Origin of the sequence: Pseudonocardia sp. C8 (genome assembly GCF_014267175.1) — a bacterium.
In the GTDB taxonomy this organism is placed as follows: Bacteria; Actinomycetota; Actinomycetes; order Mycobacteriales; family Pseudonocardiaceae; genus Pseudonocardia.
In genome coordinates this window covers 55806-113476 of record NZ_JACMTR010000001.1, presented here as the reverse complement: position 1 = coordinate 113476, position 57671 = coordinate 55806, and the positions used below count along the sequence as shown (strand labels likewise).

44 protein-coding genes and 1 pseudogene (1 of these 45 only partly in view) are annotated in these 57671 nt (G+C 68.8%); 25 read left to right on the top strand and 20 right to left on the bottom strand.

Annotation, left to right across the window (positions count from 1 at the left end; all coding sequences use genetic code 11):
• Both H7X46_RS00535 and H7X46_RS00530 read right to left on the bottom strand, forming a co-directional pair.
• Positions 1–193, bottom strand: the start of a protein-coding gene (locus H7X46_RS00535) for a gamma carbonic anhydrase family protein (protein ID WP_186357534.1). The gene continues 329 nt to the left of window position 1, outside the view; 193 of the gene's 522 nt are visible here — the first part of the coding sequence; the start codon lies at positions 191–193; its stop codon lies off the left edge, out of view.
• A 289-nt stretch (positions 194–482) separates the two neighbouring features.
• Positions 483–1682: a CaiB/BaiF CoA-transferase family protein gene (locus tag H7X46_RS00530; protein WP_186357519.1), complete on the bottom strand. Its 1200-nt coding sequence runs from the start codon at positions 1680–1682 to the stop codon at positions 483–485.
• A gap of 43 nt (positions 1683–1725) precedes the next feature.
• Between H7X46_RS00530 and H7X46_RS00525 the strand changes: the two genes are divergently transcribed.
• From H7X46_RS00525 to H7X46_RS00445, 17 genes and pseudogenes are all read left to right on the top strand, one after another.
• Positions 1726–2490, top strand: a complete 765-nt coding sequence (locus H7X46_RS00525; protein ID WP_222131143.1) for a FadR/GntR family transcriptional regulator — start codon at positions 1726–1728, stop codon at positions 2488–2490.
• Between the two features lie 226 nt (positions 2491–2716).
• Positions 2717–4069 carry an Nramp family divalent metal transporter gene (locus H7X46_RS00520; RefSeq protein ID WP_186357518.1) on the top strand — a complete coding sequence of 451 codons (1353 nt, stop codon included), beginning with the start codon at positions 2717–2719 and terminating at the stop codon, positions 4067–4069.
• Between the two features lie 47 nt (positions 4070–4116).
• The gene (locus H7X46_RS00515) at positions 4117–5742 is read left to right on the top strand and encodes an FAD-binding oxidoreductase (protein WP_186357517.1); all 1626 of its coding nucleotides are present in this window, start codon (positions 4117–4119) and stop codon (positions 5740–5742) included.
• Positions 5743–5830: 88 nt separating this feature from the next.
• Positions 5831–7282: an FAD-linked oxidase C-terminal domain-containing protein gene (locus H7X46_RS00510; protein WP_186357516.1), complete on the top strand. Its 1452-nt coding sequence runs from the start codon at positions 5831–5833 to the stop codon at positions 7280–7282.
• A gap of 5 nt (positions 7283–7287) precedes the next feature.
• A complete protein-coding gene (locus H7X46_RS00505) occupies positions 7288–8550 on the top strand; it encodes an FAD-binding oxidoreductase (protein WP_186357515.1) in 1263 nt (420 codons plus the stop codon).
• The gene (locus H7X46_RS00500; RefSeq protein WP_186357514.1) at positions 8547–9878 is read left to right on the top strand and encodes a (Fe-S)-binding protein; all 1332 of its coding nucleotides are present in this window, start codon (positions 8547–8549) and stop codon (positions 9876–9878) included. The genes H7X46_RS00505 and H7X46_RS00500 overlap by 4 nt, the downstream gene beginning before the upstream one ends.
• On the top strand, positions 9875–10699 hold the full coding sequence (locus H7X46_RS00495) for a hydroxypyruvate isomerase family protein (protein WP_186357513.1): 825 nt from the start codon (positions 9875–9877) through the stop codon (positions 10697–10699). The genes H7X46_RS00500 and H7X46_RS00495 overlap by 4 nt, the downstream gene beginning before the upstream one ends.
• Positions 10696–11631: a 2-hydroxy-3-oxopropionate reductase gene (locus H7X46_RS00490; protein ID WP_255426057.1), complete on the top strand. Its 936-nt coding sequence runs from the start codon at positions 10696–10698 to the stop codon at positions 11629–11631. Before H7X46_RS00495 ends, H7X46_RS00490 begins: the two co-directional genes overlap by 4 nt.
• Positions 11632–11662: 31 nt before the next feature.
• Positions 11663–13447, top strand: coding sequence for a glyoxylate carboligase (gcl, locus tag H7X46_RS00485; protein ID WP_186357511.1), 1785 nt, complete (start codon positions 11663–11665; stop codon positions 13445–13447).
• A 12-nt stretch (positions 13448–13459) separates the two neighbouring features.
• Complete coding sequence (locus tag H7X46_RS30460; RefSeq protein ID WP_186357510.1) at positions 13460–14095, top strand: glycerate kinase; 636 nt, start codon at positions 13460–13462, stop codon at positions 14093–14095.
• 276 nt (positions 14096–14371) lie between these two features.
• Positions 14372–15997 (top strand): FAD-binding oxidoreductase, encoded by a 1626-nt coding sequence (locus tag H7X46_RS00475; RefSeq protein ID WP_186357509.1) that lies wholly within the window; start codon positions 14372–14374, stop codon positions 15995–15997.
• 156 nt (positions 15998–16153) lie between these two features.
• On the top strand, positions 16154–17482 hold the full coding sequence (locus tag H7X46_RS00470; RefSeq protein ID WP_186357508.1) for an MFS transporter: 1329 nt from the start codon (positions 16154–16156) through the stop codon (positions 17480–17482).
• 134 nt (positions 17483–17616) lie between these two features.
• Complete coding sequence (locus H7X46_RS00465) at positions 17617–18642, top strand: alcohol dehydrogenase (protein ID WP_255426056.1); 1026 nt, start codon at positions 17617–17619, stop codon at positions 18640–18642.
• A 46-nt stretch (positions 18643–18688) separates the two neighbouring features.
• The gene (locus H7X46_RS00460) at positions 18689–20062 is read left to right on the top strand and encodes an NAD-dependent succinate-semialdehyde dehydrogenase (RefSeq protein ID WP_186357506.1); all 1374 of its coding nucleotides are present in this window, start codon (positions 18689–18691) and stop codon (positions 20060–20062) included.
• A 221-nt stretch (positions 20063–20283) separates the two neighbouring features.
• Positions 20284–21831 (top strand): AMP-binding protein, encoded by a 1548-nt coding sequence (locus H7X46_RS00455; RefSeq protein WP_186357505.1) that lies wholly within the window; start codon positions 20284–20286, stop codon positions 21829–21831.
• Positions 21832–21884: 53 nt separating this feature from the next.
• A complete protein-coding gene (locus tag H7X46_RS00450) occupies positions 21885–23183 on the top strand; it encodes a hydroxyacid-oxoacid transhydrogenase (protein ID WP_186357504.1) in 1299 nt (432 codons plus the stop codon).
• 360 nt (positions 23184–23543) lie between these two features.
• Positions 23544–24443, top strand: a pseudogene (locus H7X46_RS00445) (IS5 family transposase).
• A gap of 333 nt (positions 24444–24776) precedes the next feature.
• On the opposite strand, the gene H7X46_RS00440 reads toward H7X46_RS00445, so the two are convergent.
• Entirely contained in the window at positions 24777–27575 is a 2799-nt protein-coding gene (locus H7X46_RS00440) for an FAD-binding and (Fe-S)-binding domain-containing protein (protein ID WP_222131142.1), read from the bottom strand.
• Positions 27576–27639: 64 nt separating this feature from the next.
• On the opposite strand from H7X46_RS00440, the gene H7X46_RS00435 reads away from it, so the two are divergent.
• Positions 27640–28248, top strand: a complete 609-nt coding sequence (locus H7X46_RS00435; RefSeq protein WP_370588543.1) for a GntR family transcriptional regulator — start codon at positions 27640–27642, stop codon at positions 28246–28248.
• A 538-nt stretch (positions 28249–28786) separates the two neighbouring features.
• On the opposite strand, the gene H7X46_RS00430 is transcribed toward H7X46_RS00435, so the two are convergent.
• The 12 genes from H7X46_RS00430 to H7X46_RS30330 all read right to left on the bottom strand — a co-directional run bounded on the left by H7X46_RS00430 (position 28787) and on the right by H7X46_RS30330 (position 42869).
• The gene (locus tag H7X46_RS00430) at positions 28787–30676 is read right to left on the bottom strand and encodes a type IV secretory system conjugative DNA transfer family protein (RefSeq protein ID WP_186357501.1); all 1890 of its coding nucleotides are present in this window, start codon (positions 30674–30676) and stop codon (positions 28787–28789) included.
• A 115-nt stretch (positions 30677–30791) separates the two neighbouring features.
• Positions 30792–31553, bottom strand: coding sequence for a hypothetical protein (locus H7X46_RS00425; protein ID WP_186357500.1), 762 nt, complete (start codon positions 31551–31553; stop codon positions 30792–30794).
• Entirely contained in the window at positions 31553–32293 is a 741-nt protein-coding gene (locus H7X46_RS28965) for a J domain-containing protein (RefSeq protein ID WP_255426054.1), read from the bottom strand. The genes H7X46_RS00425 and H7X46_RS28965 overlap by 1 nt, the downstream gene beginning before the upstream one ends.
• A gap of 49 nt (positions 32294–32342) precedes the next feature.
• Entirely contained in the window at positions 32343–33485 is a 1143-nt protein-coding gene (locus H7X46_RS00415) for a C40 family peptidase (RefSeq protein ID WP_186357499.1), read from the bottom strand.
• A gap of 5 nt (positions 33486–33490) precedes the next feature.
• A complete protein-coding gene (locus H7X46_RS00410; protein ID WP_370588542.1) occupies positions 33491–35134 on the bottom strand; it encodes an ATP-binding protein in 1644 nt (547 codons plus the stop codon).
• A 44-nt stretch (positions 35135–35178) separates the two neighbouring features.
• Positions 35179–36711 (bottom strand): SCO6880 family protein, encoded by a 1533-nt coding sequence (locus tag H7X46_RS00405; RefSeq protein WP_186357498.1) that lies wholly within the window; start codon positions 36709–36711, stop codon positions 35179–35181.
• Entirely contained in the window at positions 36711–38387 is a 1677-nt protein-coding gene (locus tag H7X46_RS00400; RefSeq protein WP_186357497.1) for a hypothetical protein, read from the bottom strand. Before H7X46_RS00400 ends, H7X46_RS00405 begins: the two co-directional genes overlap by 1 nt.
• A 71-nt stretch (positions 38388–38458) precedes the next feature.
• Positions 38459–39205: a hypothetical protein gene (locus H7X46_RS00395; RefSeq protein WP_186357496.1), complete on the bottom strand. Its 747-nt coding sequence runs from the start codon at positions 39203–39205 to the stop codon at positions 38459–38461.
• A gap of 101 nt (positions 39206–39306) precedes the next feature.
• On the bottom strand, positions 39307–39612 hold the full coding sequence (locus H7X46_RS00390) for a hypothetical protein (RefSeq protein ID WP_186357495.1): 306 nt from the start codon (positions 39610–39612) through the stop codon (positions 39307–39309).
• Between the two features lie 46 nt (positions 39613–39658).
• Positions 39659–40687, bottom strand: coding sequence for a hypothetical protein (locus H7X46_RS00385; protein ID WP_186357494.1), 1029 nt, complete (start codon positions 40685–40687; stop codon positions 39659–39661).
• A gap of 54 nt (positions 40688–40741) precedes the next feature.
• On the bottom strand, positions 40742–41641 hold the full coding sequence (locus H7X46_RS00380; protein ID WP_186357493.1) for a serine protease: 900 nt from the start codon (positions 41639–41641) through the stop codon (positions 40742–40744).
• 16 nt (positions 41642–41657) lie between these two features.
• The gene (locus tag H7X46_RS30330; protein WP_304633341.1) at positions 41658–42869 is read right to left on the bottom strand and encodes a transglycosylase family protein; all 1212 of its coding nucleotides are present in this window, start codon (positions 42867–42869) and stop codon (positions 41658–41660) included.
• Here H7X46_RS30330 and H7X46_RS00370 point away from each other — a divergent pair.
• A complete protein-coding gene (locus H7X46_RS00370; RefSeq protein ID WP_186357492.1) occupies positions 42826–43824 on the top strand; it encodes a hypothetical protein in 999 nt (332 codons plus the stop codon). The genes H7X46_RS30330 and H7X46_RS00370 overlap by 44 nt on opposite strands.
• 560 nt (positions 43825–44384) lie before the next feature.
• Here H7X46_RS00370 and H7X46_RS30325 read toward each other — a convergent pair.
• The 3 genes from H7X46_RS30325 to H7X46_RS00355 form a co-directional block, all read right to left on the bottom strand.
• Positions 44385–45575, bottom strand: coding sequence for a glycoside hydrolase family 16 protein (locus tag H7X46_RS30325; RefSeq protein WP_186357491.1), 1191 nt, complete (start codon positions 45573–45575; stop codon positions 44385–44387).
• Positions 45575–46435, bottom strand: coding sequence for a MinD/ParA family protein (locus H7X46_RS00360; RefSeq protein WP_255426039.1), 861 nt, complete (start codon positions 46433–46435; stop codon positions 45575–45577). Before H7X46_RS00360 ends, H7X46_RS30325 begins: the two co-directional genes overlap by 1 nt.
• 480 nt (positions 46436–46915) lie before the next feature.
• A complete protein-coding gene (locus H7X46_RS00355) occupies positions 46916–47401 on the bottom strand; it encodes a hypothetical protein (protein WP_186357490.1) in 486 nt (161 codons plus the stop codon).
• 628 nt (positions 47402–48029) lie between these two features.
• Between H7X46_RS00355 and H7X46_RS00350 the strand changes: the two genes are divergently transcribed.
• Together H7X46_RS00350 and H7X46_RS00345 are read left to right on the top strand one after the other, a co-directional pair.
• Entirely contained in the window at positions 48030–48434 is a 405-nt protein-coding gene (locus H7X46_RS00350) for a transcriptional regulator (protein ID WP_186357489.1), read from the top strand.
• Positions 48435–49156: 722 nt separating this feature from the next.
• Positions 49157–49639 carry a hypothetical protein gene (locus H7X46_RS00345; protein WP_186357488.1) on the top strand — a complete coding sequence of 161 codons (483 nt, stop codon included), beginning with the start codon at positions 49157–49159 and terminating at the stop codon, positions 49637–49639.
• A gap of 52 nt (positions 49640–49691) precedes the next feature.
• Here H7X46_RS00345 and H7X46_RS00340 read toward each other — a convergent pair whose 3' ends face one another.
• Positions 49692–50960 carry an amidohydrolase family protein gene (locus H7X46_RS00340; RefSeq protein ID WP_222131139.1) on the bottom strand — a complete coding sequence of 423 codons (1269 nt, stop codon included), beginning with the start codon at positions 50958–50960 and terminating at the stop codon, positions 49692–49694.
• 155 nt (positions 50961–51115) lie between these two features.
• Here H7X46_RS00340 and H7X46_RS00335 point away from each other — a divergent pair, with 155 nt between their 5' ends.
• The 4 genes from H7X46_RS00335 to istB all read left to right on the top strand — a co-directional run bounded on the left by H7X46_RS00335 (position 51116) and on the right by istB (position 56897).
• Positions 51116–51610, top strand: a complete 495-nt coding sequence (locus H7X46_RS00335; protein ID WP_186357487.1) for an ImmA/IrrE family metallo-endopeptidase — start codon at positions 51116–51118, stop codon at positions 51608–51610.
• Between the two features lie 192 nt (positions 51611–51802).
• Positions 51803–52858 carry an MAB_1171c family putative transporter gene (locus tag H7X46_RS00330; RefSeq protein WP_222131138.1) on the top strand — a complete coding sequence of 352 codons (1056 nt, stop codon included), beginning with the start codon at positions 51803–51805 and terminating at the stop codon, positions 52856–52858.
• Positions 52859–54528: 1670 nt separating this feature from the next.
• Positions 54529–56103 carry an IS21 family transposase gene (gene istA, locus H7X46_RS00325; RefSeq protein WP_186357485.1) on the top strand — a complete coding sequence of 525 codons (1575 nt, stop codon included), beginning with the start codon at positions 54529–54531 and terminating at the stop codon, positions 56101–56103.
• On the top strand, positions 56100–56897 hold the full coding sequence (gene istB / locus H7X46_RS00320) for an IS21-like element helper ATPase IstB (protein WP_186357484.1): 798 nt from the start codon (positions 56100–56102) through the stop codon (positions 56895–56897). Before istA ends, istB begins: the two co-directional genes overlap by 4 nt.
• Positions 56898–57027: 130 nt before the next feature.
• On the opposite strand, the gene H7X46_RS00315 is transcribed toward istB, so the two are convergent.
• Entirely contained in the window at positions 57028–57432 is a 405-nt protein-coding gene (locus H7X46_RS00315; protein WP_186357483.1) for an Lsr2 family protein, read from the bottom strand.
• Positions 57433–57671 lie beyond the last annotated feature (239 nt).

Below are 57671 nucleotides of genomic sequence, written 5' to 3'. Positions count from 1 at the left end.
TCACGGACCCGTCTTGTACGTTGCTGCCAATACCGATGGTGATCGCGTCCTCGTCGGCGCGAAGCACGGCAGCGTACCAAATGCTCGAATTGTCGCCGATTACAACCTCTCCGATGAGCGTCGCTGTGGGCGCGACCCACGCCGTGTCGGCGAGTACGGGCACGTGGCCATCGTAGCTGAATAGGTTTGACATGCAGATCATGAATTCCTTCCCGTGCTCCGCGTTCGCGCTATCTGTAAGGACGAGCATGCCGGGTGTCGAGCTTCGTGGGCTCCGGCGGCCTGAGGGGCGTGTGGGAAACGAGCGCTCGATACCCAGGCGCGAAGGTGCGCACGGTTGACAGTTATCAACGGGAACACCTGACGAATCGTTCTTTGGCCAGACCGCACTGGTCAGGCCCGACCGAATCTGCAGGAGTTGCTCTCCGTACTGTGTGGAGTCTCGCCAGACCGCCGTCACCAGTGGCCTAGTCAGAACCACCTCAGGCCCCGGCGGCTGGCTCCCGCAACTGGTCCCGAACCGATTCCCGCACGGGCAGGACTGGTGGCGGGAGCTGATAACGAACCGGAGTAGCCGAGAGGCGAATCGGATTGCTGACCTGAGGGATGCTTCGGTCCCCGGCGCTCACTGTCCGTGTGGGATTAAGGCCCAGCTGATCAGCCATCATGAAAGCATCTCCGATCGAATTGACTGGGCCAGCCGGGACGCCAGCATTTCGCAGCAACGCGAGAAGTTCGGTCGTGGGGATCTCGGTGCACCGCGACTCTAGGAGGTCGATGAGCTCGTCGCAGTGTGCGACACGGTCCGCGTTCGTGCGAAATCGCGAATCGTCGGCCAAGTCCGACAGCTGAAGACTCCCGACAAGCGAGCGGAACTGCTTGTCGTTCCCGCAGGCCAAGGCGATCGAGCCATCCTGGCAGCGCAATGTCTGATAGGGCGCGATCGACGGATGGCGGTTTCCGATCCGCCCCGGGGAGATGCCCGTGCCGAGGTAGGCTGACGATTGGTTGACCATGCTGGCCAGCAACGACTGCAGCATCGTCACGTCGACACGTTGTCCCTGCCCGGTCGCCTCCCGGTGCCGCAGCGCTGCGAGAACCCCGACTGCTCCGTGCAACGCCGCGAGGACGTCGACGAGGGCGACCCCCACTTTCGCGGGCCCGCTCTCCTCGGTCCCGGTGATGCTCATCAGGCCGCCCACGGCCTGGACGAGGAGATCGTATCCGGCAAGATCGCTGGCCTGCGGTTCATCACCGAATGCCGAGATCGAGCAGTAGACGACGCCCGGATTGTGTTCCTGGACCTGCGAGTACCCCAATCCGAGCCGCTCGGCGACACCCGGGCGGAAATTCTCCACGATGATGTCCGCCGTGGCGGCGAGCTCGAGCGCCGCCGCTAGCTCAGACTCATCACGCAGATCTAGAATGATCGATCGCTTGTTCCGGTTCGCGCTCCAGAAGTAGGTCGCCTCGCCGTTGACGAATGGCGGACCCCAGGAGCGTGTGTCATCCCCGTCAGGCCTCTCGAGTTTGATTACGTCCGCGCCGAGATCGCCGAGAAGCATGGTCAGATATGGCCCGGCAAGGATTCGCGAAAGATCGAGGACGCGAACGCCTGCTAGACTCCCCTTCTTCAGAAGATCCTGCCCTGGCTGTTCCCACGAAACGTTATTCAGTGTCATCCTCAACCCTATGGTCAGGCCATCAGCGATGGTTGCGTAGCGTATGTTCCTGCGGGTGACTGCGCAAGATGTGCCAGACTTCGACCCGCGCGGGAAGCGCCGCAGCAGTGCGCACGCCCATCAACTCGTGATCGACCACGTCGAGGCGCTGATCCGGCGTGGGAGCCTACGGCGCGGCGACCGCCTACCTGGAGAACGTCAGCTCGCCGAGATGTTCGGCGTCAGCCGTGCATCCGTACGCGAAGCGGTCCGATCACTGCGAGCCATCGGCGTTCTCGCCGAGCGCACGACGGCCGGTCCGGGATCCGGGGCAGCCCTGGCGAGCGGGCCCTCCGACGCCCTGACAAGCATGCTCCGCCTCCACATCGCGTTGAGCAACTTCACCGAGACCGAGGTTGTCAGGACTCGGTTGATGGTGGAGCAGTGGGCGGTCCGCGAGGCCGCGGCCCTCGCGTCGCCAGAGGACATTCAGCGGCTCGAGGCCGTGCTGGACGAAATGGACCGCCCCGGCATCGACTACGCTCAGTTCAACGCCCTCGACTCGACCTTCCACACCGGCATCGCCCTGACCTGCGAGAACCGCCTACTTGGATGTCTGGCCGGCGCCCTGCGGGACGCCGTGGAGCGGCACCGCCTCGAAGCGATGCAAGCCCGTGGTCCGTGGGACCAGGTGGCAGCAAACCTACGGGCCCAGCACCGCGAGATCCTGACCTTCATCGCCGCGGGCCGACCGGAGGCCGCCGCGGAGGCGCTGCATCACCACCTGCGGTACATGCATCCGACCATCGTGAGCACCCTCAACCGCTAAATTTCGCATCGCGGAAGTTTGAGATCGTTGTCCGGAATTTGTCTTGCGTGTTCGTGGCTCAGGTCATACCCTGCTCGTCGGCACGTTGATGGCCTGACCAACCTGGGTCCGGCCACGCGGCCGTGACGGCGTTCGAGCACACGTCGTCGACACCCGGAGCGCAGTTCGCCTCCCCTTGGCGGGCGGCCTTCCCGCACCGACGAAGATCCACGGAGGAGGCGTTCCCATGGCAGTGAGCGACTCGAACGCGGCCCAAGACGGGGCAAGGAGGGTCGAGGCCGCCGCCGTTACACCGCCACGACGGTGGCGGGACTATGTCAAGGGCGTCGGTCCGGGGCTCCTGGTCAGCATGGCCTGGATGGGCGCCGGTGACCTCGTCGACTCAGCGGTGTCCGGTGCGAACTACGGCTACTCGTTGATGTGGGCCCTCGCGTTGGCGCTCATCAGCCGGTACTTCTTCACCAGCGCGATCGCGAAGTACGGGCTCTGCAACGCTGTCGGCGACGAGACGGTCCTCGCCGGCTTCGGCGCCCTGTGGAACAAGCTCCCGGTGGTCGTCGGGGCCCTGGCGCTGCTGAGTGGCTTCATCCTGCAGACCTACATGGTCGTCGCCGTGGGCAGCGCACTGCACCGCATCTTCCTGGGTTTCGGTGGTGACACTTGGGGCCCGTTCCTGTGGACGCTACTGGTGGCCGCGGTGGCCTGGCTGGTGCTGACCCGACCGAAGGCCTACTCGATACTCGAGATCATCGCCCGGATCAAGGTCGCCATCCTGGTGATCACTTTCCTCTACGCCGCCATCGCCTCGCAGCCGGACCCAGGCGAGATCGTCCACGGTCTCGCCTTCTCATCCCCACCCAACAGCGGCGCGTTCGCCACACTCCTGGTCGCGGCCGCGATCATCGGCGCCATCGGGGGCTCTGCTGGCAATCTGATGTATCCGGAGTTCATTCGTGACAAGGGCTGGCGCGGGCCGGGCTTCCTGCGACTGCAGCGGATTGACCTCCTAGCCGGTGTTGTCGCTGTCATCGTGGTCAACCTGTCCATCTGGATCGTGGCCGCCGAGGTGCTGCGTCCCGAAGGTCGACAGATTTCCTCGCTGGACGACCTCGGTGTGATGATGTCGCTTGCGCTCGGTCCGATCGGGCCCTGGTTGCTGTGGGTCGGGCTGGCGATGGCCGCGTTCTGCTCCCTGACCAGCTACGCGCGCGGTTACACGAAGATCTTCTTCAGCGGTCTGCAGCGGTCGTTCCCGAAGTACAAGGAAAAATACCCGCAGGTCGACAAGGCGCGTCCTTTCCGGGCCGTTCAGCTCGTACTCATGGTTTTCATACCTGTCCTGTTCGCGCTGCCCGTGTTCCCCGACGTCGTCGTGATGACCGTCGCCGGCAGCGCTACAGCGGGCCTCATGGCTCCGGTGGTCATCGTCGGCACGCTGGTCCTGACCAACGACAAGCGGAAGATGCTGCCGGGATACACCAATAAGTGGTGGGAGAACGTCATTCTCGTCGTCGTTGGCGCCATCGGTCTGTGGTCGGCGTACGGGCTGCTCACCGGTCTACCGCACCTCCTCAGCTAGCACTCCGCGTTGCGAACAGGAACTCCCGCACTATCAGAAGGGGAATCATGACCGAGGAAAACCTTGACGCCCGTCGTCGCAAGTTTTGGGGCTGGGGTTTCGCCGACACCGGCATCAGCGAGGCGGACGTCCACGAGCTGGGTAACATGATCCACAGCAAGTTCGGCTTTCCGATCCAAGATCTGACGCCGGCGCCGGAGATCGGTGAGATCACCCTGCGCGGGCCGCGCGTCAATCCACCGGATACGCTCGCGGGCATCTGCGAGGCGGACACCTGGACGCGGGCCGAACACACCCTGGGCAAGAACCTCGGCGACTTTGTCCGCGGCCTGGAGCGGAAGTTCGACAATCCGCCGGACTTCGTGGCGTTCCCGCGGACCGAGCAGGATGTCGTCTCGGTGCTGGACTGGGCACACGAGAATGATGTCGCGGTCGTCCCCTACGGTGGCGGTTCCTCCGTGGCCCAGGGGATCGAGCCGATCGTGTCCGACGACTACCGCGGCGCCATCACCCTGGATCTGCGTCATCTGAACCAGGTGCTGGAGATCGACCACGAATCCCGCTCCGCACTCATCCAAGGTGGGGTTCTCGGCCCGGACATGGAGAACCAGCTTCGCTCGCACGGGCTGACGATGCGGTTCTTCCTGCAGGCGTTCGAGTTCTCGACTCTCGGCGGCTGGATCGCCACCCGGGCGGCCGGCCACTTCGCCTCAGGGCTGACACAGATCGACGACTCCGTCCAGGCCCTTCGCGTGGTGACTCCCGAGGGCACGATCCAGACCCGACGGCTCCCCGCCGACGGCGCTGGCGTGTCGGCCGATCGCCTATTCATCGGTTCGGAAGGCACCCTCGGCGTGATCACTCAGGCCTGGATGCGGCTGCAGGATAGACCCACCTTCCGGGTCGGAACGTCGGTGCCCTTCAAGGACTTCGACAAGGCCGTAGCGGCGACGCGTGCGCTCGCCCAGTCCGGACTGACCCCGGCGAACTGCCGCCTCCTCGATCCTACCGAAAGCCTGCTCTCCGGGGCGTCCGACGGCACCGATTCAGTCCTCGTACTGGCATTCGAGTCGGCTGACCATCCCGTCGACGTTTGGATGCAACGCGCCGCGCAGATCTGCGCCGATCACGACGGCCGAGTGAGCGCAGAAGCGCTGCAGGGCAAGTCTGCCCCCGATGCAACCCACGCCGGAGCTGCCGGCAAGTGGCGAGACTTCTTTGTACGCGGGCCCTACTACAAGGAGGGCTACACGCGGATGGGCATCCTACGCGAGACATTTGAGACCGCCTGCACCTGGAGTGCCTTCCCGGAGCTCCACGCCCGGGTCGTCGAGGCGACGACGAAGGCAGCTCGCAGGGAGTGCGGGGACGGCGTTGTCGCCTGCCGCTTCACCCACGTGTACCCGGATGGCCCCGCTCCGTACTACACGGTCGTAGCTCCGGCCAAGCGCGGAGCCGAGACGAAGCAGTGGGCGGCGATCAAGCAGGCCGCCTCCGAGGCCGTCTTGGCCGCCGGCGGCACCATCACCCACCACCACGCCGTGGGCCGTTTCCACCGTCCCTGGTACGACGAGCAGCGCCCGGAGCTGTTCGCCTCCGCGCTGGCAGCGACGAAGAAGACCGTGGACCCGCACCTAGTGATGAACCCGGGTGTGCTCATCGACGGCAAGTAGCTGCCCGACGAAGCGGCTGCGGCGTCCGACAGTGGCGCCAGCGTTGTCGGCATCGATGCACCCCGTGGTTCAGGATGGGAGGTTTGTAATGGAGCCTGCGCGTCTGCGCGCCGAGTTCGCGGCAGCGGTCGGCGAGGACGGCGTCATCGATGACCCGACAGAGTTGCGGGCATACGAATGCGACGGGCTGACCGGCTACCGGGTGGTGCCGAGGCTGGTCTTGTTGCCCCGCACGGCGGAGGCGGTCGCGGCTGCCGTGCGGGTGTGTGCTCGCGCTGGCGTTCCGTTCGTCCCCCGCGGTGCGGGCACCGGTCTGTCGGGGGGCGCTCTGCCGGTCGCTGACGGCGTTGTCATCTCGCTGCAGCGGCTGCGTTCGATCCTGGAGATTGACCCGGTGAACTGCCGCGCGGTGGTCCAGCCTGGCGTGACCAACCTCGAGATCAGCCGGTCTGTAGCCGCGCACGGTCTGTACTTCGCACCGGACCCCTCCAGCCAGCAGGTTTGCACGATCGGCGGAAACGTCGCAGAGAACTCCGGTGGAGCGCACTGCCTGAAATATGGGTTCACCGTCCACCACATCCACGAGATCGAGGTCGTGCTACCCAACGGGAGCATCACCACGCTTGGCGGGGAGTCCGACCACGTAGCGGGCTACGATCTGCTTGGAGCCTTCATCGGGTCGGAGGGCACGCTCGGTGTGGTCACTTCGATCACGGTGAGGCTGCTGCGCAAACCGACCGCCGTGCAAACCCTGGTCGCCGACTTCGACTCCGTTGACGACGCCGGCGATACCGTCACCGCCATCATCGCCGCGGGGATCGTCCCAGCGGCAGTGGAGATGATGGACACTCTCGCCATCGAAGCCGTCGAGGCGGCGGTGGCCGCCGGATACTCCCGCGGTGTTGCCGCCGCGCTGATCGTCGAGCTGGATGGCCCGGTTGACGAGGTCGCGGCCCAGCTGGCCGAGGTCGAGCGGCTCTGCCACGAGCAGCGCTCGATCGCGGTCAAGATCGCCGCCACCTCAGACGAGCGTGCGACGATCTGGAAGGGACGCAAGGCGGCGTTCGCCGCGGTCGGCCGGATCAGCCCGGACTACTTCGTCCAGGACGGCGTCGTTCCTCGGACCCGGCTCTCCGAGACGCTCAACCGGATCTCCGAGCTCGCCGACGCAGCGGGCCTACGAGTAGCGAATGTGTTTCACGCCGGCGACGGCAACCTGCACCCGTTGGTGCTCTACAGCGAGGCCGCCGGCGAGCTCGAACGGGCCGAACACCTGTCCAGCGCAATCGCCGAACTGTGCGTTGAGCTCGGCGGCTCCCTCTCGGGCGAGCATGGGATCGGCACCGACAAGGCCTGCTCGATGCCGCGGCAGTTCACCGAGGCCGACCTAGCCACGATGCTGCGGTTGCGCACCGCATACGACCCAGTCGGCCTGTGCAACCCGGGGAAGGTATTCCCGACTCCGAGGCTGTGTGGCGAGCGCCCGGGCCCGCATCGGCCCCACCCGCTCGAGGCCGCAGGTCTCATCGAACGGACGTGATCACCATGGCAACTTCCACCGGATCCGGTGCGCGCGTTCAGCGCCTGCTCTCGCACCGCACTCTGCGTCCCACCACCACCACCGAGCTGGTCGAGGCTCTGTGCGAGAGCACCTCCGCCCAACCGCAGGTCACCGTCTGCGGGGCCGGTACTGCCGGAGCGTGGGCCGAGCAACCCGGCCATGCCGACCTGATCCTGGACACCACCGCGTTGAGCGGTGTCCTCACCTACAACCCCTCGGATATGACCGTCGCCGTGCGGGCCGGTACCACGCTGGAGTCGCTGCAGGCCGAGGTCGGCGAGAAACGCCAGCGGGTCGCGTTCGACCCGGCCCGGGCCGGACGGGGCGCCACCGTCGGTGGGCTGCTGGCCACCGCGGACGGCGGCCCGGCACGGCACGCCTTCGGTGCCCTGCGCGACCACGTCATCGGGGTCACTGTGGTACTCGCGGACGGCACCGTCGCCCGCTCTGGCGGACACGTGATCAAAAATGTTGCCGGTTACGACCTGACCAAGCTCTTCTCCGGCTCCTTCGGCACCCTCGGGGTCCTGTCCGAGATCGTGCTCCGGCTGCACCCCCGGCCGCGGGCAACGGCGACCGTCGAGGTCGAGATCCCCCGCACCGACGCCTTCGCGGCCTCGCAGACGATCGCCGCGGCCGGCATCGAGCCCGCCGCGGTCGAGCTGCTCAGCCTCAACGAGCCCGACAGCGCCCGGCTCCTGCTCCGCTTCGAGGGCAGCCCATCGGGGGTCAGCGAGCGGACGAGCGCGGTACGGGGACTTTCCCGGTACCCGGTCCACCTACTCGACGAGGAGGAAGCGATGCGGCGGTGGGCAGAAGTCGACGCGGTCTGCATTGGTGAGCCCGGCGACACAGTCGTGCGCTTCGGTGCCCGGCCGGCGGCCGCCGCCACGACGACGGCCCGGCTCGCGGCCGAGGCCGGGGGACTCGGACTGCAGCTCGAATCCGCGGGCACTCTGCAGCGCGGAGTGCACACAATTCGCTTGCGCCGCGGCGACGCCAAGGCCCACACACAGCTGCTGCGCGAGCTGCACGCTGCAGTCGGTCCGGCCTGCACCGTGCTACGCCGCGACGGCCTCGAACCCGGTGCCTCGCTCTGGGGGCCTGCGCCCGCAGCCGTGGCGCTGATGCGCGCGGTCAAACAGCGGTTCGACCCCGCCAACCGCTTCGGCGCAAGCCGGCTTGCAGCCTGGTTGAGCGCCCCCAGCACCAACGACGTCGCGACCGAGGGGGAGCAGCTGGCATGACCGACGTCCTCCGGCCCTCCGGGCCCACGGGCTCGTTCGACGCGCACCATCCACCCCGCCGTGAGGTGCTTGACGACTGCGTGCACTGTGGCTTCTGCCTGCCGACCTGTCCCACCTACGCCGTCACCGGTGAGGAGATGGAGTCCCCGCGCGGACGGATCTATCTCATGGATCTCGCCGCCCGCGGCGAGATCCCCCTCGACGAGGCATTCGGCGCTCGCATGGACTCCTGCCTCGGCTGCCTGGCGTGTGTCACCCACTGCCCATCCGGCGTCCAGTACGACAAGCTCATCGAGTCGGTCCGCCCCCAGGTCGAGCGGCAGATCCCGCGGACGGTCCCGGACAGGTTGCTCCGCACGCTGATCTTCGCGCTCTTCCCCTACCCAGGGCGGCTGCGCCTGGCCGCGCTCGGCGGCATCCTCTACCAACGGCTCGGCCTGCGTGCGTTGCTGCACGCACTCGGGGTGATTGCCCTGCTCCCGCCGCGGCTGCAGGCGCTAGAGGCGCTCCTGCCACGAGTGTCGCTGCGCGCCCTGTTCGCCCGCGGCACGCCGCATACCGCGGCCGTCGGCCCTCCCCGGCTGAGGGTGGGCATGATGCCCGGTTGCGCGCAACGGGTGTTCTTTGGCGACGTCAACGGTGCCACCGTCCGCGTATTGACCGCTGAGGGGTGCGACGTCTACATGCCGCAAGACAAGCAGTGCTGCGGCGCCCTTTCGGTGCACGCCGGGCAGACGGAGGACGGCCTGCGACGGGCGCGGGACACGATCGAAATGTTCGAACGCTACGACCTCGACGTCGTTGTCGCAAACGTCGCGGGCTGCGGCTCCACGCTCAAAGAATACGGCGACCTACTCGCTGACGACCCCGAGTACGCCGACCGAGCGGCGGCCTTCTCCGCGAAGGTGCGCGACATTAGCGAACTGATCACCGAGCTGTCGCCCCAAGCCTCTCGGCACCCGATCCCGACCACCGTCGCATACCACGACGCTTGCCACCTGGCCAACGCGCAGCAGATCCGTAGCCAACCCCGCGAGATGCTTCGCAGCATCCCCGGCCTGACGGTCACCGACATAGCCGAGGCCGACCTGTGTTGCGGCTCGGCGGGCATCTACAACCTCGTCCAGCCCGAGAAGGCCGAGGAGCTCGGCCGACGCAAGGTGACCAACCTCGAAGCCGTTACCCCGGACGTGGTCGCCACCGCCAACGCTGGCTGCCTGCTGCAGATTCGCCGATACCTCGATGCCAGCATTCCGTTGCTGCATCCCATCCAACTGCTCGACGCCTCGATTCGCGGTGTCGACCCGCTGAAGGAAGTCTCCAGATGACATTGCGCTACCTAGTGAATTGCTCAATCCTTCTCACCGACCTCCCTGTGCTGGAACGGCCCGCGGCCGCCAAAGCGGCCGGGTTCGACGCCGTGGAGTTCTGGTGGCCGTTCCCGGAGCCCGTTCCCGCCGACCGCGACGTCGACGCCTTCGAGCAGGCCGTACGCGATGCCGGTGTCGCGCTCGTCGGGCTCAACTTCTTCGCGGGCGATATGCCCGGCGGGGACCGTGGTGTCGTCTCCTGGCCGGGCCGTGCGACGGAGTTCCGCGACAACGTCGACGTCGCGGTCGGGCTCGGCGAGCGGCTGGGTGTGCACGTGTTCAACGCCCTCTACGGCAACCGGCTTGATAACGCCGACCCGCTCCGGCAGGACGAGCTCGCCACGGAGAACCTGCTGGTGGCGGCGGAGGCGGCGGAGCGGATCGGCGCGACCGTGCTGGTCGAGCCGGTCAGCGGCGGCGGCCGGTATCCGCTGCGCACCGCCGACGATGCCGGCGCAGTGCTCGACGACCTCGCGTGCGCCGGAGCCGGCAACGTCGGCTTGCTCGCCGACCTGTACCACCTCGCGTCCAACGGCGACGACGTCGAGCGTGCCATTGCCCGATACCGGGACCGGATCGCGCACGTCCAGATCGCCGACACCCCGGGCCGCGGCGAGCCCGGCACAGGGCACTTGCCGCTCGCACGCTGGCTTGAGGATCTTGACCGCGGCGGCTATCAGGGATTCGTCGGCCTCGAGTACAAGGCCACCGCCGAGGATCCCTTCGCCTGGCTGCCCCGCGCCGAACGCGGCAGTGGCGCCCTCACCGACCACAGCTGAAGCGACCACGAGCCAGATCAGGAGAACACCACACCATGACCAGCATCGGATTCATTGGACTCGGCATCATGGGCGCGCCGATGGCCGCCAACCTCGCCGACGCTGGCTACGACGTCATCGGCTACAACCGCAGCCCGGACAAGATCGACGCCCTGGTCAAACACGGCGGCCGCGCAGCAACCAGCGTCGCCGAGGCGACCAAGGGTGCCGACATCGTGATCACGATGCTGCCCGACTCCCCGGACGTCACCGAGGTCGTCACCGGCGCCGACGGGGTGCTGGCCAACGCCCACCCGGGCCAGCTGCTGATCGACATGAGTACGATCCGCCCGGAAGTGTCCCGAGCGGTGGCCGCGGCCGGCGCGGAAGCCGGGCTGCGGGTGCTCGACGCCCCAGTCAGTGGTGGCGAGGCCGGCGCGATCGAGGGCACACTCTCGATCATGGTCGGCGGGAAGCCCGCCGACTTCGAGACCGCCGGACCGGTCCTCGAGGTTCTCGGCAGCACAATCGTGCACGTCGGGCCATCCGGCGCCGGACAGACAGTGAAGGCGGCCAACCAGCTGATCGTGGCCGGCAACCTCCAGCTGCTGGCCGAGGCCATCGTGTTCCTCGAGGCCTCCGGGGTCGACCTCGACGCCTCCGTCCGAGTGCTCGGCGGCGGACTGGCCGGGAGCACAGTGCTCGACCGCAAGGCCGCGAACATGGTCAACCGCGACTTCACTCCCGGCTTCCGGCTCGCTCTGCACCACAAGGACATGGGCCTCGTCACCGCCGCCGCCCGCGAGGCCGGCGTAGTGATCCCGCTCGGAGCCACCGTCGCCCAACTCATCGGCGCGCTCGTTGCCCGCGGGGACGGCCACCTCGACCACGCCGGGCTGTACAAGCTCACCTCCGAGCTGTCGCACCGGCTGCCCGACGCAGACCTGCGCTAAACCGGCACCCACGACGACCAGGAGACACACCATGCCCCGTATGACAGCGGCCGACGCCGCGGTCGCCGTGCTGCGCCGCGAAGGCATCACCGATCTTTTCGGGCTGCCCGGCGCTGCGATCAACCCCTTCTACGCCGCCGTCCGTCGCGACGGCGAACTCCGCCACACCCTGGCCCGCCACGTCGAGGGCGCCTCGCACATGGCCGAGGGCTACACACGCACCAAGCACGGCAACATCGGGGTCTGCGTCGGAACGTCCGGCCCCGCCGGCACTGACATGATCACTGGCCTGTACTCGGCCTCGGCAGACTCGATTCCGATCCTGGCCATCACCGGGCAGGCCCCGGTGGCCAAGTTGCACAAAGAGGACTTCCAGGCCGTCGACATCGCCGCGATCGCAAGCCCGGTCACCAAGTGGGCAGTCACAGTCATGGAGCCGGCGCAGGTCCCGGGCACGCTGCAGAAGGCGTTCTGGCTGATGCGCACCGGCCGCCCAGGACCGGTCCTGGTCGATCTGCCGATCGACGTCCAGCTCGCCGAGATCGAATTCGACCCGGACGGCTATGAGCCGCTGCCCGTGGTCCGTCCCGCTGCGACCCACGCGCAGGCTGAGAAGGCGCTCGATCTGCTCGAGCGGGCCGAGCGACCACTTATCGTCGCCGGCGGCGGGATCATCAACGCCGACGCCTCCGACCTGCTGGTCGAGTTCGCCGAGCTGACCGGGATTCCGGTCGTTCCGACCTTGATGGGTTGGGGTGCGATCCCCGACGACCACCGGCTGATGGCAGGTATGGCTGGCCTACAGACATCGCACCGCAGCGGCAACGCCACGGTCCTGGCCTCGGACACGATCATCGGTATCGGCAATCGGTGGGCCAACCGGCACACTGGCGACCTCGATGTCTACCGCGGTGACCGAACGTTCATCCACATCGACATCGAGCCCACCCAGATCGGCCGGGTCCTCGCCCCCGACTACGGCATCGTGTCCGACGCTCGGTTCGCCCTCGAACGCCTCGTCGAGGTCGCCCGCGAGCGGCGCGACGCCGGCCGGCTGGCCGACCGTTCGGCATGGGCAGACGAGTGCGTCGAGCGTCGGGGCACCCTGGAGCGGCGGACCCACTTCGACGACGTCCCGATCAAGCCGCAGCGGGTTTACGAGGAGATGAACCGCGCGTTCGGGCCAGATACCCGCTACGTCTCCGCCATCGGGCTGTCCCAGATCGCGGCCGCCCAGTTCCTGCACGTCCACCGTCCCCGGCACTGGATCAACTGCGGCCAGGCCGGCCCGTTGGGCTGGACGGTCCCGGCCGCGCTCGGGGTCTGCGTGGCCGACCCGGACGCCACCGTCGTGGCGATCACCGGCGACTATGACTTCCAGTTCCTGATCGAGGAGCTCGCCGTCGGCGCACAGTTCAACCTGCCCTACATCCACGTGCTGGTGAATAACTCCTATCTGGGCCTGATCCGGCAGGCCCAGCGCAATTTCGACATGGACTACTGCGTCCAGCTCGGCTTCGACAACATCAACTCACCGGAGACCGAGGGGTACGGCGTTGACCACCTCAAGGTCGCCGAGGGACTGGGCTGTAAGGCGGTGCGCGTGCGCACCCCCGATGAGCTGCCCACGGCCCTCGAACACGCCAAGAAGCTGGTTGCCGAGTACCGCGTCCCGGTGATCGTGGAGGTCATCCTCGAGCGGATCACCAACATCGCCATGAGCGGCACCGACATCGGCTCGGTCGTCGAGTTCGAGGACCTTGCCACACGCGCCGAGGACGCCCCCACCGCGGTCAACTCCGGGTTGCCGAGCTGAACCGGGTTAGGAATGCGCACCCTCATAGCCCCAGGCAAGGTCGACGGCTCACCGACTGCGGCCGAGGTGGCGGCCTACATTGCCACAGGGCTGCAACACACCGCCCCGGGGAGTGAAACCGACCGCTACCCGATCGCGGATGGCGGCGACGGCATATGGCCCCTGCCGCCGTCTCCGTCGGGTTCACCCCCACGGTCACGGCGACGGGTAAGCGGCCCGACCGGTGAGCCGATCACCGCCGCTACCCACGCCCGACGGCACGACCGCGGCGATCGAACTCGCCACGGTGGCCGGGCTCCACTGCCTGCCCGGTCGGCGATTCGTAACCGCGCCGCCTCCAGGCCGCGCGAGCGGCGCCCTGATCTCCGTCGCGTTGGGCTAGGGGAAGGCCTGCACAGGCCATCCGCAGCCCGACCGAGGGCCGGGCAACCGAGGCGGCAGCCACAATATTCCACGATACGGATGTGCACGCTCGTGCTGCGAAACCTGGGCTTGCGTTCGTGTGGGGTGCGCCATAGCATCTGCGCTAGCAGCATTGGCCTGACCATCGTCCGGCGTCCAACCGCCCTGCGATCTCCGCGCTCGGTTGCTCATGGCATCGCGGCCAGGCCCCTCCGGTCAGCGCGCCCGGCCCTGGGCCAGGTGTAGTTGACAACGTGACCGCACCGAGGAGCCGCTCGATGGCCGTGAGCAACTCAATTCCGACCGTCCACGCGTTCCGCGCCCTCCGACCATCGATGACGTGGCCGACCCAAACTGCAAGCAGGCGGCTACTTGGCGGCTACGCCGGACAGTGGAGAGACAACGCGGTTCGGATCTTCGTCAGCGGAGTCGGATGAGGCTTGCGAACCTTGTTCGCGCACTATCAGAACGAGTTGGCCGCAGTTCTGAGCACCATCATATGTCCCGTCTAGAAAGGCAAACATGACCGAGGAACACCTCGACAAGAGGACCAGGAAGTTCTGGGGCTGGGGTTTCGCCGGCACTGGCGTCGACGAACCAGAAGTACACGCCTTGGGTCAGATGATTCGCGACAAGTTCGGATTTCCGATCCAGGATCTGGCGACGGCTCCCGATATCAGCGAGATCGAGCTGCGGCAGCCGCGCGTCAGCCCACCGGAGTCGCTGGAGGAGATCTGCCAGGTCGACACCTGGACCCGAGCCGAGCACACACTGGGCAAGAACCTCGGTGACTTCTATCGTGGACTTGCTCGCCAATATGACAACCCCCCGGACTTCGTCGCCTTCCCCCGAACCGAGCACGACGTGGTATCGGTTCTGGACTGGGCGCACACCAATAATGTCGCAGTTGTTCCTTACGGAGGCGGGTCCTCCGTCGCCCAGGGCATCGAGCCGATTGTGTCCGACGATTACCGCGGTGCGATCACTCTGGACCTGCGCCACCTGAACCAGGTGCTGGAGGTCGACCAGGAATCGCGGTCCGCCCTCATCCAGGGCGGCGTTCTCGGACCGGACATGGAGAACCAGCTGCGCCCGTACGGGCTGTCGATGCGCTTCTTCCTCCAGGCGTTCGAGTTCTCCAGCCTCGGCGGGTGGATCGCGACCCGCGCGGCAGGACACTTCGCCACCGGGCCCACACAGATTGACGACTCGGTCCAGGCCCTCCGCGTGGTGACGCCCGCGGGGACGATCCAGACCCGCCGGCTCCCCAGTGATGGAGCCGGAACCTCCGCCGACCGCATGTTCATCGGCTCCGAGGGCACGCTCGGTGTAATCACTCAGGCCTGGATGCGTCTACAGGATCGCCCCACCTTCCGCGTGGGCACGTCCGTGCCGTTCAGCAACTTCGACAAGGCCGTGGCCGCGGTGCGCGTTCTGGCTCAGTCCGGGCTCGCCCCGGCGAACTGCCGGCTGCTCGACCCGACAGAGAGTCTGCTGTCCGGCGCCTCAGACGGCTCCGATTCAGTCCTCGTACTGGCATTCGAGTCCGCTGACCACCCGCTCGACGCTTGGATGCAACGCGCCGCACAGATCTGTGCCGACCATGGCGGCCGCGTAAGCGAGGCCGCACTGCAGGGCAAGAGCGAGGCTGAAGCCGCACGGTCCGGGGCCACTGGAAAGTGGCGGGATTTCTTCGTACGGGGCCCGTTCTACAAGGAAGGCTACACCCGCATGGGAATCGTGCGGGAGACGTTCGAGACGGCGTGCACCTGGAGTGCATTCCCGGAGCTCCATGCGCGGGTCGTCGAAGCAACGACCAAGGCGATGAAGGAGGAGTGCGGCGACGGCGCCGTTGCTTGCCGCTTCACGCATGTCTATCCGGACGGTCCTGCGCCGTACTACACCGTTATGGCACCTGGCAAGCGGGGCCGCGAGGTAGAGCAGTGGGCAGCGATCAAGCAGGCGGCCTCCGAGGCCGTCCTGTCTGCCGGAGGCACCATCACCCATCACCATGCCGTCGGGCGTTACCACCGGCCCTGGTATGACCAGCAGCGCCCGGACCTGTTCGCGTCTGCTCTCCGTGCGGCCAAGTCCGCGGTGGATCCGGCCCTCGTGATGAACCCCGGCGTCCTCATCGACCCGAAGTAGCCGCCGCGGCGGGGCGCTATCAATCACCCAGTGATAGCGCCCCAGCCGCCGCGCCGCACACGCCCGCGGTTCCAACCAACAAGCGACTCCCTACAGCGTTTAGCGAGTCATTAGCGAGCCCACACGGATCCACAGAGATCCCGGAAGGTGAAGGCCATGTCTGATTCGGGCAGCGCCGCCCCGACGCCGACTAGCTCACCCGAGCAATCGGTCAACCCCGGCGGTATGCGACGCGTAATCGTCGGCGTATCCCTTGGCCAAGCGATCGAATGGTACGACTACGCGATCTATGGCTACCTGGCGGGTAGCATCGGCGTTACCTTCTTCCCGGCGGAAGACAAAACAGCGACGATGCTGGCCGCCTACGCGGCCTTCGCGGTGTCATTCTTCATTCGCCCGCTAGGCGGAATGCTATTCGGCTCGATCGGAGACCGGCTAGGGCGGAAGAACACTCTGGCCGCCATTCTCCTGCTTATCGGTGGGTCCACCTTTGCTATTGGCGTCTTGCCCGGCTACGCGACGATCGGAATTGCCGCGCCGCTCCTGCTCATCGCACTGCGTTTGCTGCAAGGGCTATCCGCAGGTGGCGAGCTCGCCGGCGCCACCGCGTTTCTCGCCGAACACTCGCCTGACCATAAACGCGGATTCCTGCTCGGTTTCTCGCAAGTCGGCGCCAGTCTCGGACCACTCATCGGGGCATCGCTCGTCGCAGCCTTGACCAGCAGCATGGGCCCCACAGTCGTCGATCAGTGGGTGTGGCGAGTGCCATTTCTCCTCGCTGGCCCTGTCGCCGTGGTCGGTTTGTACGTGCGCCTGCGGTTGGAGGAGAGCCCCATCTTCCGGGAGGTGTTGGCCGCCGGACACCGCCCGAAGGCACCCCTGCGCTCCGCCTTCCGCCAACACGGTTGGGGACTCGCTCGCTGCACCGGTGTGGCCGTTACCCACATGATCCCCTACTACCTTATTCTTACGTATCTACCGAACCAGCTCAAGGAGACCGGCCAACTCCCCGGCGGTAGCGCGTACCTGGCAACCACCCTGGCACTGATTGCCCAGATATTGGTCACACCTATCGCTGCAGCGCTGACGGACCGTTTCGGTCGCCGGCCGGTCGCCGCGACCGCAGCCTTCGCGTACGCCATTCTCGCATTCCCAATCTTTATGGGCATGAACACCGCGGGAACGGCGGTAGTCTTGCTCTGCCAGATTGGTCTCGGGATCATCTTTGGAATCTACACCGGATCGGTGTTCCCGCTGATGGTTGAAATGTTTCCAACGCAGGCTCGGTACACCTCGATGGCAATCGGCTACAACGTTGCCGCCGCTGCGTTCGGTGGCACCGCACCATTGATCGCCACTACGCTGGTGGCCACGACCGGTAATGTCAGTTCGCCCGCCTTCTATCTGATCGGGGGTGCCGTGCTCTCCCTCATTTGCATCGCTAAGAGTAGGGAAACCGCACGAACCAGCTTGAGTGCGGCGTAGCGAGGACGGGACCTCAGGCAAACCCAAGGCTGACCGCTGAGCAGCGTGACAGTCACGCCGCTCCATGTTAACCGACCCCAAGGAGAAACATGCGGGCATTCGCACTCGCTGAAGACAGTGCTGTCGTGACGACGATGGATCTGCCGACACCGCGGGCAACGGAGAATGCAGTGGTGCTGAAGGTTCTCCGGTCTGGCGTCTGCCACACCGATACGCACCTGCGGCAGGGGGCGTATGACCTCGGGAGCCGGGGCAGCCTCCGGTTGGTCGATCGCGGTGTCACCTACCCACTTGTCATGGGTCACGAGGTTGTCGGCGTGGTGGACCAGGTGGGTGACCAGGTGGAGAGCCACCGACCGGGCGACGTTCGGCTCGTTTATCCATGGATCGGATGCGGTGAGTGTAGGCATTGCCGCGAAGGCCGCGATAATCATTGCCCGAGCGGGCAGAACCTCGGGGTTGTTCGCCATGGCGGATACGCCCAGCAAATTTTCGTGCCGCATGAGAAGTACTTGGTCGATATCAGTGGGCTGGACTTGAGCTGGGCAGCGACTCTCGCATGCTCCGGTCTGACGGCTTATAGCGCGGTCACAAAGGTACTGCCGCTGCCCCCGGGCGAGCCGATCGTCGTGATCGGCGCCGGTGGTGTTGGCCTCACCGCGGTCGCCACGCTGAAAGCACTCGGGCATCAGGCAATTTGTGCTGTTGACGTGTCGGAAGCCAACCTAGATCTGGCGGTTCAATTGGGCGCTTCCGCGACAGTGCTCTCCGCCGGCGATTCAGTGAGCAGCGACATTGTGCGGGAGTGTCGCGGACCCGCCGCCGCGGTGATCGACTTCGTAAACAACAGCAGCACCGCCACAGCGGGCTTCGATAGCTTGCAGAAAGCGGGGCATCTGGTGCAAGTCGGTCTGTACGGTGGCGAGCTCGTCCTGCCAAATGCGTTGATGGCGCTCAAGATGCTGACTATCCGCGGCAGCTTCGTCGGATCGCTCGACCAGCTCAGATCGCTCGTGGAGCTTGCGAAATCGGGTGGCCTGCCGCAGACCCCCATCCTTCACGAAGAACTCAACGAGGTGGCGGTGCAGACGTCGCTTGATCGGTTGGCTCAGGGAGGGGTGCCCGGCCGCATCGTACTGAGCGCCCCGGACAATTGTTGATCCGTCACGTCCACTGAATATCGACAGAATCGGGCTAGGTGAGATCATGAGCAATTACAAGACCCTCAATCCGGCAACCGGTGAGCTGGTGAAGGAGTTTCCCCAAGCGTCCGACCATGACATCGAAAGAGCACTCGATCGCTCGCATGATGCCTATCAGGGATGGCGTCAGACACCTCCACACGATCGTGCCGACACACTGCGTCGTGTGGCAGCGCTGCACCGGGAACAGGTAGCCGATCTAGCCGGTATTCTCACGATGGAGATGGGAAAGCCGTCCAGTCAAGCCAGAGCTGAAGTAGAGCTCGTCGCGTCGATCTACGACTATTATGCTGAACAGGGCCCGGCCTTCTTGGCCGACGAGGTACTGAGTACCGCTGGCGGCGGGGAAGCGATCGTTAGAACTGAACCAATCGGGTCTCTGCTGGGTATCATGCCGTGGAACTTCCCATATTACCAGGTCGCCCGCTTCGCTGCGCCGAACTTGATGCTGGGCAACACGATCATTCTCAAACACGCGTCGAATTGTCCGCAGTCCGCCCTCGCCATCGAGGAGCTTTTCGTACAGGCGGGACTGCATGACGGTGCCTTCATCAACGTATTTGCTGACAGCACGCAGGTTGCAAGCATGATCTCAGATCCGCGTGTGCGAGGTGTGTCGTTGACAGGTTCGGAGCGAGCCGGTTCAGCCGTGGGTGAGGTCGCGGGCCGGCACATGAAGAAGTATGTTCTCGAACTGGGCGGCTCTGACCCGTTTATCGTGCTCGACGCGAACGACCTGGCGGGCACGGTAGCCGCGGCCGCGAGCAACCGGATGCGGAACGCCGGTCAGACGTGCATCGCCTCGAAACGCTTCATTGTGCTCGCTGACGTCTACGAGGCGTTCCTCGACGCCTTCGTCCAAGCGATGAGAGAGTACCATCCCGGCGACCCCACCGACCCGGCGACGCGTTTCGGACCGCTGTCTTCGCATGACGTGGTAAACGACCTTGAGGAACAGGTTCAGGACGCGGTGGCGAAGGGCGCAACGGTGCTCGCCGGCGGCCGAAAGATCGAGGGTTCGGGCGCGTATTACGAGGCGACCGTCCTGACCGGGGTAACACCGGAGATGAGGGCCTACGGCGAGGAGCTGTTCGGTCCCGTGGCGGTCGTCTACAAGGTCGACTCACCTAGGGAGGCGCTTGAGCTTGCCAACGCGTCGCGGTTCGGCCTGGGAGCTTCCGTATTCTCGTCGGATGTTCCGCGAGCTCAGGAGCTTGCGCGGGATCTGGAGTCCGGGATGGTATGGATCAACGGACTGAGTCGAACCGCACCGGACCTCCCGTTTGGCGGGGTCAAGCACTCTGGTGTGGGGCGCGAGCTTGGTCGGTACGGTATCGAAGAGTTCGCCAACAAGAAGCTCATCCATACGTCCCGTTGAAGCTGGCTACCGACCTCGCGCCGGTGATGATCACAGTTGGTGTCGAAGGGACTTACGAACCAGAAGGCGCCCGTGCGGAGATCAGCCGAACCGAACGTGACTAATACGAGCGGGACGGAGCCGGGCACACTGCGTCTGTGCCAGTTGTTGAAGGTCCGCCGCGCATTCTGACAACCGACCTGATTGGTTATAGCGTCCATAGGGTTGAAGGGCGGTAAAAGGTGGGATTTCACGAGCTTCTGATCAGCGCATGTGAGCAGGCGCCGGACCGGACGTTGGTGCACGGTGAAGATGGAAGTACCTCTTTCGCCGAGCACCTGTCCCGAGTCGCGCGGACAGCCGGGTTTCTCCGGTCCGGTATCGGGCTGGGTCGCACAGATCGTTTCGCAGTGCTCTCGCGAAATTCGTCCGACTACCTCGAGCTGTTCCACACCGCATTGGTAGGCGCGGCCGTTATCGTTCCGCTAAATGTGCGCTCGTCCGAACTGGAGCTAATGGGCGTCCTCAACGACTCGGGCTGTCGCGTTTGCTTTGCTAGTGCAGAGTTTGTTGCGCTTGCGAACCGGTTGAGGGAACGAACGGGACTCGAGGAGGTCATTGAGATCGGTCCGGGCTGCGAGGCGGGCGGCTTCCGCGACCGAAGGGACGCCGCGAAGCCCCGGATGCCCGCTGCTCCGGACCCGCAGGATACGGCCTTCATCATGTACACCAGCGGCACCACTGGCAGCGCGAAGGGAGTGGTCATCCAGCATGGTGCACTAGCCAACGACATTTACAAGACCGCGGTGCCGACCAACCTGACGCAAGGATACACCTTCCTGCTCCATGCGCCCCTGTTTCATATCGCGTCGGTCCGGGGGTTCGGCCTTGCGACAGCGGCGGGTTCGACGCTCGTTCTTCTGCCCCGTTTCGACCCGCGGCGGATCGTGGACGCAATTAAGGCCTATCATGTAACGACGACCGGCTTTATTGCTTCGACCGTGCGTGACATGCTCGACATCCCCGAGTTCCGGGGCGATCTACTGCCGAGCCTGACCTGTATCAGCTACGGCAGCGCTCCGATGAGCCCATCGGTGTTACAGAGGCTCATGGAGGCATTTCCCAACGCCGAATTCGTCAACTGGTACGGATTGACCGAAACGTGCGGCCATGTATGCGCGCTAACGGGCGAGGATCATCGCAAAGGCGGGGCGCGGTTGATGTCAGTTGGCCGGCCCCTTCCGGGCAATCGCGTTCGAATTGTCGACCAGCATGGACGCGTCCAGCCACGAGGCATATCTGGCGAGATCGCGGTTGCCGGCGACAACCTGATGGCGGGCTACTGGAATCAACCCGAGATCGAAGCGGACAGGGACGGGTCGAAATGGTTCCGAACGGGCGACGCAGGGTATCTCGATAGCGCCGGATATGTCTATCTTGCCGGTCGTGCTCGCGATATGATTATCACGGGTGGTGAGAACGTGGTCCCAGCCGAAGTCGAAGCGGTCCTCACTGACTATCCGCAGGTTTCACAGGCGGTCGTGATGGGTGTTCCGGACGAGAAGTGGGGCGAGGCCGTGCACGCCTGCGTGTCTGTCCAGGAGGGTGCCGAAGTTAGTGAGAGCGAGCTACGCGCCCATTGTCGTCGACGGGTCGCCGGGTATAAGGTGCCCAAACGGATTGACATTAGGTCGGAACCGTTCCCCATGACCGGATCACATAAGATTGACCGGAAGCAATTGATAGGGGAGTACCGGGACCGTATTGCAGCGCAGTATTCGCAAGCGTGACGACCGTTCGCCGCCATGGAACTCCCACGGCGGTAGTCAGGAGGTAGTGCGAAATGGGAACACAATCCGAATACCAGCCGGCTAACCCGGAGGCCGTCTTCACTTATGGAGCGCCTCAGTTGAAGTTCGGCCGGGGCGCAGCCGATGAAATCGGCTTCGACCTCAGTCGGATGGGCGCCCAGCGAGTCCTCATCGTCACCGATTCCGGGGTCGCAGCGGCAGGGATTCCTCAGCGTGTAGCTGAGGGAATCCGCGGCTTCAAGATTGAAGTTGTTGTTTACGATGGTGTTCACGTCGAACCTAGCGACGCGAGCCTCAAGCATGCTATCGAGTACGCCCGTGACTCCGGCCCATGGGACGCGTTCGTCGCAGTGGGTGGTGGTTCGAGCATTGATACCGCGAAGGCAATCAATCTGCTTACCACGAACCCGGGCGAACTGATGGACTACGTCAACGTCCCGGTCGGTAAGGGTAAGTCCCCTGAGCACCCCCTCAACCCCCTTGTTGCGGTGCCGACCACGACAGGTACGGGCAGCGAGAGTACCACGATCTGTGTTCTCGATGTGCTCGATTTGAAGGTCAAGACCGGGATTAGTCACGCGTCGTTGCGACCTCGCCTTGCGGTGGTTGATCCCAGCCTGACTGTTAGTCAGCCGTCGGGTGTCACCGCAGCAGCCGGCATGGATATCCTGTGCCACGCTCTTGAGAGCTTCACCGCTCGCCCTTACACGTCATATCAGAGGAAGCGACCCGAGGAACGGGTGCCGTACTGTGGGTCGAATCCGGTTTCGGACATGTGGGCGGAGAAGTCGCTGACGCTGATGGCAACGGCGTTTCGCCGCGCCGTGCTGCGGGGCGAAGACGAGGAAGCTCGTAGTTCGATGGCGCTGGCGGCCACGTTCGCTGGACTTGGCTTCGGTAACGCAGGTGTGCACATCCCGCACGCCAATGCCTACCCTATCGCAGGTCGGGTGAAAGACTTCTACCCGAAGGACTACCCGAACAACGTCCCGATGGTGCCGCACGGTATGGCGGTGTCGCTCACCGCCCCCGAGGCGTTCCGCTTCACCTTCGAGACAGCCCCGGAACGCCATCTGCGCGCGGCGACCCTGCTCGCTCCTGAGGCCGACAAGCCGAACGACTTGAGCTCGTTCCTGCCGGCGGTGTTGACCGGCCTGATGCGTGATATTGGTATTCCCAACGGAATCGGCGATGTCGGCTACGACAATACCGACGTGGATGGTCTTGTGGAAGGCGCTATCATGCAGCAGCGCGTACTGGCCGCGGCACCTCGCGATGTTCGCGAGGAGGACCTCGCCTCGATCTTCTCGCGGTCGATGAACCTTTGGTGATCGGCGCCAATGTGCGAATCGAGATCTAGTCGGCGGGTGCGTTCGAGAACGTGTGCCTGTACGGTCTGAACGATTGGCCTCCGGTGGTTGTGGAGTGTGTGGTGCATCCACAACTATCGGAGGCCTTATGTTCCAGGCGGGCGCCTGCTGTCCCAAGGCGGCCAAGGGCAGCGGGTGCCACCGAGCGGTGGATCATGGACTGTGACGTCCCGCCATCGCTCTGGGGGTGTTCGGGCAGTGTCGGCATGCCTCGTGTGGTTTCGGCTAGGAGCTGTTTGGGGGGTCGCCGGGGACGCTGGTGGGAGTGCGTGTCGGTGCCCGGGCATGGGTGAGGTCTCCGGTAGGTGATCAACGACCAAGATGACCGCCCGCCTGGAGACCTCGTTGAGCACCCTATGGGTCGGAGCACGTAAGGACCTGACGGACCGGCAGTGGCGGATCCTGGAATCGCTGCGCCCCGGCCCCCGACCGGGAGGGTCGCCCCCGCAAGTGGGGCCGGACCCTCATCGGCGGCATCCGGTGGCGGACCCGGGTTGGGGCGCCGTGGCGCGACGTGCCGGAACGCTACGGGCACTGGCAGTCGATCTATGGGCTGTTCCGGCGCTGGCAGCGCCAGAAGGTGTGGGCGCTGGTGTGGTCGACCCTGCTGGCCTGGGCCGATGCCGGCGGATTGATCCGCTGGGACGTCTGGATCGACTCCACGATCAACCGCGCCCACCAGCACGCCGCCGGCGCCCGCCGCCACCCTGCCCGGCAGGTCGAGCCGCCCGGTGACGAGCCAGCCGATCACAGCTTGGGGCGTTCCCGCGGAGGCTGGACCACGAAGATCCACCTGGCGTCTGAGCAGGGCCGAGGACCGCTTGCGGCGCTGATCACCGCGGGCCACCGGGGCGACTCTCCGCAGTTCATCGCGGTCCTCGACGCGCTACGCGTGCCCAGGCTCGGGCCGGGACGACCCCGTACGCGTCCGGACCGGGTGCTGGCCGATAAGGCGTACTCGTCGCGGGCGAACCGCGGCTACCTGCGCGACCGCAAGATCGCCGCGACCATCCCGATCAAGGTCGACCAGCAGGCCCACCGGCAAGCTCGAGGCTCAGCCGGTGGCCGCCCACCGGCCTTCGACGAGCAGCTCTACCGGCAACGCCACTCCGTCGAATGCGGCATCAACCTGCTTAAATAGCACCGAGCACACTGGCGACCCGCTATGACAAGCTCGCCCTGCGCACGAGGCCACCGCACATCGCCACGATCGACATCTGACTCCGCGCACTCGCCGCCCGAACTTCTTAAACACGCCCTAGATCCCAGCCACACGACTTCGCTGAACCCAAGGCCCCCGGGACCCTCGTGGCGCGTCGGAGGGCGGGGGCTCGGCGGTGCCGGCGCTGTTGGGTCGCTGCCCCGGTCGTCGCCCGAACTCGTGGGGATCGGGCAAACGCGCAGAGTTGGTCCGTGCAGCGTCGCTGTGGTGTGTTCGGATTGTCGCCGACGATGATGAGCAACTCCGGCTATGATATCAAATTGGCTGGTCAGCCGTGGTCCAACCCGCTCGGTCAGGGTGGTGACGCCGCGGTTCCGTGACGGCACTCGGGCTCATCGGTCGAGCAGTTGGGCGAGGTGGCGAGCGGAGCGGTCGCGGAGGTCGGCGATCTGGGTGCGGCAGGAGAATCCGTCGGCGAGCACGACGGAGTCGAGTTTCGAGTCGAGAGCGGGAAGTAGGTTTTGCTCGGCGACCGCGACCGAAACCTCGTAGTGGCCTCGCTCCACTCCGAAGTTGCCGGCAAGCCCGCAGCAGCCGGCAAGCTCCCGGATCCGGGCACCGGTCGACGCGAGCAGGTCGGCGTCGGGTTTCCACCCCAGAACGGCGCGGTGGTGGCAGTGTGGCTGCACGATGAGCTCGAGGCCCGAGAGGTCCGGTGGACTCCACCCCGGGGTCTCGGCGAGGATCTCGGCGAGTGTTCGTACCCCGGAGACGACCGGTGCGACATTCTCGTCGTCGGGGAGCAACTCGTGAATGTCGGACCGCAAGACGGCGGTGCAGGACGGCTCCACACCCACGATGGGCACGCCGGCGCGGGCCTCGTCGGCGAGGATTGCGACGGTGCGTCGGAGGATCTTCGTCGCCGAGTCGAGCTGACCGGTGGTGATCCAGGTGAGTCCACAACACACTGACGACGACGGCAGCCGCGGCTCGTACCCGGCGGCCCGTAGTACTCGCACCGTCGCCTCGAGGATCTCGGGCGAGAAGGAGTCGGAAAACGAGTCGGCGAAGAGCACTACAGGCTTTCGGTCCGACACGGCAGTACTGAATGTCCGGCGGAACGGACGGCGGGCGAAGGCCGGGACCGACCGTCGGCTGTCTACCCCCGCCAGCCAAAGCATGATCGAATCAACCACCGGAAGTCGGACAACGAAGTTGACCAGCCGCGGCGTCCATCCGGCAACACGGGCCCAGAAGGGCAGCTTGCCGAGGGTGTAGTGCGAGCGCGGCCGGAGACGACGCCGGTAGCTCTGATGCAGCACCTCGGACTTGTAGCTGGCCATGTCAATCCCAGTCGGACAGTCGGACGCGCAGCCCTTGCAGGACAGACAGAGATCGAGCGCGTCGTGCACCGCGGGGTCCGACCAGGTCAGCTCGCCGCGCACCACTTCCTGCAGCACCCGCGCACGGCCCCGGGTGGAGTCCTTCTCCTCCCGGGTGGCCAGATAGGACGGGCACATGACCCCACCCGCCGCGGAGTTGTCGGCCCGGCACTTGCCGACACCGGTGCAGCGGTGAACGGCTTGGGCGAGGTCGCCGCCGTCGTGGGGATAGGCCATGGCCAGGCGCCGCCCGAGCGGGAACCGTCCGGCAGCCCGAATGTCGGCATCGACCGGGTCGGCATCGACGAGAACACCGGGATTGAGCAGCTCGCGCGGGTCGAACGCGTGTTTGATCCCGCCGAACAGCGCGATCGCGTCGGCAGAGTACATGTGGGGGAGCAGTTCGGAGCGAGCGCGGCCGTCACCGTGCTCACCTGACAGCGAGCCACCGAACTCGCCGACCAGCTTCGCGGCGTCGACCAGGAACCGACGCAGCACCGAGGTGCCGCCGGGGCGGTCGAGTGGAAAGTCAAGGCGTACGTGCATGCAGCCGTCACCGAAGTGACCGAACGGCGCGGAGGTCATCCCATGGGAGTCGACCAACTCGTCGAAGCGAGCCAGGTACCGGCCGAGCTGCTCAGGCGGAACGGCGGCATCCTCCCACCCGGGCCACGCCGGCTTGTCTGACGGAGCCCGACCCGCCAGTCCCGCGCCGTCCTCACGAATACGCCACAGCTGGGCCTGAGCGGCGGGCTCAGTAACGACGACGGCGTCGTCACCGATCCCATCAGCAGCGAGTCGACGCGCCCGCGCGAGCACCTCGCCCAACTCCTCGCCGGCGAGCTCGACGAACAGCCACGCCTTGCCGCGCGGCAACACCGGGATAACTTCCGACCCGCGGCGGGACCGCAGCACGTTCACCAGACGGGAATCGAGGCCCTCACATGAGGTCGGGCCATGGGCGACGACGGCGGGAGCGGCCTCGCCGGCGGCCACGATGTCGGGAAAGCCGAGGACGACCACGACCCGCACCGGAGCCTCGACCACCAGCTTCACGCTAGCCCGGGTAATCACGCCGAGCGTGCCCTCGGACCCCACCAGCGCCTGGGTGAGATCGAACCGCTCGGGAAGTAAGTGCTGAACGGCGTACCCCGACACCTGCCGGCCGAACCGGTCGAACTCCAACCGGGCCGTCTCAAGATGGGGGATGATTGCGGACCGCACGTCAGCGAGCACGCTATCCGCACCATCTGCGAACGCCTGCACGTCCCGGTAACCGGTGACCAGTCGCTCGCCCGCCGCAGTGAGGAGCTCGAGTCCCGCGACGTTGTCGGAGGTTCTCCCATAGGCGAGCGACCGCGAGCCGCAGGCGTTGTTGCCAATCATCCCACCGACCGTGCACCGGGGATGCGTCGAGGGATCGGGGCCGAAACGCATCCCGTACGGCGCAGCGGCTCGCTGAAGTACAGCGTGCACAGTCCCGGGCTCGACCACAGCCGTGCGCGTCTCCGGGTCGATCGACAGGACTCGGTTGAGGTGACGGGAGAAATCGAGCACGATCCCGCGGCCAATGGCGTTGCCGGCCACGGACGTTCCCGCCCCACGCGAGGTGATCGGCACCCCAGCCTCCCGTGCGACGTCGAGCGCGGCGGCCACCTCGCCGGTGTCGCGAGGACGCACCACAGCCAGCGGCGGAACCCGGTACAACGATGCATCGGAGGCGTACATACCCCGTGTGCCCGCATCAGCACGGACCTCCAGACCCGCGTGCCGCAGAGCGGCCTCCACGCTGCTCGACTGGTCGCTCATGGGTAACATGTTACCTGTGGCTAGGCTTGAGTTACCGTCGGAGGCGCCAACACTGGCTGCTGCCGTGGCTCAGGCGGTCCGTGTCGGTGTCGCCGCCGGCGAACTCGTTCCCGATAAGACGTACTCCGTATACCAGTTGTCCGAGCTGCTCGGGGTCTCCCGCAGTCCGGTCCGCGAGGCTCTGTTGCAGCTGGCCGAAGCGGGGTTGGTCAGGATCGCCCGCAATCGCGGCTTCCAGATCGTCCTGCCGACGCCACATGACATCGAAGAGATCATCGAGATTCGCCTTGCGCTCGAACCGCCGGCGGCCCGCCGCGCTGCCCAAGACGGAACCGAAGCGGACCACGCCAGCCTTCGAGAAGCGCTCACCCGCATGGCGGCTGCCCTGACAGACGACGACGAGACCCTCTTCTGGCAAGCCGACCGGGCATTTCACGACCGGCTGCTCCGCGCAGCGAAGAACGCACGTGCGGCGTCAATCATCGAGCATCTGCGTGGCATCACCGCGCTCCTCGGGCCACCTACCACCGCTAGCGGTCGAACGCTCGACGAAATCGTCGCCGAACACCAGCCGATCGTCGAGGCGGTGTTGGCCCGCGACGGAGACACAGCGGAGGCGGCGATGCGTAATCACCTCGAACGGACCGGGCGCCTACTCGTCGGAAACCTGTGAGCGGCCCCGTTAGAGGCTGCGGGGCGAGCTGGCCCGCTGGTGCTGAGCAAGGCCGTGCTCGAGAGTGCAGCCCATCATGATCCACAGACGCCGCGGGCTGAACCCGGCCGGCGGCACAGATCCCAGCGAGGGTCAGGACCAGGCAGCGCGAGGAGCGACCCGCGATACAGCTATGAACAGCACAGTTCCAGTGACGATCACCGCGGAGCCGAGTCACGCTCGACCTCAAACTCGCGGACCGCGCCCCGACGGACCTCCGGTCATGCGGTCACCAAACCGCGCATAACAGTCTGACCGCGCGTCGCGACGACATGCCTACCAGCAGCCCGGCCCCGCCGGACCCCATTGCAAGGGTGCCACCCGCCCTGCCTCTTGACAGGAACAGCCTCCATATCAGCTGTACTGCACACAGGGCGAGATGGGCGAACCATAGGCCACCCCTGCTCTCAACGAAGCGCTGTGGATGCGCCGTGCCTCGACTGCTTCTGTTCCAGCCGAAGGTCAGACCGCGGCGAACACCCGACATGGCGTCGCCGCGTTAATCCGGTGCCTCAACACCATGCGGATGCGTTCGGTACCCGCGGTTATCGATGGGGATGGCTCCGCGACCCCGTATGATCGTCACGTCACGTCCGATCTCGCTGTTGTCGGGGCGGACGGTGACGTCGAGGACCTCAGCGATGAAGCACGGCAGGCCGCGGTGCAGGACCAAGACGCGGCCAGGTGCGAGGGTGCGGATGTCGCCGACGCGCATCACTGGTGCGGTTTCGGTACCTATGCTGACCCGTTCTGGGCTGAACAGTCCGTCGAACTGTCGCTGACAGCGTCGCCGTTCATGGGTGGAGCAGAGGTCGGAGATCCACTGCAGGGTGCGGTCGTCCTTGATCCCGCCCCATACACTGAGGCTGGTGGTGTTGTCGAGGACCTCGCGATAGCCCACCGGGCCGAAGATTCGTTCGAGCTGCGCCAACGACTGGGCCGCCCAGTGGACGACCAGACCGCGGCCGGCGGCGTCGCTGACGACCTGGGCAAGGGCGGGCACTGGGGTGCCGTTGGCGAGCTCATCGAACACGGCGGTGACCGGTGGGTCGATCCGCCGCGCCGGGTAGTCGAGCGCCACCTCCTGCGCGGTCCGCAGCCAGTGCTCCGCCAACGCGGTCAGCACCGGTACTGCCTCGGCAGCCTGCTGCTGGTCAGCGACCAGAAACAGCGAGCCGCCCTGAGCGATGAACCGGCGCACGTCCAGCCCTCCCCCACGGGGCGGGCTGCACATCTCGCGCAGCCGTGGATCGGTCCACGCCCCGACGACACGACGCACCGACATCCACACCGCGGACGCGGTCCGCGGGTCGAGCGCCATCTCCGCGGCCAGGTTGGCTGCGAGTTCCTTACGCCCGGCCTGCTGCAGGATCTGCACAGGGCGCGGGTCCGCAGGCAACCGCCGCGCCGCTCGGCCATCCCCGTTGCCCGAGGAGGGGGGCTCGGTGGCCCAGCCGCGGATGTCGTCGACGCCACCGCCGGACACGGCCGCGGCCACCAGGTAGGCAGTCAGCACGACCACGGCCCGCTCCCGGAACACCCGGTCGTTGCCCGCGCTGCCCGCGCCGCCGGCTTCCACCCGCACGGCGGCCGCCTCGACGAGGGTGAAGGCACGGCGGTTGGCTTCCTGCTGGTCCTCACAGCCCTCGATCAGCGACCAGCGCAGCGGAGCCGGCCACGCCAGTCGCCCGGTAGCGTCGAAGACGACCACCGGCCCTGCCAGGCTCCGGCGAGAGCGCGCGAGGGCCGCGAACTCGACGAGGTCGAGCTTGGTGGTCGAACACAGCAGCGCCCCGGGTGCGTCGATGACCTTGTGCACCAGGTCCATGCGGGACTTGCCGGACTGGGTCGGGGCCATGGTGCCGGTGAGGTTGCTGAACGGAGCAAACAGCTCCGCGCCGCGGTAGCGGTAGAACGGAATCCCGAGCTCGCCGCCCGGCGCGCTGCGCCGCTCCGGCTCACTCAACCCGGGTCGAGTACGAGACGCGCCGCGCCGGGCCGCGGCGAGCGAGAGCTCCCGCTGGATCCGGTCGCGCGTGGCGTGCCCGGCCGGCGCCGGTGCCCATCGCCGCCACCACCACCGACCGACCACCGTCCCGGCGCACACGAGCAGCACCATCGTGATGACCACGCAGGTCAGGAACAGAGTCGAGTGTTCGGTCAGATACGCGGCCGTCGAGCCCGAAGGGAGCGACGCACCCAGCCAGGACCGGACCAGCATCCCGGCGTCGTCCACGCCCAGCAGGGCTACCGGGAATCCGGCGAGTAGGCAGGTCAGCACGGTTGCGACTTCCACGACGGTCACCGCGGATCCGAGGAGGAGCAGGGCCGTCACCGGCAACATGAGCTCAGCCGAGCCGCCGCGGGCGTTCATCGCAGTGCGGTTCATACCGTCCTCCGTCCGATCGAGTCCGAGTCGCACCGGGATTGCCGGCAGTACGTCCTGCGTGCGCTGTCCACCGACACGTCCCAGTGCCTCGTGATGGCGCGTACCGACCGCGGCGTCACAGCGCCAGCACCGTGTGCGAGGGCCGCCCGACGTCGGCGTGGTAGGTCGTGATGTGCCAGTCGGCGGCGTCGATCGCGGTGTCCGGGTCGGGAAAAGCACCGGCCTCACGGACGGCGGAGACGACGACGAGCTCGGTGGGGGAAACACGACGGTAGGCGTGAACCTGCTCGTGATAGCCGCCGTGGGGTGGGTAGTGCCGGACCGCGCCCTGCCCGGTCGGACGGCCGATCGTGGCCTGTACGGCGCGAGGCAGCACCTCGATCGCGGCATCGGTCATCCGCACCGGCCCGGGATCGGCGGTCGACCCGGTGGGCCGCTGCGGGCGGCTCCAGCGTTGCCCGGTCGGCGGCGGTCCGGTGAGGGCGTGTGCGGCGACCTGGACGCGCCCGCCGCCGGAGCGGGCGAGCCGCAGCCGAGGGCGGCCGTCGCGCCCGGTACCGATCTGGTCGAGGGCTTCACGGGCGCGGACGGTGAGCAGGATGGTGGTGTCGACCCACCAGGCATCGGTGTCGCGCCAGTACCCGCCGGCCGGGTCGCGGCGGGTGGTCGGCGCGTGCGCCCACGCCGCCAGCGCTGGGGTGGTGGCCCAGCCGGCGCCGGCGAGGGCCCGCCGGGCGAGCTCGGAAAGCAGGTTCCAGCCGACCGGCCGGTCATGCTCCCAGTTGATCCGCGCGATCCCGTCCTGCCCCGCCGGTGCGGTCGCCGGAGACGCCGCCGAGGCGGGTGGGCGGGTGCTCCGTGGGATGAGGTCGCCCATCAGCGTGTCCCCTTGGCGGTCCGGCGGGTGCGTCTGTCCAGGGTGATCAGGGTGAGGGCGCGGATGGCCCAGCAGGTCAGCGCGATCCCCGACAACCCGCCGATGACGGTGGCTTCAACCGGCAGGGTGTCCAGGGCGGCCGCGGCGAGCCCAGCAGCGGCCAGCACGGCCAGGATCGTGGAGCTGGCCGCGATCCGGTGAGCGGGCAGCGGCGCGAGCCGCCACACCGCGAGCAGGAGCCTGCCGTGCAGACGGCGGTGGTTGATCCGCCCGGTGGGCCAGCTCGCAGGAAACGGCGCGGGCGGTGGGGTGCGGCTCGCAGCCCAGGCCGGCGCCCGCGGTCCGGGCGGCCGGTGCGGGGCCACCGGTGGTGGTATCACCGGTGACGGAGGAGGGGCGTAGCCGTCCGCGGGGGTGTAGTCGGTATAGGCGACCGGTTCGCCCGCGGGGGTGTAGTCGTCGCAGGTCGAGGAGTCGGCAGCGGTGCCTGCGAGCCCGGTGTCCGGGCCGTCAGAGGTCTCGCAGGCGGCGCGGGCAGCGTCGTAGCGGGCGCGACAGGCGGGGTCGGCCAGCACTCTGTAGGCGGCCGCGACCTGGGCGAACTGGTCGTGCGCAGCCGGATCCGGGTTGAGATCGGGGTGCAGCTGCCGCGCCAGACGGCGGTAGGCACGGCGGACCTGCTCGGCGCTGGCGTCCGAGCTGAGGCCGAGCTCGGCGTAGATGTCCCGGTCCGCGGGCATGGTCACCGGTTAACACCTGCCCCCGACAGGAACCTGCAGCTGCGCCCGCTCACGGGGCAGCCTCGGCGAGGGCAGCGGGCGGCGCCGGCCTGCCAGGTGGGCCGGCGATGTGCCGGATATGGGTGATCTTGTCGGCCCACTCCGAGAGCGGCTGCACGACGACGCCGGTGGAGGAGTCGTAGGCGTTGACGACCAAGCCGTGCCCGACGTACATGCCGACATGGCGCGGGTTCGACGGGCTGCCGATCGAGCCGGGGATGAACACCAGGTCACCGGGAGCGATGTTCGCGACCGAGGCGGGGGTACCGGCGGTCTTCTGGCTGACCGTGCCGGCCGGGATGGGGACGCCGGCCGCGGACCACGCGGCGAGCATGAGCCCGGAGCAGTCGAAGCTGTCCGGGCCCTTGGCTCCCCACACGTAGGGTTTGCCGAGCTGGGCCAGGGCGTAGGTGACCGCGGCCCGCTGGGCCGGGTCGCTCGGCGGGGGGAAGCCGGGCGGCAGCCGCCGCGGGTCGATGTTCGACGGGGCAAGCGGCACCCCGGCGCCGCCCTGATCGGGGCAGGCGAACACCGACGACGCCAGCTGCACGTTCGGGCCACCCGGTGCGACGGGCGCCGGGACGGGGCGATCGGGGCCGACCCAGAACCGGTCCACCAACGCCGCGGCCGGCGCCTCCTGGGGGGCGTAGCGGTCCGGGAAGGCCGAGGCCTGCACGGCCTGCGCGGCCTGGCCCGGGGGCATGGTCGCCCAGCCGGAGAGCGCGACGAGCCGGTCGAGGAAGATATTGGTGGCATGCGCCGGGTTGAGAACCTGCTGCGCGCTGCCCCAGCCCATCGAGGGACGCTGTTGGAACAGCCCGAGCGAGTCCCGGTCGCCGTGTCCGACGTTGACCAGCCGCGACTCGACGATGGCTGTGGAGATCGCGATGACCGCGGCCCGCTTCGGGAGCTGGCGGCCGACGACGATGTTGACGATCGTGGCGGCGTTCTCGGTCTGCTCGGCGTTCCAGTCGCTGCCGCCGATCGACTGCGACCCGCCGCCGAGGCCGCCGTCGCCGTCGCAGCCGCCGCCGGGCAGCGAACCGTCGACGGCGGCGGTCAGCATCGCCATGCCGATGGTGAGGGTGGCGGCCAGGAACGCCATCACCGCGGCCGCGGCCGCGAGCGCGACGGTGCCCTTGCTCCGGTTCACCTAGCTCACCGACGCGTGGCCGTGCCGTTGAGCGACGAGGTCGGAGCGCCGGTGTCCCCGCCAGGGTCGGTGTGACCGGCGGCGTGGTCCGAGACGGCAACCAGCCACGGCCGACGACCCCCGGCGCCCGGGGTGGCGTGGTCGGGGGTGTCGGAGGTGGTGCGGAGACCGGCGTTGGTGTCGAAGATGGTTCGTTCGGTCGCCGACAGCACCGTCTGGATCTTCATGCCGGGCGAGTTCTCCAGCTTCCACAGCGCACGGCCCTGGCCTTCCATCGCCCACCCGGTGAGCACCGCCTGCTCGCGTTCGGACAGCCCGAGCTCGTCTGCGAGTTCGTCGCCGACACGGGTCGACTGGCCGAGCAGGATCCGGGTGGAGCACAAGGCCAGCAGGTCCTTGGCGATCGAGACTTCCTGGGAGCCCACGGCCCCGACCGAGAGCAGGTCGGAGGGCTTGTGCATGACCAGCAGCTGGACCTTGCGTTCGGCCCGAGACAGGCGCAGGTCCGAGTCGACGGCCTGGACCGCGCGCAGCCCGAGGCGCATCTGCCGCCAGACCTCGTCGCGGACGACGATGCGGACATCGCCGTCGTCCTGCAGGTCGGTGATCATCGACGACCACGAGCCGAGGCAGGTCAGCGCGACCGCGATGGCCTCATCACCGCGGGCGCGCAGCAGCGACAGGTCCATCGACTGCACCGGGGCGTCCCAGTCCAGGTCGAAGTTGGTGGGCTCGTCGAACAGCCCGGCCAGCGGACCGACGACGAGGTTGGACAGCGCGTCGGTGATCTGGCGGGTGTGGTCGACGAACTGGCGGTGCGAGGCGAACCGGGTGGCCTGCCACAGGTCGTCGTCGGGGCGGGCGAGCTGGTCGACGACCTGCGGGATGGTGATCGGGCGCAGCTCGCTGTAGCCGTCGGCGGCCCCGACCAGGCGATGCAAGACCGTCGAGATGACCAGCTCGTCGGTGACCGTGGGACTGTAGCCCTGGGCCTCGGCCAGGGCGGTGAGCAACCGGGTCCAGCGCGACAGGATCCCGGTGAGCTCCTCGCGCTGACGCTCGACGCCCCAACCGGCCCAGCGGCCCCGGATCGGGCCGAGATCCAGCGCGTTGAGCCGGCGCGGGCTCCCCCGACCGAGCGCGATCGGGGTGATGCCGAGCGCGCGCAGCAGCGGCGTGTACTCGCCCTTGACGTCCCCGGAGATCAAGGTGCGCACCCCGAACTGCGACAGCCGCAGGATCATGGCCAGCACCGTGGACGACTTGCCGCGACCGGGCTCGCCGAAGATCGCCAGGTTCGGGTTGGTCACCATGCCACGCAGCACCCACTCGGTGGGATGGACGTAGAACGCGCCCCCGGACTGGGTGTCATAGCCCAGCCGGGCCCCGACCGCAGGCACGCCGTTGGAGGCCAGCAGCGGGAACAGCCCACCGATCTGGGCGGTGGTGGCCCGGTAGACCGGGGCCCGCCGCGAGGCGTCGACCGCGGACCACCCGCGGCCGGGCTCGCGGTGCCCCTGGCGGGGCCCGGTGGGGCGGTTGACCCGCTGCCGGCCGCGCCCGCGCCGGGGCTGCTCGACAGCGTGCTCGGGCTCGGGGGGCGTGCGGACCGGGACGCCGTCGAGGTCGGTGAACTGGCTGAGCAACACACCGGCACCGCGCGGATCCGGGCGGCGGCGCCTGCCGAAGATGCTCATGAGTCGAACGCCCGAGTCAGGCGCGGCAGGCCGATCCCCACCGGTAGCGCGGCCGCCACGAACGCGGAGTCTTGGGCGAGTTCGAGGCGCAGCAGCCGGAATCGGCCCGAGCTGTCGTTCTCCAGCCGCGCGGCGTGGTCCTCGACGTTCCAGTTCGACGGCACCGTGATCGAGCTGGCGACGGTGAACCGGACCAGGGCGTGCCCGGCGGCGACGGCGGCCTCCTGCGCGCGGGCACCGGCCTGGCGGCGGGTGTCGACCGCGGTGGTATTGAAGCCGCGCTGGGCCTTGGCGTCGACCAGCACGTTGTTGCGGAACCGGTTCGAGCGCACCTCCCGCGCGGCGGCGGCCTGGGACAGCACCTCGTAGTGGATCTGCAGGGTGCGCCGCTCCCCGGCGGTGCGGACGGCCAGCAGCGGTCCGAGCGAGCCGAAGATCGTCCCGGACTCCGGGGGCTGCACGGCGTAGGCGACCGAGGAGAACCCGTCGTGGTGATAGGCCCGTGCCGCCGGTGTGGGCGCCAGCGCGGGCCCGGCCTGCGAAATCGGCAGCCCGACGGTGCCCTCCGCGCCGGGGTGGGCCAGGTGCTGGTGTTTCAGGGCGGCCGCGGTGGCCGGGTTGAACCCGGTCTTGATCGCCTCGGCGACCCCGGTCGAGGTCAGCCAGGTCACCGACTGCACGCCGAGGCCCTTGAGCCCATCGGCGACGCCCTCGAGGAGCCGGTAGAGCGCGTACGCGCGACCCTGCACGCCGCCGCCGGCGGCCTTGGCCGGTCGGCGCAAGGATTCCTCGGTGCCAGAGACGGTCACGAACAGCTCGGTCCGCACACTGACCGAGGCCACGTCGCGGTTGATCTCGGCGGTGACCTGCCGGGCCAGCGCCGGAGCGTCGGGGTGTTCGTGGCGGGCCCGCCACACGGCGTACTCGGTGCCGTCATCGGGGACGGTGCGCGCCAGCAGCGAGATCCGGTCGATGACCTCGCGGTGCCCGAGCCCGACCAGCATTGAACCGAGCCGACGGGCGAGGTCCTCGCACTGCTCGGTGGACAGCATCCCGACCCCGGAGTGGGTCAGCTTGGCCGTGGCACCCCACCGGCCCTCGGCGGTGTCGTGGATCAGGCAAATCCGCGCGCCGTGAAACTCGGGCCCGTCGGGGAACTCCAGCCGAGACAGCACCCCCGGCAGATCCGGTTCGGTGCGGTCCCCGGCCAGCCCGGCGGCCGCGCGGGATTGCCACGGTGACCAGCGCATCAACACTCCTGTCTGGAACATGATCAGATCAGCCAGCCAGCGGAACGCCGGCCGGCCGTGGATCGGCACGAGGATCAGCACGGCGAGGATCGCGGCGACGCTGCCCCAGCCGAGCGCCTGAGACCACTGGTTGCGCGACATCGCCAGGATCGCCGGAGCACACGCGGCGATCACCAGGAACGCCTGGACCGGGGTCATCCCGGCGATCCAGCCCAGCCCCTCCTTGTGATTGAGCCCCGTGTAGATGCGCGGGTCCCGCGCGGACGGCTCGGCACTCATCAGGGCTCCTCTCCTCGCGGGTCAGGGCGGGTCGGCGGGCCCGGCTCCGGCGGCCCGCTCGACGGCGGGGCCGCGGGGCCCGGCCCCGGTGGTGCAGAGGACTGGTCGGGCGAGTCCGGGCCGGGCGACCCAGAGGCGGCGGCCTGGGGCGACCGGGGTGGATCGGGTGGCGTGCTCGGCGCCGCCACCGCGGACGAGGTGCCGCCCTCCGGGCGACCGGCCTCGGGTGGGCCCGCCTCGGTCGCGGGCGGCTCGACGCCGGGGCCCCCGGAGTCCCCAGCAGGACTGCCGCTCTCGACCGGGCCGTGGTCACCACCCGAGGCCGGCGGGCCCGACCAGTCCGAGCTCGCCGTGGCCGACGCGTAGCCGCCGCCGGCCGAGGACCCGATCTGGGCGCTGCTCGGGCCGGCGGCCGGCGCCGGTCCCGGATGCCCCACCCCGGACTGGGACATCTGCGCGGAGCCGTAGCCGGCCGCGGCGTGCGCGGCGGCCTTCGTGGCGAGGAACCCGCCGACCGCCGCGCCCCCGGCCGCCCCACCGGCCATGCCCAGCCCGCTCGTACCGGCCGCCGCAGAACCTCCACTGCCCGCACCAGCCGCACCACCACCGACACCGGCACCGGCGTTGCCGCTCCCGGCGGCGGCCGGGCGGGCGGTGGTGCCGCCGAGCTCGCCGCCGCCCCCGGTGGAGGCCGAGCCGCTCGGGCCGCTGCCCATCCGGTAGGCCTGCTCGGTGTGGCGGGCGATGTTCATCGCCTCGCTCGTGCCGCTGTCGCTGCCCGGCTCGCTCGCTTCCCGCGCCCCGCCGCGGGAGCGGACGGCCATCCCGGCCCCGGTGCCCGGGTCGACGAACGCGAGCAGCCGATACACCACCATCGGGCAGAACAGCGCCACCAGCAGCACCGCAGTCCCGGCCAGCAGCCCAGCCACGCCCTGCGCCCGGCCCATGATGTTGACCCCGATGACCAGCACCAACGCCAGGGCCGGTTTCATCACGATCGCGGCGAGGATCCAGCGCGCCGCCCGCCAGAACCACGAGGCCGTGCTGTCAGCGACCAGCCCGGCCGCGCAGATCGGGATCGTCGCGACCAGCACCAGGATCGCCGCCTGCCGGAAGATCATCTGGAGGGCGAACCCGATCCCGGCCGGGATGATCCCGAACACCGCGGCGAGACCGAGCAGCATCGACCGGATACCGTCCTCGACATCGCCGAGGTCGGGGTTCTCCCCGACCCGAGCCGACACGTCGGGGTTGTCGAGCACGGCGGCGAAGTTCGTCGAGTCCAGCCCGGTCCGCAGGAACATCGTGGTCAGCTCGTCGGAGGCGGTCAGCAGCGTGGCCACCGTCCCGGTCGTCACCGCGATCGCGATGCCGAACTGGGCCGGGCCGGTGAACGCACGAAACATCCCGCGGCCCCCGCGCAGCGCCACCGCCGTGAGCTGGTAGAAGAACAACCCGAGCGCGATCGTCGCCGACAGCCACAGCATCGACGGCCACAACGCTCCGGCGCCCTGACCGCCCATCACCGCGTTCGCGTCCACCCGGGAGACGTCGTCGGCGAGGGTGAACCCGCCCTTGAGCACCCAGACCCCGGCATCCCACACCTTCTGCATCGCGGCGTCGAACGCCGAGGCCGCCACCGACCCCACCGCGTCACCGACAGCGTCGCCAACCACACCGCCACCGCCACCCCCGCCGGGTGGGGGAGCGGGCTGGGCCGGCCACACCTGCACCACCGCGGCCGCGGTCATCGGACGATGTCCCGGTAGCCGACCGCCACGGCCTCGTCGCTGCCCGGCCACGGCGCCGGGGCCGCCCACGCCGCCGGGCCGGACGCGACCCGCCACTGGTCACCGACCCGCCGCATCGGCAGGCAGTTGCCCCATCCGGCGTTGACGACGCGGCCCTGGTAGTCGGCCACCAGCTCGCCGAGCACGCAGGCCACCACGTAGGAGCCGTCGTCGGTGCGGCCCTTGACCATCGCCGCGGTCGGCGACCAGGACAACCGCATCCCGTCCCGGGTCCCGGTCACCGGCATGTTCGCCGACCGGCGCAGCGCCACCAGCTCCCGATGCAGCGGGGTCTGGTCCGGTGGCGCCGCCCCCGGCTCGGCCAGCGCCGCGTAGGCCTGCGCCCATACCTGCGGGTCCGCCCCCGCCATCCCGACCTTGGTCAGTTCCGCGACCTGGGCGAGCGCGCCCTCCTCGCCGGCCGGGAACCCGATGGGCACGGCCGTACCGGCCACCCGGCTGGGCTGGGGCAGCGTGATCGGCGCCCCGGCGCTGCGCATCGACAGCGCATGCGGCATCGACGCCTGCGCCGGCACCGGCGGCATCGGCGCCCGCGCCAGCGCCGCCTCGATCGCCGCCCCCGACCCGGCCCCGGCCACCCCCGGCGCCGACGGCCCCGGCCCAGGTCCGGCCGGGCCCGGAGCGTCGGAGAACAACCCGACCAGCGAGATCACGCCCCACACCAGCGCCACCAGCGCCACCACGGCCAGACCGACCAGAACCGCCAGCGCCCTGCGGCGGCCGCCATCGCCAGCCGGCGGCGCGCCGCGCGACGCTCGCACACCGGTGCGGGTGCGGCCCAGCATCACGCCGCGCCCCCCGCGAACTGCGACACCAGCATGTGGCCGATCCCGAACAACACCGCCAGGGCCAGGCTCCCGACGATCAGGCGTGCCCCGAGCCGCCCGGACCCGTGGTGATCCCACAACCGGCCCGCGGTCGCCGCGACGATCCCGCCGAAGAACAACCCCAACACCGAGACCCCCGCGATCCAGCGCAAGTAGCCCACGACACGCTCGATCGCCCCCGACCCGGGTGGTGCCACCGGGCTGGGATTCGGAATCTGTGCGGGCAGAAACTGCAGCTCAGACAGCAGGTGCGGCAGGGACATGACAGGCCTCCGAAGACATCCGGGTGGGATAGGTGGGTGGGGAACCTCAGCGGCGGCGCGGGGAGGGGATCAGTCCCCAAGCGGCCAGCAGCGGGCGCAGCGCGTCGACCACCCGCGCAGGACTGGGCTCATCGGTGACGCCAGACAGAGCCCAGCGGCGCTCGTGCGGCACGAACAGCGCCTCGTCGAGCAGGGCGGCAACCCGCGGCCCGGCGGCCCCGACGACCCCGGAGGGCCACTTGCGGGCGCCGTTGACGACAAGCTGGTGTACCGGGACCGCGACCCCGCCCCGGACCCAGGGCTCAAGGCGGGCCAACAGCTGCTCGGCCTGGCGCAGCGACGGGCGGGTGGCGCGCACCACCAGGATCGGCCGCTGGGCGGGCAGCCCGCGGCGCAGCCAGCCACCCGCGCCGTAGAGCGGGCTCGCCCCGGCCCGCCACCCGCCGTGACCGAGATCGACGACCGTGGCGTGCAGCGGATCCGGGGGTGGGTCGGGCAGCCAGTCCGGAGGGACCGGCACCATCCCCGGCGTGATCGTCGGCAACGAGCTCTCCAGCCGCGCGACCAGCGCGTAGTCCCGCCACGAGTAGCGCACCGTGAGCTGCTCACCGGCGATCTTGGTCCACGGGCCCTGCTCGGCGAACGCGCACGTCAACCCGGACCGGCCCGGGTCGTCGGCGTCGACCAGGAGCACACAGCGTTCGTCCTGCTGCAGTACGTCGGTGATGGCCGCGGCGATCGCGGACGCACCGGCGCCCGCCGAGCCCGCCAGCACCGGGATCACCGCGCCGAAGCCCCGCCAGGACACCGGTCGCGTCCCCCGCTCCGGAAACGTTGTGCCGGCCCGCGCCTGGCTGGCCGCGGTGGCCGCGCCCAGCTCGTCGGCCAGCTCAAGCGGGTCCCGCTCGTTCTCGCCCGCGGCCGTGGCCGCCCCGGTGACGTTGACGATGGCCTCGTGGTCGGAAATCCCCAGATGAGGGGCGCGTGAGCGCGCCGCGGAGCCGAGCATGGCGTTCAGCTCGTACAGCGTGCGCGGCCCGCCTGCGGGCCGATCGTGCTGCTCAGCCGCGGTCATCGGCGGCCACCTCCTCCGAAAACGGACGCAACGGACGCTCGTGTCGTGGGTGGGTCATGTCGGGCTGTGGATCAGTGAGGCGGAGTCGGCGGCGTCGTAGATGGCCTGGGCTGCCGGCCCGAACCGGGGCGAGACCAGCGAGGTGTCGTCCCCACCGGAGACCACCCCGACGACCTGACCCCGGCCGTTCGCGGCGTCCGGGCCGGTCACCCACGGCCCGCCGGAGGCGCCCTCGGTCATGTCGCAGTTCAGCGCCAGCACCTCGGCGGGACGGCCGTGCTTTCCCGCGGCGAACGGCTCGACGGTGGCCGCGCCTGTGCAGCCGCGCAGGCTTTGCCCGTCATACGAGCCCAGCGCGGGGTAGCCGAGGGCGGCCACCTCGACCGTCTCGGGGGTCGACCAGCGGATCCCCTGCGCACCCAGGACCTGCTCGGGCAGCCGCCCCTCGCGGGGCAGCAGGGACACGAACGCGAAGTCGGTGTCCGCGGCCACGTCCTCGATCGGTGAATTGGTCTGCGTCCAGGCCGGAGGCAGATAGGCGGTGTCAACCATCCACCGCCCGTGGGGTTCTTCCCCCGAGGCCCAGCCCGGGATGAAGACCGCGCCGTCGACCCGCCATGCCCCGTCGAGCCATACGCAGTGCGCCGCCGTCGCGAGTAGGCGCCGCGACCGGGACGCGACCACGGCCGCCGAGCATTGGTGGCGGCCGCCGTCGACGACCAGCACGCCGACCGACGACGCGGACAGCCCACCCACGATCGGGCCGGCCTGCCCGCGTACCGGTGGTCCCCCCTGGCCCGGTGGCCTCGGGTCGACCGCCGCCCGCACGACGGCCGACCCGAGCCCCACCACCCGAGCCCCCTGAGGGGCATCGGAGGTCAGCAGCACGCCCGTCATCGCCGTCGCCACCATCGCGGCCGCGACCGACGCCCTGCTCAGCTTGCCGATCGTCATCAGCGCTCGACCGGCCTCACTGCAGGCCGAGCTTCTTGGAACAGGCCGGCCAGGCTTGCCAGCCCTGCTCAGCCTGGACCTTCTCCGCGACCGCGATCTGCTCGTCCTTGCTGGCCGCATGCGGATCACCGGTGCCGCCGTAGGCGCGCCAGGTCGACGAACTGAACTGCAGGCCACCGGAGTAGCCATTGCCCGTGTTGGTTGTCCAGTCACCGCCGGACTCGCACTCGGCCAGCTTGTCCCAGGTCGCGGTGTCCGTCCCCCCGGCCGGCGGCGCGGCCGCGGCCGGGGCCGCCTGCCCCTCCGGATCACGCGGCTGCTCACCACCGCCACCCGATCCAGCCGGCTCCACCGGCTGCTCGTCGGCGCCCTGCTCTTGATCCCCGGCGCCCCGGCCAAGGTCTCCACCGGAGCGGTCCCCGCTGGGCTGCTCACCGTCGGCAGGCCGATCCGCACCTTCGGTGCGGTCGCGGTCGCCGCCGGGCTGCCCGCCGGATCCGCCGTTCGGGCTGGGTTCGCGCGAGATCCCACCGCCGGAGGCCTCGCCCCCGCTACCGCTGTCCCCGCCGACGCGGGTGCCATCGCCCGTGCCTGTCTCCTGGCCCCCGGAGCTACTGCTGTCCTCGGACGGCTGGGCTCCCGCGCCACCCGCCGACGAGTCCGCCGATGGTGCGTCGCCCGTCCCGCCGGCGTCGGCCTCCTCGAGGGTCTTGGCCAGGTCCTCGGCGACCGGGTCGGCATCAGCGGCCGCCTTGGCCTTCTCCGCCAGGGTCTTGACCCCGGCCTCCCAGCCTTCGCCCGACCCACTCGGCGCGGCCCCACCCGCGGAACTCGCCCCGTCATCGCGGGCGCCGGAACCAGCGCCAGCACCCGAGCCTGCGGACTCAGACCCCGCACCGGCACCCGAGCTGCCAGAACCCGCGTCCCGAGACCCCGAAGTGGGGGTGCCCGAGCTGGCTGTGTCCGAGCTGTCGGACACCGACGAACCGGACTCGGCGCTGCCCGACGAGCCCGACTCCGCGTCAGAACCCGGTCCGGGTGGGGCGGTACCACCGGCCTCACCCAGCTTGTCCAGCAGCGCCGGGTCGACGCCAAGCTTCTCGAGCTGGCCGCGATCCACGCCTTGCAGCACCGACTCCCGGACCGAAGCCGCCACACCGTCCTGACTCGCGCCGAGGGCCTGCATGAGCTCGCCGATCAGCTCGATCGCCGCTCGGGCCTTCTCCATGTCCGCGGCCGAACCGTCCCCCGAACCCGACGAGCCGGGCTCACTGCCCGAACCGGCCCCCGATCCCGACGAGCCGGGCTCACCGCCCGAGCCGGACTCGGCGTCATTTGAGCCGCTGGACTCGGCACCACCCGAACCCGAACTCTCCGAGCCCGAGCTCCCCGGGCTGGCCGAGCTGCCCGACCCCGAGTCGCGAGAACCCGACCCGGAGCGGTCGGGGCTCGACGAACTACCAGCCCCAGACCCCCCGGATCCCGAGCTGTCCGACCCGGACGACCCGGGCCCCGAGCCAGGTCCCGACGGGCTGCCGCTGTCCGAACCAGAACGGGAGTCGCCGGACCCACCAGCGGCCGCCCCCGAGTCACCGGAGCCGGGATCGCTCGATCCTGAACCGGAACCCTCGCCGTCGGAGCCGCTGCCCGATCTGGAGTCACCGCCAGCGCCCGAGCCGCCGGAGCTCGACGACCCCGAACCCGAACCCGAACCTGAGTCCGAGGCCGAGTCGCCGGACCCAGGAGATCCCGAACCCGCCTCACCGGAGCCCGAACCATCCGACGAGCCACCGGAGCCACCCGTACCACCGGACGAGGAGCCCGCTCCGGAGTCGCCGCCGCCACCGGAGCCGTTGCCGCTGGATCCACCGTCGTTCTTGGGTGGCTCACCACTGGTCGTGGACTCCGGCTCCTTGGACTCGTCGGGCGGGTCCTGCGCGGGCGCCGCGGGAGCGGCCGGTGCCGGTGCCACGGCGGCCGGTGAGGTTGTCGCCTCGGTCCGATCGATGCAGGTCTTCGGCAGCGGCGGCTCCGCCTGCCGGCGCGAGTTCGCCGCGGCCGGACGCTCCCCGGAACCCGCCCTGCTGCTGGCCGCCGGGGGCGGACCCCCCGCGTGCCGGGCGGCCTCGCTCGCCGACTCGGCCGCCCCGGCCGCGCTGCCCGCAGCGCCACCGAGGGACTGACCGATGCCCGCCACGGGGCCGCCGTCCCCGCCGGGCGGTGGAGGTTCCTTGGGCAACAGGTCAGCCGGCGTCGGCCCGAACCCGGCTTTGGCCAACCGGACCCCGACCTCCTGCAGTGCCGGGATCGAGGTCCCGTTGAGCTGGTCCGACACATCGACGGCCTTCTGCCGCCACCCCGCCGGCTGCGTCGCCGGAGTGAACCCCAACCCCGCGATGTCACGTGCAAGCCCCTGGGCCCGCGGATCGGTACTCACCGCCAGATCTGAGAGCAACGCCCGGGTCTGCACACGGGTCTCCCGCGCAGCCGCCAGCTGACGCACCGCCTTGCCCTCGTTGCACGACTCGGCCGTCAGACCGAGCTCAGCCGGCAACGGGCTGGCCGACAACGCGGTGACACCGACAAGCGCGCCGGCAGCGATCATCGCAACAGTCGAACGTCGAAGCGCGGGTGCGTAGGAGCGTCGAGGAACGTGAGCGGCCCAGGCGGGCCGACGTGAGCGAGGCATACAGGACTCCGTGATGTGATCGGGGGTGCTCACTACAACCGGATGGACAACGGGTCAGCGGATTCCGTGCATGCGCCCACCCCAGTTGTTGACCTCATCGGTGATCGTCGTGCTGGAATCGGCATCAGTGGAACCAGCGCTCCCGGCAGAACCGGTCGAGGCGCCCTCTCCCTCGCCGAGTGGCCACATCCGAACCCAGTCGTAATGCACCTGACCGGTTTCGCTGTCGCCCTTGGGGAACCAGTCCAGCTGGAGCGTCAGATGCATCGGACCCGGCGGGAAGATGCTCGTGTCCTCGGACTTCCACCATTCCCTGCCATCCACGAAGGCCGTCATGGCCTCGGGGGTCCACTCGACGGCGTAGTTGTGCCACTCGGTGGCATCGACCTCGACCTCACCGTGGACCTGGGAGTTGTCGGCTCCATAGTGAAGAAACAGCTCGACCTTCTTGCGGTCCGGGTCCATGATCTCGGCGAAATCGACCTCGCCGCCGACCGGGAAGTTCTCCGCTGTGGGCCACAGCAACGCCAACGCGTTGTAGGACGGGGAACCCGTCGGTGCCTTCATGCGAACTTCCCACCGGCCGTACTGCTGGGAACTGTCCGCCCAGGCCATCCCAGCCGTGGTGCCGTCACCGGTGCCGTTGATCGTGAGGATCCCGTCGGACACCGACGCGGCATCGGGGGAGCGGGTGCCGTTACCGCCGTGGCCGGGTCCGTCGTAGAGGTTCCACCCCTCCAGGCCGTTCTCGAAGTCATCGACCTTCGCCGGTTCTCCCCAACCGAACGCCTCCGCCGCCGTCTGGCCCTGCTGACTCGAGTTGGTTCCAGAATCCGAACCTGCCGGGGAAGCAGGGCCAGATCCGTCCTGGTCGCCACCAGAACCGCCACCGCCGTTCCCCGGCTGATCGGAGCCAGACCCGGAATCGCTCTGGTCGCCACCGGCCCCAGTGCCCTGGCCGCCGCCGCCGGCGCTCCCGGGCGATCCGCCGCCGCCCGACCCCGTGTCGTAGCACGACTCCGGGACGAACCCCGGCTCGTTCGCGCCCGCGTCGATCAGCGCTCGTCGGATCCGCTCGGCCCGCGGGGAGGTGTCGCCGGTCATCTCGGCCAGCACGTGCACCGCGGTGATCCGGAACCCGCAGTCGACGTTGTCCGGCGGCGCGGTCGGAGCCACACCGAACGCAGCAAGCGTCGACGACAGCGTCAGCACCCACCCGAGCCGCGCCAGCAGGGCGGTGCTCATCACCAGGCCACGTCGGAGCGACGATCCCCCGCCGGACGGCCGAGCGAGGTCGGGCAGCCGTAGAAGCCCTCGGCCACGGTCGCGGCGATCTCCATCGCCGCGTCCCGGGTCGCTGGCCGCAAGGCGTCGAGGTCGATCTGCCCACCGGCGTGCAGGTGTGGGTCCGCGGGCAGGGTCAGCACCGCGCGGCAGCGGGACCGGAAGTGGTCCAGGATCGGCTGCTCGTCGATGAACGAGCTGTTGCGATCCTGGGACAGCACCACTACGGCGTTCTCCGCGAGATCCGCCCAGCGGCGGCGGGACAGCCAGTTCAGCGTCTTCGCGGCACGGGAGGCCGCGTCCTGGGTCAACGAACCGACGATGACCAGCGAGTCGCAGCGGGCCAGACCGCCCTGCATCGCCGAGTGCGTGATCCCGGTACCAGAGTCGGTCACCAGGACCTGCGCGAACCGGCTAAGGACCTCCAGGACTGCTTCGTAGTCCTTCTGCGAGAACGCCTCGGACTCCTCGGGCTCCTGCTCGGAGGTCACCACCTGCAACCGGTCGACCAGATGCACGTAGCGGGACAGATCCGAGAACGAGCGGACCTGGTCGAGGTTCTGCAGCAGCTTGCGCACGGTCAGCTGCGCGGCTTCCTGCTCGCCGACCAGGCGGTCGCCGAGGGTCCCGGCGTCGGGGTTGGAGTCCACGGCCACGACCCGCTCGCCGCGTCCCTCGGCGAGGTTCAGCCCGAGCAGCGCCGCCGTCGTCGTCTTGCCCACGCCGCCCTTCAGGGAGCTGACCACCACGGAGTGCGGCCCGTCCATCGGGGTGCGGATCTTGCGCTGCTGCTCGATGAGCCGTTGCTCGGCCGGGGACAATCCGGGATTCCAGCGGCCGCCGGTGAGGCTGTAGAACGCCGCCCGCCATCCCTGCCGTGGTGCGGTCGCCCGGGCCCGGACCGCATTGACGAACGGCTCAGACCCTCCACCCCCGGCCGGGTACCCGGGGGCGCGTTCGACCGGCCCACTCGTGACCGGCTGACGCTGCGGCTCCCGGGACGGCGGGGGAGTGGTCGGGGCCGTCGGCCGCCGCGATTCCCGATGGTCCTGGACGCGGGGGGCAGGAGACGACCGCTCGGCCTGCGGGGCTGCCGACGCCGAGAGCTGCTCTGGACGCGGCTCCGGCGCCGGAGATGCGGGCACGGCGGGTGCCTCGCTCGCCGCGTCGGGGCGGGCAGTCGAACTGTCCGATGACGGCGCGGCAGGGGCGGACATCCATGCAAGGCTGGCGCTGTCCGGTGTCCACGGTGTCTGGTTGGAGGACTCGGGCCGGGTGTGGTTCGTCGACGTCATGAGCTGCTACCTCGCGGAGGACGGGTCGGGGACCAGGTGGGGGTCGACGACCAGCCGGCCGTCATCGTTGGCTCGGGTGATCGGCACGGTCATCCGGACCCAGCTCGACCCACCGGCGACCCAGGCCGGGTCGGCCGGCGGGGGAGCGCTCGACGGGCCGAGCAGCCCGGCCGGTGCGGGAACATCACCCTGGGCCGTCGTAGTGGGGTCAGGCGATGGGCAGGCGCGCGCATAGGGCGTGACTCGCACGACGACCTCGACGAACACCACCACATCCGAGCGCCGGTAGATCCGGTTCGGCTGCGGTGAATCGGCGCGCTGCCTGCCCTCGCCCGACCACCCCCAGGTGCTGGCCTGGGGGTCAGCAAGTAGAGGCCGGAGCACCTCTGAGCGGCGGGTGGGCTGATCCTCGTCGAAGGACTGGAAGTCCGCGGCGAACCGCCCTGCGAACGCGGTCGCCTCCAGATCAGAGATTGGCTCCAGTGACCGCACCGAGCGTGTGAACGACTCCTCGGCCCCGGAGTAGCGAGCGAGCCCACTGCGCGGCTGACGACTGCCGGACCCGTTCCCAGTCGACGTCGGTGGGTCGTTGTCCGGGGCATGGTCCGGGAAGCCGGCGGCCAAGCGCACCTGCGGCGCGGCGAGCTCGGCGTCCGCAGCGCCCGGGCCGGGCGCTGCTGCAGCGTCGACCGACCGCTCAGGGGGCGGCTCCGTGTCGCTGCCCTCAGTGGGCGCCTCCGGCGCGCTCGCGGGTTCGGCCTCTTCAGGCTCGGGCTTCGGGGTCCGCGGCGGTACCGCCGTGGCGTGGGTGTACAGCGCAGGCCCGGCAGCGCCCTCGTCGTCGCGGTGCTGGGCAGCCGCACCGCCATCCCGCAGCGGGCTCGCCTCCCGCGCCGGCGGCCGGAACGGTACGAACCGAGGGGATGCCGGCGCAGGTGGCGCCGGTTCGTCGGTCTGCGTCGGGGCCGCGGCGGCGGGGGCTGAGGTACCCAGGCCGGGTGCGGTCCTCCACTGTGGCGCGGGGCGAGTGCGCGCCTTAGGCATCGGTCCGGTCCGTTCCTCGTCGCGGCCCCGGTCGCAGACCCGGGGTCTTGAAGAGGCTGACGTCGAGCCCCGCACGTTGGTCGACAAGCTCGACCACCTCGCTCGCACGGTCCACCCCGAGGGTCGCGGTCCCTACACACTTGACGAAACCGTGGCCGGCATCCGCGCGCTCGGCGGCTCGGTCTCGCGAGCCAACCTCAACGCGCTGCGCCTCGGGCGCGGGACGAACCCGTCCAAATCCACGCTGGAGGCCATCGCTCGCTTCTACCGAGTCTCGCCGGCCTATCTCCTCGACGACAGCCCGTACGACGAGATCACGGCAGAGGAGCACGAGCTGTTGTTGATCGTGCGCCAGGGCCAGCTCCACGGGCTGGTCCGTGCCATCGGCCGTCTGCAGCCCGAAACCCGGCAAGCGCTGGAGCGCGTTGTCGCTGACCTGCACGCCATGCACACCACCGAACATCCCGATCACGAGACCTGACCCTGGGACGCTCGTAGTTGTGCCTCCAAGGCCAGGTGCGACGCGAGCGCCGACCGCAGCGCTGCTGTCGCGGTTGCGAGCGGCTGCTCTGCACGTGTGCTGACTCCCTCGGCGAAGCTGACGTCACCGGCCGCTGTAGTCCTGACCGTCTGAAGAGCCGTGATCGCCGCGGCAGCAGCGGCCGTCAAGTCGCGCTCCAGCTGAGCTACTAGTTCGTCGGGGGCGCAGTCGAGCGCGCCGCGCAGTTGGCGCCGTGTCGCGACCCATTCGTCGTGGTGACGCGCCTGCTCGCGGCCGAGCAATACCCCTACCGAGGGCTCCAGGGGCGACTCGCCAGAGGGAAGGGGCGGTTCACAGGTGTGCGCCAGGCTCCCGGCTGGCTCCGACGTGGCCGCCCCTGGATGTCGTCTGCCGGTGGGACGCACAGTCGCCTCCTCCCGAGTCGTCGCGTCTGCTGCAGGCGTCGCGGCTGTCGGCGGCGCCTGGGTTGTGCGGTGAGGGTTGTACCAGCCAGCGTTAGCTGGTGTAAATAGCGACGGCCATGCGATCAACGACAGCATATACTGATAGATGATCGCAAATAGAGTGCCTGCGCCTACGCTCCGCTGTCGCCGTTCATAACAGCAGCGGTAGTCGTCTATCGCTAGCTACTCGGGAGCCTGTAGGCTACGGCGCCGGGCAGCCCACGCGGGATCGTGCCCGGCGCCTTGGGGGAGGACTATGTGTCTGAGCTGAGTGAGAAGATCGACGCACTGATCGTCGCTGCTGGTCGTCCGAGCTACGATTCCATTGCCAGGGAGATCAAGGCTGCCGGTGGGCCGACGATCTCGGCGCCGTATCTGTGGCAGTTGCGGACGGGGGCTCGGACCAACCCGACGTTCCAGCATCTTCAGGCGCTGGCGACGTACTTCTCGGGCAAGCTGAATGTCCCGATCACGCTGAGCTACTTCGAAGCAAGCACCCCTGTTGACCAGCCGTGGCGCGACGCCGAGGACGCGAACCGGCTGGAAACGCTCGAGCGTCAGCTGGCCGAGGAACGTGAGATGAGCGCGAAGCTCGCGGATCGCGGTGTCCGTCATTTCGCTGGACGGTACGGATCGATGAGCCCGGAGATGCAGAAGAAGATCCTCGCCATTGCCGACACGCTCGCGGAGACCGACGAGGCGGAGTCATCCACAGAACGAGATGCCAACTCCAACAGCTAGTCGGAGAACCGTGCCCGGACGCCGCCACCGTCGGTGGGTCTGCCCGCCGCGCTCAGCAGCACCCCGGCAGGTCGGCACGACGGGACGAAGGATCGACAGGATGCGGATGATGCAGACGTCCCCCGGCAACGACGCACTGCACGGCGCGCAGTGCTTCCAGGTCGGCAAGCGGGTCACCGTCGACGACAAGGAGGTCGGCGGTGCAGCCCTGAGCGACGCGGCCGACGTCGCTTTCGCGGCCGAGTGCCGCACTGCCACGAGTCGTGGCCAGGGCAAGGGCTTCGCTCGGGGACCAGCCGGCGGCGACGTAGAGGCCCAGGGCTTCAACCAGATCGTCGTACTTGCCGTTGCCTACTCCAGCGTCGGTACCGGCGATCAACGCGATCCCACGCGACCGCATCCATGCCAGACGTTTCATGAGGCCGTCAAGCCCGGCCTCGGGCGGCCAGCTGCGCCAGTTCCGGAATCGAGTGGGGCAGACAGCGATACCTCGGTCCGCGATGAGGTCGGCGATGTCCTCGCGCGGCTCGTAGCAGCGCGGCTCGGCGGTCGGACCGGTCAGCCACCCACCGTGCTCGATCGTGTCGACGCCGGCCTCGGCGCACAGCGCCATCGTGTCCGTGCCGTGTGCGTGGGCCGCAACTCGGAGTCCACGACCGTGTGCAGTCTCCACCGCTGCGCGCAGTTCCTCGAGGCTGAACTGGCTCTCCCACACGGGAGCTGCCAGGGGTGTCAGCCGGCCGCCGCCGGCCATGAGCTTGATCAGATCGGCTCCGCGATCGGCCTGCTCGTGTACCGCAGCACGCACCGCCGATACGCCGGAAACCTCGCCACCAAGAAACCAGCAATGGCCCTGTGGCGAGGTAAGAGGAGCGTAGGCACTCAGCACCCGAGGCCCGACCGCCGTGCCGGCAGCGACCTGATCGCGGAACTCTCCGACGAGGCCGTCGCGGTCGCCCAGGTCGCGAACCGTGGTGACGCCCGCATCCAGCAGCGTGCGAGCGTGCGCGGCGATGGTGCCGCGAACTGTGGCGTGATCGCCACGGCGCAACGCGGCGACCGGGTCGGCGGTGGCCTCGAACGCCAGATGCACGTGTGCGTTGATCAGGCCTGGGAGAACCGTGGCGGCCGGAAACTCCAGCCGACGGGTGCCCTGATGCCGCTCCGCCATCGCCGCCTCGGGGCCCACGTCGCCGATCCGTCCATCACTGGTGACAAGGACGGCGCCCCGGGGCAGAACCGGCTGGTCGGGCGCCACGATCACCTGGCCGGCTGTCAGCAGGAACGGCTCGCACGGTTCGGGCGTTGCGGCATCTCGCACGACGCGAGACGGTACCGATCGTCGGTCCAGGTGGCGCAACCCCCGACGGCTACAACGAGTAACGAATGATCCGCCGGACGGGGGTACCAGTGAGGAGTCAGAAGCCTAATCGGGCGCTGCGAGCAGCCTGCCGCAATCTGCTCCAAAGCCTTCAGGTGACACCTCCGCTCGCCGTGATGGACCTTGTTGGACCGATCGGCAATTTGCGGGGGCGACCCATCAGGCTGGTTGAGCATCCGCTCACCGAGGGCCTGGCAGTGAGTTTCTCGCTGCCCGAGGTCGATGTGATCGCCTGGCGTGAGCACACATCGCCGTGGCATCGGGACCACTCGCTCGCTCATGAACTGGGCCACGTGCTGTGCGGCCACCTCGACGGGGACGATCCTGATTACGGGGGATACGACAGTAGCGAGGCTGAAGACATCGCCCGGATCGTGGCTACCTTCGGGGGTGGTGCTCAGGCCAACGGGCATGGCATTCGCCGCCGCTTGTGCTACGACGACCCTCAAGAGCACGCGGTTGAATTCATCGCCACTACATTCCTCGAATGGGCGATCGTTCCCGGTCGTGCGCCAACGCATCTGTCCGGGGAACTCGGCGCATCGAACACGATTTACCGAACGCTGTCGTACCACCGTGGCTGGATGTGACTTATCTTGTACCTGATCGCAGCGGGCCCAGAGATTACCAGCGGTCTAATGGGTACGGTTACCAGTCAATTCATCGCGTGGGCGGGGGCCGGAGTGGTCCTCGTTCTACTGAGCCGCGTATTGCACGACCGCGCATTCCAGTACCTTACGGCCTGCCTCGTCGCCTTCGCTCTCAACCGACTCCTCAGCGGCATGTCAGAGAAGCCCGACGTGTTCGTGCTTGTGCTCAACCTGCTGACCGTCACGTCCGCCCTGTGTAAGATTTGCTTCTTCCGGCTGACGCTTCACGGAGTAGCGGGCGCGCGGAATCCGCGTTTGCATCGCGAGTACCTCGGTGCGGCGACTGTCGCCGCCATCGCTGTCGTAGCCTGGTTGCTTGTTCCTACCGAGGCGCAGGGCGGTGACCTGACGAGTCCCAGCTATGCGCACAATGACGCTGCATTCACCTTCGTCATCGTGCTCATCGGCTACTATGCGATCGTCGCGGCGCGGGTTATCAACTGGACTCGCCAGCTGATTGCGTCCTGGATTCGGCACCGACGCTCCGCGCCAGCAATTCCGCACGAAGCCCCTACTCGGCGGCCGGCGCCTGCGCAGATCGCGTTCTACATCGGAATAGTCATCATCGGTGTCGGCGAGGTAGTGCGGTTCGTCTCGGACATATTCAAGCTCACGAGCGAGGTTCTTGCCCGCTTCGTTCCAGAGTATGTACCGGCCCTCACAGCTCTGAAGCCGCTCATCACGACCGGCGTGCGCTTCGGGCACACGTCGTTCTACATCGGCGCTCTCCTGCCGCTCGTCGTGGGAGCGATCACCGCACTCGGCATCGCTGTTCGGCAGGCGCGAAACTCCCGGCGAGTCACCCCCTTGTGGGAGGCAATCACTGCAGAGTTTCCTGACCTGGCCTACCGTGGAACCCGTGGGGTTGGCGGTCGCTTTTATCGGCGTGAACTGGAAATCCGCGACGGCCTTGTTCTCCTGGAGCGCTACTTTGACCCTGCGGTGGCCGAGTACGCGAGACAGCAGAACGGCGGCAACGACGCCGACGAGGCAGTCGTGGCTGTTGCGTTGATTCGAGGCGCGCTACGCGCCAAGCGTGCCGGCAATCCGGTAGACGATCCGCATCCCATCCCCATTAGTCGAGCCGAGACCCGCTCTCGTGACGTCGCTTGGTTGCTGCGGGTCGCAGATGCGTTCGCGGTCGCTGAAAAAGCTGAAGGCAACTTCGTGACAGCGGGAACGTCATAAAGAACTCGGCGACAGCCAGTAGGAGTGTGATCGCTGTAGCTGTCACGCGGCCGACCATGTCCGCCGCGAGGGTGGCAACAAAGGGGTCGACGACGTCGTGGCACCTGGCTCGGGGCCGGGTGATGGCCTTCGCCGGGGCGTAACAACCCCCGCCGGACCTGGTGTCCGGCGGGGGTCGCCGTTGCCCGGCCGGAATCGTGGTTCGTGACTACCCGGTGCTCGGCCGAGCACGTCGGGGGATAGCCGGTTAGCGCAACGCGACCATTCGGTGTCCACCGCGGAGTTGGACCCGCCGATCACCGTGTCGTAGTCGACCCGCCCGTTGATCTCGACCTCGGCGGGCACGGGGTCGCCCTCGGAGAGGGTGGCGACGTCCCCGCGCAGCACGAGTGTGGTCGAGTAATTCCCATCGTTTCGGCCTGCGCCGGACCACTCCGGGCCGGGCGCGGTCTGCATAGCCCGCTGTTCATCGACCTGAACCTGGTGAGGTGGGCGCTGGCCGAGCTAGGCCCCTGTCAGACCGGGATCCGGCTGCCGCGCGTGCCGCCCGACGAGTGTGACCACGGGGATGTCCGGGGCCGCGCTGCGCCCGGCTGGGGTGCTCGGCTGGCCCACCGGTCCCGCTCAGGCCGTCTCAGCAAGCTCGCGTCGGCTGACCGGGTAACCCTGCCCACCCCGGTCGGTGCAAGATCATCGCGCCACCCGGTCGGTTGTTGTAGGCCGCATCCACCTCGGAGGCCAGAAGCTGTTGGAGGTGTCGGACACCGTCGGATCGCTGGTCCCGGTGACGACGTGACACGGTCGCGCAGCGCAGCGAGGGACGACCCGGGTTTTCGGCGTCGGGGAGCGTGGTAGGCGATCGCCACGGTCGTGCGGCGACCCGGGGCGTCACGCGGTCGAGATGGGCCGGGTTGAGCATGGCAGCCCGGCCCACCGCGCCCGGGCGGACCGAGCGCCGGAGCCAGCTCGACAGGGCCGACCGCGCCGGCTCCGCAGCGGTGGTCACGACGCCAGGTCTCGCTACTCAGGCCCCGGCAGTCGAGCTGCCCGCGGGCGAGCATGTGCCGCAAACTTTGCTCAGCGCCGTTACCGGCCCACGTCGATGACGTAGCGGATATTCGCACTGCGATTTGCACCCCGCCTTTGCGAGGAAGCCCCGCGCGATCGTGTCCGTGCCCGCCCCACGTGCCTCGACCTGCGTCACACCGAACTCTGTGCTGTGCTCGTCGACGGACGATGCAGATCAGCAGCGCCACGACGCCGCTCGGCGACGTGGTCACGACGGGGCCGGCGTTGAGTGACCTACGTCGATGCGTCGCCACGTCGACTCGCACCGCCAGACCGTTGCCGGTGAGTCCGCCGCCGACCTCGGTTTGCCGCGGGTAGCTCGGCGTCTACATGGGTCATCACGACACGCGTTCCACTCCCGGCCTCGATGCCGTCGAGGTCGACGTCACTCACTTGGCGGGATCACTCGGATGGCCTCGATCAGGGCTACCAAAGCTGGCGTCGCAGTGCCAGTTGCACTGCCGAACAAGGGTGACAGCGGCCAGTCCAGACTCCCCGTAGGCGGCCACTTACCGCCCCGGTGATGGCCGGCGTTCTCCCCGCTGGTGGCCAGATATCTCCCCGGTGATCCAGAGCAGGTGACCGGCGGCGAGGGTCTGCCGGTGAAGCGGAGCGAGGAGATCGTGGAGATTCTGGAGGCCTACGACCTCACGGGCAGTTACCGTGCGGCGGCCGAGCTGGCCGGGTGTGACCACCACACCGTGGCCCGATACGTGGCGCTGCGGGCGGCCGGGGAGCCGGTGGTGGCGCGCGAGCATCGGGCCCGACCGATCGACGCCTATCTGGCCAAGATCGAGGAGCTGGTGGCCCGCTCGAACGGGCGGGTCCGCGCGGATGTGGTGCATGAGCGGATCACCGCGATGGGCTTCACCGGCGGGGGACGCACCACCCGCCGCGCGGTGGCGGAGGCGAAGGCCCGGCTGCGGGCCGGGCGGCGGCGGGTGCTGCGCCCGTGGGTGCCCGAGCCGGGCCTGTGGTTGCAGTGGGACTGGGCCGAGGGCCCGCGGATCCGCGGGCGGCGGACGAACCTGTGGTGCGCCTGGCTGGCCTGGTCGCGGTTCCGGGTGGTGCTCGCGGTCTGGGACCGCACCCTGCCCACGATCGTGGCCTGCCTGGACACCACTCTGCGCCGCGTCGGCGGGGTCCCGACCTACGCGTTGACCGACAACGAGCGCACCGTCTCGGTCGACCACGTCGCCGGAGTCGCGGTGCGGAACCCGGAGATCGTGCACGTCGCCCGCCACTACGGGATGACCATCCGCACCTGTGTGCCGGCCGACCCGCAGTCCAAGGGCGGCAGCGAGGCCACGGTGCGGATCTCCAAGGCCGACCTGGTCCCCACCGAGGTCAACCTCGCCGCGGAGTATCGCCTGTTCGGCCAGCTCGAGGCCGCCTGCCGAGACTGGTGCGAGAAGGTCAATACCCGCCCGCACCGCGAGACGAGGCGGCCACCGGCCGAGATGCTCGCGGAGGAACGGCTGCGGCTGCATCCGCTGCCCTCGCAGCCGTTCACGGTCGCGTTCGGCACCACCCGGCGGGTCAACTGGGATGCCACGGTCTCGGTTGAGGGGGTCCGCTACTCGGTGCCGCACGAGCTGGTCGACACCCGGGTCTGGGTCCGCTTCCACGGCGACGACCTCATCGTCACCGCAGTCCGCGACGGCAGCGACGGCACTGCGGGGGCGGTCGAGGTCGCCCGGCACGGACGTTCGACCCCGGGCAGCCCGGTCATCGACGACGCCCACTACCCGCCGCGCAGCGCCGCCGCGAACTCCCACGGCGAACGCATCCCGCGTGCGACCAGCGCGGCGGAGGCGGCGTTCCTCGCTCTCGGTCCGGGCGCGGCGGCCTGGCTGGTCGAGGCCGCCGCCGCGGGGGCCCGCGGGGTCCGCCGGAAGATGACCGAGGCGGTCGCGCTGGCCAAGCTGCACCCACCCGGCCAGGTCGACCAAGCGCTGGGGACCGCGGCGATCGCGGGACGGTTCGCCGAGAACGACCTGATGCGCATCCTCGCCCACCAAGCAGGCGAGACCGTCGCCAAGCCCGCCACGCAGGCCAGCGAGACCCACAGCCTGCAACCCGGGACCGCGGCCTGGTCCGGCTTCGGCGTCCACCCCGACCCGGAGCCAGAACCGGAGCCCGCCGCTGGGCAGGAACCGACAGGAGAGTCCGCATGACCGCCGCGACGCAGCCGACGGGAGTCCCTGGCTCGGCCGGTGATCCCCTGGCCGAGGCGGTCGAGCTCACCAAGCGGCTCAAGCTCCCGCACATCCGCCGTCACCTGCTCGAGCTCGTCCCGACCGCGCGGGCGCAGCGGTGGGACCACGCCGAGCTGGTCCGGGTCCTGCTCGCCGAGGAGGCGGCCGGCCGCGACGCGACGAATCTACGCACCCGCCGCGCCCGGGCCGGGTTCCCCGCGGGGAAGACTCTGCAGGACTGGGACGCCGCCGCCTCGACCATCCCGCGCCCGACCCAAGACGCACTCACCAGCTTGGAGTGGGTCGGACGACGGGAGAACCTCTGCGTCTGCGGCCCCTCAGGCACCGGGAAGAGCCACTTCTGCGAGGCCCTCGGCCAGGCCGCGGTCGAGGCCGGGATGACCGTCGCCTGGTTCACCATCGAGGACCTCGGCGCGTTCGTCCGCCGCCACCGCGCCGACGACTCGATCACCCGCGCGCTGGCCCGGCTGATCCGCACCGACCTGATCATCATCGACGACATCGGGCTGCTCCCGGTCAGCCCTGACGCCGCGGAAGGGTTCTACCGGCTCGTCGACGCCGCCTACGAACGCCGCTCCCTGGCCGTCTCCAGCAACCTGCACCCCTCGGGGTTCGACGAGATCATGCCCAAGACCCTCGCCACCGCGACCGTCGACCGGCTGCTGCACCACGCCCACATCGTCGTCACCCAAGGCGACAGCTACCGCCTCGCCCAGGCCACCTCCGGCAAGGGGGTGAGCCCCTTGACCTGACCACCGGACTCGACCCGAGGCGGGAGATAACTGGCCGCCGTCGGGGAGAACCAACTGGCCACCAGTGGGGAGAACTGCTGGCCGCCAACGGGGAATTCACTCTGGCCGTTGACACAAGGGCCCTGGGATGTCAGCCGCTGAACTGCACTGCGGTGCCCCGCTGTGCTGCGGTGGGCTTGTTCGCGGCGTCGTAGGCGGCAACGATCTCGGCCGAGATGCGCCCGCGCTCGGAGACGGCGTAGCCGTTCTGGCGGGCCCACGCCCGGACGGCCTGGCTGCGCTGGCGGATCGCCGTACTCGTCGTGCCCGGGTCGCTGGCGCGGGATGCCCGGCGAGCTCGGTGGCCCGAGCCAGGGCGGGTGGAGGTGCTGCGGGCAGCCATCACGAAGGGCGCCAGCGCGTCGCGCAGTGCGCTCGCGTTGCCAGACGACAGGTCGATTTCGTACTGCGTGCCATCGATCCCGAACAGAATCGTCTCCTCGGCCTGGTCGCCGGTGAGGTCGTCGACGAGACGAACGGTCTGAACCTGTGCCACGGGATCTCTTTCGTCGCATGCGGGGGGTACCTCAAGGCTACCGACTGAGACGCCGTGCGCCATTGCCCCGGGCCGGTACCGAGGAAAGACGTCCGTGAACATGCAGATGATGGTGTGCCCCTTACGGGGACTTCCGCCGGCGAAGAATGAGTGCGCCCTGCCGGGAGCAAATCACCGGCCCGGTCGGCGAGGCAGGCCACGCCGTCGCCTGCGCGGCCGCCGACCCGGCCACCGACCCG

What these genes read in the sequence shown, in the direction of transcription:
- H7X46_RS00530 (WP_186357519.1), bottom strand. Translation starts at nt 1,682, where the DNA reads ATGACACTGAATAACGTTTCGTGGGAACAGCCAGGGCAGGATCTTCTG.
- H7X46_RS00525 (WP_222131143.1), top strand. Translation starts at nt 1,726, where the DNA reads ATGTTCCTGCGGGTGACTGCGCAAGATGTGCCAGACTTCGACCCGCGC.
- H7X46_RS00520 (WP_186357518.1), top strand. Translation starts at nt 2,717, where the DNA reads ATGGCAGTGAGCGACTCGAACGCGGCCCAAGACGGGGCAAGGAGGGTC.
- H7X46_RS00515 (WP_186357517.1), top strand. Translation starts at nt 4,117, where the DNA reads ATGACCGAGGAAAACCTTGACGCCCGTCGTCGCAAGTTTTGGGGCTGG.
- H7X46_RS00510 (WP_186357516.1), top strand. Translation starts at nt 5,831, where the DNA reads ATGGAGCCTGCGCGTCTGCGCGCCGAGTTCGCGGCAGCGGTCGGCGAG.
- H7X46_RS00505 (WP_186357515.1), top strand. Translation starts at nt 7,288, where the DNA reads ATGGCAACTTCCACCGGATCCGGTGCGCGCGTTCAGCGCCTGCTCTCG.
- H7X46_RS00500 (WP_186357514.1), top strand. Translation starts at nt 8,547, where the DNA reads ATGACCGACGTCCTCCGGCCCTCCGGGCCCACGGGCTCGTTCGACGCG.
- H7X46_RS00495 (WP_186357513.1), top strand. Translation starts at nt 9,875, where the DNA reads ATGACATTGCGCTACCTAGTGAATTGCTCAATCCTTCTCACCGACCTC.
- gcl (WP_186357511.1), top strand. Translation starts at nt 11,663, where the DNA reads ATGCCCCGTATGACAGCGGCCGACGCCGCGGTCGCCGTGCTGCGCCGC.
- H7X46_RS30460 (WP_186357510.1), top strand. Translation starts at nt 13,460, where the DNA reads ATGCGCACCCTCATAGCCCCAGGCAAGGTCGACGGCTCACCGACTGCG.
- H7X46_RS00475 (WP_186357509.1), top strand. Translation starts at nt 14,372, where the DNA reads ATGACCGAGGAACACCTCGACAAGAGGACCAGGAAGTTCTGGGGCTGG.
- H7X46_RS00470 (WP_186357508.1), top strand. Translation starts at nt 16,154, where the DNA reads ATGTCTGATTCGGGCAGCGCCGCCCCGACGCCGACTAGCTCACCCGAG.
- H7X46_RS00465 (WP_255426056.1), top strand. Translation starts at nt 17,617, where the DNA reads ATGGATCTGCCGACACCGCGGGCAACGGAGAATGCAGTGGTGCTGAAG.
- H7X46_RS00460 (WP_186357506.1), top strand. Translation starts at nt 18,689, where the DNA reads ATGAGCAATTACAAGACCCTCAATCCGGCAACCGGTGAGCTGGTGAAG.
- H7X46_RS00450 (WP_186357504.1), top strand. Translation starts at nt 21,885, where the DNA reads ATGGGAACACAATCCGAATACCAGCCGGCTAACCCGGAGGCCGTCTTC.
- H7X46_RS00440 (WP_222131142.1), bottom strand. Translation starts at nt 27,575, where the DNA reads ATGAGCGACCAGTCGAGCAGCGTGGAGGCCGCTCTGCGGCACGCGGGT.
- H7X46_RS00430 (WP_186357501.1), bottom strand. Translation starts at nt 30,676, where the DNA reads ATGAACCGCACTGCGATGAACGCCCGCGGCGGCTCGGCTGAGCTCATG.
- H7X46_RS00425 (WP_186357500.1), bottom strand. Translation starts at nt 31,553, where the DNA reads ATGGGCGACCTCATCCCACGGAGCACCCGCCCACCCGCCTCGGCGGCG.
- H7X46_RS28965 (WP_255426054.1), bottom strand. Translation starts at nt 32,293, where the DNA reads ATGCCCGCGGACCGGGACATCTACGCCGAGCTCGGCCTCAGCTCGGAC.
- H7X46_RS00405 (WP_186357498.1), bottom strand. Translation starts at nt 36,711, where the DNA reads ATGAGTGCCGAGCCGTCCGCGCGGGACCCGCGCATCTACACGGGGCTC.
- H7X46_RS00390 (WP_186357495.1), bottom strand. Translation starts at nt 39,612, where the DNA reads ATGTCCCTGCCGCACCTGCTGTCTGAGCTGCAGTTTCTGCCCGCACAG.
- H7X46_RS00385 (WP_186357494.1), bottom strand. Translation starts at nt 40,687, where the DNA reads ATGACCGCGGCTGAGCAGCACGATCGGCCCGCAGGCGGGCCGCGCACG.
- H7X46_RS00380 (WP_186357493.1), bottom strand. Translation starts at nt 41,641, where the DNA reads ATGACGATCGGCAAGCTGAGCAGGGCGTCGGTCGCGGCCGCGATGGTG.
- H7X46_RS00370 (WP_186357492.1), top strand. Translation starts at nt 42,826, where the DNA reads ATGAGCTCGCCGATCAGCTCGATCGCCGCTCGGGCCTTCTCCATGTCC.
- H7X46_RS30330 (WP_304633341.1), bottom strand. Translation starts at nt 42,869, where the DNA reads ATGGAGAAGGCCCGAGCGGCGATCGAGCTGATCGGCGAGCTCATGCAG.
- H7X46_RS30325 (WP_186357491.1), bottom strand. Translation starts at nt 45,575, where the DNA reads ATGAGCACCGCCCTGCTGGCGCGGCTCGGGTGGGTGCTGACGCTGTCG.
- H7X46_RS00330 (WP_222131138.1), top strand. Translation starts at nt 51,803, where the DNA reads ATGTCAGAGAAGCCCGACGTGTTCGTGCTTGTGCTCAACCTGCTGACC.
- istB (WP_186357484.1), top strand. Translation starts at nt 56,100, where the DNA reads ATGACCGCCGCGACGCAGCCGACGGGAGTCCCTGGCTCGGCCGGTGAT.